Source organism: Castellaniella sp. WN, assembly GCF_054457555.1.
This window is the reverse complement of record NZ_JBTKZC010000002.1, coordinates 228,220-281,951: the sequence shown is the minus strand read 5'-3', so window position 1 is coordinate 281,951 and position 53,732 is coordinate 228,220. Positions and strand designations below refer to the sequence as shown.

The following is a 53,732-nucleotide window of genomic DNA, read 5'->3' as shown; positions in this document are numbered from 1 at the left end:
AATTTCGCCACCGTCCAGGAGGCGGTCGATGTTCTGGCGAAGGAGCCTTTCACCCTCGTCACCGACCGGGTGCCGGGCGAGGACCGGCTCGCCACCCTGCACCTGTCCCTGTCGGATGCCGGCGGCGACAGCGCCATCGTCGAGTACATCGGAGGGCGACAGGTCATCCACCACAGCCGCGATTACCAGGTGATGACCAATTCCCCGGTGTTCGAGCAGCAGCTCGCGCTGAACGCCTACTGGCGGCAGATCGGCGGCACCGTCATGCTGCCGGGCACGAACCGGGCCTCCGATCGCTATGCGCGCGCCGCCTTCTACGTGAACGCGATTCCGAAGAGCGAGAGCCCGGCCGAGGCGATCGCGAGCGTCTTCAGCGTGATCCGCAATGTGTCCGTGCCCTATGGCATCACCACGCCGGACCAGCCCAACATCTCGTCCACGCGCTGGCGGACGGTCGCCGACCACAAGCACAAGCGCTATTTCTTCGAGTCGGCGCTCACGCCGAACGTCTTCTGGGTCGATCTGGAGAAACTGGATTTTTCCGAGAGCACCGGCCGGGTGATGAAGCTCGAGCTCGGCCCCGACCAGACGCGGATCCACTCCGGGATGGCCAACGGCCAGTTCACGCCGGCCGAGCCGTTCCGGTTCCTGGGGCTCTGACCGCGCCGTGGCCGCGCCGCGCCGGTCAACTGGGGTAAGCTAACGCCTGCGGACCCGCTGGGCCCACGCAACCGTTTCCGGTCCTTTTCCCATGCCCGCCTCTCCCGCTCCATCCTCCCCCTCGGACGACTATTACCGGCTGACCGTGCCCCTGCTGCTGACCGTGGCGCTGGTGGGCGTGTTCGCCTTCATTCAGGTGTATTCGGTGCAGTCGATCCTGCCCGAATTGCGGCGGGACCTGAACGCCTCCGTGGTCGAGATCGGCAATGCCGTGGGGATGACGGTGCTGGCGGTGGCGCTGATCTCGCCCTTCATCGGCATGCTGTCCGACGCCCTGGGGCGCAAATGGCTGATCACGGTGTCCGTGTTCGCGCTGGCCGTGCCCACGGCGCTGATGACGCAGGTGCAGTCCGTGCACGGGTTGCTGGTGCTGCGCTTTCTGCAGGGGCTGGCCGTGCCGGGCGTGTCGGTGGTGGCGATCGCCTATATCGGCGAGGAATTCCGCGGCGCCGCGATGGTGCGGCTGGTCACCGGATACATCACAGGCTCGGTGCTGGGCGGTTTCCTGGGCCGCTTCCTGATGGGGCACTTGACCGAATTCATGGCCTGGCGCACGGCATTCGGCGCGATGGCGGCGATCAACCTGGCAGGCGCCTGGCTGGTCTGGCGCGGCCTGCCGCCCTCGCGCCATTTCGTGGCCAATGTCCGGGTCGCCGACAACCTGGCGTCGCTGGGCCGGCTGCTGCGCAATCCCGCCCTGCGGGTGGCCTGTGCGCTGGGCTTCACAGTGCTGTTCGCCCTGGTCGGGCTGTTCACCTTCGTCAACCTGCATCTGGCGGCCGCTCCCTACCATTTCAGTCCGGGCGACCTGGCCAACATTTTCAGCGTCTATCTGCTGGGGGTAGTGGTCACGCCGCTGGCGGGGCAGGTGATCCCGCGCATCGGCTCACGGCGCACGGTGCTGGCGGCGGTGGCCGTGTCCGCGCTGGGCGTGCTGGGGTCGCTGGCGGCGCCGGTCTGGGCCATCGTGGCCGCGCTGGCCGTGGCGGCCTGCGGGGTGTTCGTGACACAGTCGGCAACGATGAGCTTCATCGCCCACCGGGTCACCAGCGGCCGTTCATTGGCCAGCGGCCTGTATTACGGGGCGTATTATTGCGGCGGCTTCGCGGGCGCCTGGGGGTGCGGCATCGCCTACACCGTGGGAGGCTGGCCCGGCACCGTGGCCACGCTGTGCGCCGTGCAGGCGGTGGGGTGGTTGATCGCCTGGCGCTTCATGCCCGGCCTTGCGCAGCCGCTCGGGACAGGCGAACCGCCGCGTGCCGGATCGGCCTCCGCTCGCAGACCTTGAAAGACTCGATGAACCCGCCCGAACTGCCCGCCGATCCGCTCGATTTTCTGCCGTGTCCCACGCCCGAGGCCTGGGTGCGGACCGCCCTGACGCAACAGGACGTGCTGCTGCTCGACCACCGAAACTGTGAACTGAAGGCGGCCGCGACCGCGATGAGCCTGATCGCGCGCTACGGCCAGGATGCCGAGCTGTCGATGGCCTTGTCGAAGCTGGCCCGCGAAGAACTGGTACACCATGAACAGGTGCTGCGTATCCTGAGGCGGCGCGGCATCGAGCTACGGCCGCTCACGGCCAGCCGCTACGCGTCGGGATTGCGGGCGACAGTACGCACCCACGAACCGGCGAAGCTGGTCGATACCCTGATCGTAGGGGCCTTCATCGAGGCCCGTTCCTGCGAGCGCTTCGCCGCGCTGGTGCCGCATCTGGACGAGGATCTGGCCGCGTTCTACGCCGGGTTGCTGCAATCGGAAAATCGTCACTATCAAGGCTACCTGCGGTTCGCGCGGCGCTTCGGCGAGGCCCGCGACGTGGAACGCGCGGTACTCCGGATCCGCGCGGCGGAACGGGAACTGATCGAGTCGCCGGACGCCGAATTCCGCTTCCACAGCGGCTGCCCGGCCGGCGGCGCCGCGGCCTGAGCCGGTGCGGCCCCGCCTCGATTTCCGCGCGGGGCGGGACGTGGCGTCTGGAGCCCGCCGCGCCGGTCACGCGCGGCTACATCCCCGAACTGCCGACCTTGGCCGCCAGGCCCAGCAGCACCACGCCGATGGCGCGGTCGAACCAGCGCAGGCGGGTGCGCAGCCATTGCAGCATGCGCGGGGCCGAGAACAGCGTGGCCACCAGGGCGAACCACAGCAGGGATTCGGCCACCAGCAGGGTCCAGACGACGGCCAGGTGCGCGCCGCCCAGGTCCGGGGTGACCGCCTGGGACAGGATGGAGCCGAAATACAGCATGGCCTTGGGGTTGAGCAGGTTGGTGAAGAACCCGGTCACGTAGGCGCGCCGCCCGCCCGGGGCGGAGGAGCCCGATTCGGGCATGTGGCCCTTGGAGCGCAGGCACTGGATGCCCAGCCACATCAGGTAGAGCGCGCCGGCGATGGACAGGGCGCGCGACAGGCCCGGCAGGGCGGCCAGCACCAGGGTCAGGCCCATCAGGCTGACCAGGGTGTAGACGCCGATGGCGCTGGCGACCCCGGCCGCCGCCCACAGGCCTGCGCGCCGGCCCGACACGATGGACAGGCGGGTGACGACGGCGAAATCGGGGCCGGGCGAGACCAGGGCCACGGCGTGGATCGTCATGACGAGCAGCAGGGTATGCAGGAACATGGGGCCGCCTGAGTGTGGAGGAGGACGCGGGAACGATTGTCGCGCAAACCGGCGGCCGGCGCATCGGGCGGTGCGCCCGCGTCAGTGCAGGTCCCGCGTGTAGACGAATTTCGGCATGCTCCAGCCGAAGCGCAGGGCCAGCAATCGCAGCGCCAGGCCGATCGCCAGCGCGCCGCCCGTGACGGTTTCCTGGTGCAGGTCCAGCGCCAGGCCGGCGACGTACAGGGCGCCCGCGACGATGGACACCGTGGCGTAGAGTTCGGCGCGGAACAACAGCGGGACTTCGTTGCACAGCACGTCGCGCAGCACGCCGCCCACGCAGCCGGTGATCATGCCCGAGACGATGGCGATGCTCCAGGGCAGATCCAGGCCCAGGGCGATGTCGCAGCCGATCACGGTGAAGACCACCAGCCCGACGGCGTCCAGGAACAGGAACAGGTGCCGCAGCGGGTGGATGAACCGGGCGACCGCGATGGTGACCAGGGCCGCGCCGCCGGTGAGCAGCAGGTAGGACGGATGCGCGATCCAGGACAGGGGGTGGTGGTCCAGCAGCAGGTCGCGCACCGAGCCGCCGCCCAGCGCGGTGATGCAGCCCAGCAGGCAAACGCCCAGCCAGTCCATTTCCCGCCGCCCGGCCGCGAGCGCGGCGGTCATGGCTTCGGCGGCGATGGCGACGAGGAACAGGACATGCAGGAATTCATTGGTGATCGGATCGTTCGGCAAAGAGGGCTCCCGGGGTGACGGCGGCCCGGCAAGCGTATCGCTCCCGGCCGCGCCGCGCAATGCATCCGCTGGCACCGGGACTGCGGCTGAAGGGCCTGCCGCCGCTGTATCTCGCGCGGCTGCCTCTGGTCCTGCCGGGCTGCACGGGTCTGACGCGGTGGATGAAGGGCATCTATTTCCGCCGCCGGGGCTGGCAGCAGAAGGCCGCCGAAGCCCCGCCGGTACGGGGCTGTCGCTGGCCGCGCGGTTCGGATTCGTCCACGTCGCGGCCAGTCTTCAGCCGTGGCATCTCTCCACCTCGCCGCTTGCAAGCGGCCCGGATTCGTCAGGCATAGGTCAGTCCTCAGGGACTGACCTATGCCCTGCCTCATCCAAACCGGATGCCCTGCGCCAGCGGCAGCGCGCGGGAATAGTTGACGGTGTTGGTGGCGCGGCGCATGTAGGCCTTCCAGGCGTCGGACCCGGATTCGCGCCCGCCGCCGGTTTCTTTCTCGCCGCCGAAGGCCCCGCCGATCTCCGCGCCCGAGGTGCCGATGTTGACGTTGGCGATGCCGCAGTCCGATCCCGTGGCGCCCAGGAAGGTCTCGGCCTCGCGCAGGTCCGTGGTGAAGATCGCCGAGGACAGGCCCTGCGGGACGTCGTTGTGCAGCGCCAGGGCCTCGTCGAACTCGCGGTAGCGCAGGATGTACAGGATCGGAGCGAAGGTTTCGTGACGCACGACGTCCGTCTGTCCGGGCATGTCGGCCAGGGCCGGGCGGACGTACCAGGCGCCCGGGTAGCGGTCGGCCAGCAGGCGTTCGCCGCCCGTGACTGCGCCGCCCTGGGCGCGGGCCTGTTCCAGCGCCGCCTGCATGGCCTCGTAGGCGGCCCGATCGATCAGCGGACCGACCAGGGTGCCGGGGTCCAGCGGATCACCCACCGCGGCGCTGGCGTAGGCGGCCTTCAGCCGTGCCAGCAGGGCGTCGGCGACCGATTCGTGGACGATCAGGCGGCGCGTGGTGGTGCAGCGCTGGCCGGCCGTGCCGATGGCGCCGAACAGGATGCCGCGCGCGGCCATGTCCAGGTCGGCCGACGGGGCCACGATAATGGCGTTGTTGCCGCCCAGTTCCAGCAGGCAGCGGCCGAAGCGCCGCGCCACGCGCGGCCCGACCTCGCGGCCCATGCGCGTGGACCCGGTGGCCGAGACCAGCGCCACCCGGGGGTCGTCGACCAGCGCTTCGCCCGGCTCGCGGGCGCCGACCAGCACGTGCAGCAGGCCGTCGGGCGCGTCGCCGAAACGGGCCAACGCGCGCTGGAACAGCGCCTGGCAGGCGAGCGCCGTCAGCGGTGTCTTTTCCGAGGGCTTCCAGACGACCGGGTCGCCGCAGACCAGGGCCAGGGCGGCGTTCCAGGACCAGACCGCCACCGGGAAATTGAAGGCGGAAATCACCCCCACCACGCCCAGCGGGTGCCAGGTCTCCATCATGCGGTGGCCGGGCCGCTCGGACGCGATGGTCAGGCCGTGCAGTTGCCGCGACAGGCCGACGGCGAAGTCGCAGATGTCGATCATTTCCTGGACTTCGCCCTCGCCCTCGGCGGCGATCTTGCCGGCTTCGAGGGAGACCAGGCGGCCCAGCGCCCGCTTGTGGGCGCGCAATTCCTCGCCCAGCAGGCGCACCAGTTCGCCGCGCCGGGGCGCGGGCACCTGGCGCCAGGCGAGGAAGGCGTCGTGCGCCTGGGCGATCATGCGGCGGCTGTCGTCCGCGCTGTGCGGACGCAGGTCCGCCAATCGGGCGCCGTCGATGGGGGAGTGGACCGGCAAGCCGCCGGCGCGAAGCGTATCGGCCTCCAGGCCGAATGTGCGTAGAAGATCCTGATGATTCATGGCGTGGCTCCGGGCTGTCTCGAAAAAGTCGATGAAAGGGACCGATCCGGGACAGGATATCACGCACTTTTTAAATAAGAAAAAAATTTTCCTCCAGGGAAAATACCTAGAGAAAATGGAAAAATTTGCTTCCACAATGACCTCGCAATCGGACGTGTCACACCGCCCGACGATCCCGATGACTTGTTCAGATGATCCCTAGAGGAGCGCAGCAGGATGGATCAAACGCATTTCGACGTCATCATCGCAGGCGGCGCCGCCGTCGGCAGCGCGGCGGCTTATTTCCTGACCGCCGACCCCGATTTCAACGGCTCCGTGGCCGTCATCGAACCCGATCCCACCTATCAGCATTGCGCAACGGCGCTCTCGGCCGCGTCTATCCGCCATCAGTTCTCCACCGAGGAGAACATCCGCATGTCACGCTTTGGCACGGAGTTTCTGCGCACCTTCGCCGACACCCTGGCGGTGGACGACGTCCGGCCCGATCCGGCCTTCCACGAAGGCGGTTACCTGTTCCTGGCTACGCCTGCCGGTCTGCCCATCCTGCGGGAAAACCACGTCGTGCAGTGCCGCGAAGGGGCGGACATCGCCCTGCTGGATGCCGCCGCGCTGCGCGCCCGGTATCCTTGGCTGAACGTGGACGACCTGGCCGCCGGCGCGCTGGGCCTGAGCGGTGAAGGCTGGCTGGACGCCTACGGCATGATGCAGGGCTTGCGGCACAAGGCCATCGCCCAGGGCGCCGCCTATCTGGCGCGCCGGGTCACGGGCATCGACCGGACCGGCGCGCAAGTCACGGGCGTGCGTCTCGATGACGGCACGCGGCTGTCCTGCGGATCCCTGATCAACGCCGCCGGCACCGGCGCGCCGGCGCTGTCGCGTCTGGCGGGCATCGAACTGCCGGTGCAGGCGCGCAAGCGCAGCGTCTTCTATGTGCAATGCCCGGAGCGCCTGCCGGGCTGCCCCATGGTGATCGATCCCAGCGGGGCGTATTTCCGTCCCGAGGGGCAGGGCTTCATCACCGGTATCGCGCCGCCGCCGGACCAGGATGCGGAATGCCTGGATTTCGATGTGCAGCATGCCTTGTTCGAGGAGGTGCTCTGGCCCGTGTTGGCCCAGCGCGTGCCGGCCTTCGAGGCGCTGCGCTGCGGGCGCAGCTGGGCAGGGCACTACGACATGAATCTGGTCGACCAGAACGTGATCCTGGGTCTGCACCCCGATCTGCACAATCTTTATTTCGCCAATGGCTTCAGCGGCCACGGGATGCAGCAGTCGCCCGCCGTCGGCCGGGCCTTGTCGGAACTGATCGTCCATGGGCGGTTCCGGACGCTGGATCTGAGCCGGATGGGGTGGCGGCGCATTCTGGAAGGCCAGCCCATCATCGAGAAAAACGTCGTGTAAATCATGCCTGTGAAGTCGGCAGGGTATGCCGGAAAGTTCCGGCTGATCGAAGGAGGAGGCAGTATGCAGCAGCGTTTCTTATCTGTGTGCGTCGGTATGGCGCTTTTGGCGGGCGTGTCCTCGGCCGTTCAGGCTCAGGATGAAATCAAGATCGGCGTCGCCGGTCCGTTTACAGGGCCGAATGCCGCGTTTGGCGATCAGCTCTGGACCGGCGCCCAGTCGGCGGCGGAGGCGCTCAATGCCCAGGGCGGGATCAAGGGCAAGAAAATCGTGCTTATCAAGGGCGACGATGCCTGCGAACCCAAGCAGGCCGTGGCGGTGGCGCACCGGCTCGTGGACCAGGATCGTGTGGCGGCGGTGGTCGGGCATTTCTGCTCGTCCAGCACGATTCCCGCCTCGGAGATTTATGACGAGGCCAATATTCTGTCGATGGCCACAGGATCCACCAATCCGGAGGTCACCGAGCGCAGCCTGCCCACCGTCACCCGGATCTGCGGGCGGGATGACCAGCAGGCCGTGGTGCTGGGGGGCTTCATCGCCAAGAACCTGAAAGCCGCCACGGTGGCGATCATCCATGACAAGGACACCTATGGCCGGGGGGTGGCGGATGCGACCCGTTCGGAAACCGAGCGCCATGGGGTGAAGACGGCGCTGTACGACGGGGTGACGCGCGGCGAGCGCGACTACAACGCGCTGGTTACCAAGATCCGCGCCGCGAATGTGGATGCGGTGTTCTTCGGCGGTCTGTATGCCGAAGCGGGCACGCTGGTGCGGCAGATGCGCGAACAGGGTTTGACGATTCCCTTTGTGTCGGATGACGGGATCGTCGATCCTGCGTTCGTGACGGCCGCCGGCGGCAAGCAATATGCCCAGGGTGTGTATATGTCGTTCCCGGAAGACCCGCGCAAGATCGAGGCCGGCCGCCTGATCGTTGAAAAGCTCGCGTCCGAGGGCAAGGGTTCCGACGGCTTTACCTTGTATGCCTATGCGGCGGTGCAGGCGGTGTCGGCGGCGATTGCCGGCACGGGCACGACGGAAGGCGACAAGCTGGCCGGCTGGCTCAAGCAGCACAACGTGTCCACGGTGCTGGGTGAAAAAGGCTGGAACGCCAAGGGGGATCTGACCAGGCCCAGCGTGGTGATGTACCAGTGGGACGCCGACGGCCATTACGCCGAACTGCCTGCGGCGAAGTAAGGAAACGGCATGGACCCGTACATTCTCGGTCAGCAGTTGATCAATGGCGTGACGCTGGGGGCGATCTATGGATTGATCGCCATCGGCTACACCATGGTCTACGGGATCATCGGCATGATCAATTTCGCGCATGGCGATGTCTACATGGTGAGCGCGTACATCAGCGCGATCATGCTGGCGGTGATCGGTTTCTTCGGCATCGATTCCATCGTGCTGTCCTTGCTGGTCACACTGGTGCTGACCATGGTCATGACCGGTTTGTACGGGTGGTCCATCGAGCGTGTGGTGTACCGCCCTTTGGGCGGCACCAACCGGCTGGCCCCCTTGATCTCGGCCATCGGGGTTTCGCTGGTGCTGCAGAACTATATGCAGCTCGCTCAAGGCCCCAATGTCCAGGGGGTGCCGCCCATGATAACGGGCAGCTGGCGGCTGGGCGGCGCCGAGCATTTCATCCAGGTGAAATACATGAGCTTGGTCATCATCGTCGTCAGTTTCGCGGCCATGGCGCTGTTGACCTGGTTCGTGCATGGCACCAGCCTGGGGCGCCAATGCCGGGCGACCCAGCAGGACCGCCGCATGGCCACCATCCTGGGCGTGAATACCGTGCAGGTCATTTCCCTGGTGTTCGTGATCGGCTCGGTGATGGCCGCCATCGCCGGGGTGCTGGTCACCCAGAATTACGGGTCTTTCGATTTCTTCATCGGCTTCATCATCGGGATCAAAGCCTTCAGCGCCGCGGTGCTGGGGGGGATCGGTTCCTTGCCGGGCGCCATGCTCGGGGGGCTGCTGCTGGGCAGTCTGGAGTCGCTGTTCTCCGGTTTCGTCAGCAGCGACTACAAGGACGTGTTTTCCTTTGGCGTCCTGGTGCTGGTGCTGATCTTCAAGCCCAGCGGTTTGATGGGCCGTCCTGCCGTGGAGAAAGTGTAATGGCGTCGCAGGAAACACTGTCTGTCACCGGGCCGCGCCCCTTTCCCTGGGGACGTTGCCTGAAGGATGCGGCGCTCGCGGGCATGCTGGTGATGCTGGCGTTCAGTCCGGTCACGAATCTCGTGCTGAATCAGTACGATTTCCGCTTCTTGCCCTGGCGCGTGCCGGTGATCGTCAACGGGTTTGCCTTGGCGGTTCTGGTGATGCTCGGGCGCCTCGCGTTTCAGCTGTATTTTCATAGCGGGCCGGGCCGCCGCCATTGGGCAGGCCGGGAACGTGGCTCCGCGTCCGCCGGGGCGCATGTCTCCCCCCGGCGCGTGCTGATGCTGGGCCTGGCTGTGTGCGCCGGCCTGTTGCTGCTGGTGGGGCTGGGCCTGATGCACGCGGGGGCGGGCTTTGCGCTGATTCTCATCCTGCTGTTGCTGCTGCTGGCGTATGGCCTGGGTCTGCCGCGCTTGCGCGGCAAGCCGCATCCCTGGCGCCTGCCGCTGTGGGCGCTCTTTTTGGCCGGCCTGATCCTGCCCGTGCTTTTGAACCAGACCGGCATGCTGCCCAAGGTCTGGGTCAGCAATCTGACCCTGGTGCTGATTTATGTGCTGTTGGGCATGGGGCTGAATATCGTCGTCGGCCTGGCCGGGCTGCTGGATCTGGGCTATGTCGCCTTTTATGCCGTCGGCGCGTATTTTCTGGCCTTGGGCGCGCAGTATCTGGGCATAGGCTTCTGGACTGCGCTGCTGCTGGCGCCCTTGCTGGCGGCCATGTGCGGCGCCGTGCTGGGTTTTCCCGTGCTGCGCATGCACGGCGATTACTTGGCGATCGTGACGCTTGGTTTCGGTGAAATCATCCGGCTGGTGTTGACCAATTGGGTGGATATGACCGGCGGACCCAATGGAGTGCCGGCGCCTGCGCCCACCCTGTTCGGGCTGGAATTCAGCCGGCGGGGCAGCGATGGCCTGCCGCCCTTCCATGAATTTTTCCATCTGCCCTATAGCGGGGACTACAAGGCCTTGTTCATCTACGGCCTGCTGTTCATCGTGGTGATCGGGGTGCTGCATGCCTTCAATCGCTTGCGCCGCATGCCCCTGGGGCGTTCCTGGGAAGCCCTGCGCGAAGACGAGATCGCCTGCCGTTCCCTGGGGATCAACCATGTCACGGTCAAGCTGGCCGCGTTCATGATGGGGGCGACGACCGGGGGGATTGCGGGGGTGTTCTTCGCCGCCTATCAGGGTTTCATCAGCCCCATGTCCTTCAATTTTTTCGAGTCCGTCCTGATCCTGTCCATTGTCGTGCTGGGCGGCATGGGGTCCACGCTGGGGGTGATTCTGGCCGCCATCGCCTTGACCCTGCTGCCTGAAATCCTGCGGGCCGTGGCGGATTACCGCATCCTGTTGTTCGGCCTGTTGATGATCGGCATGATGATCTGGCGGCCGTATGGCCTGGTACGTCCGGGCCGGACCCGTTTTGAACGCCGGGAGGCCATATGACGGACGCCCGCTTTGAACGCCCGTCCGCGGCGGCTCCTCTGCTGAGTGTCCGGGGGCTGACGCAGCGATTCGGCGGCATCATTGCCAATCAGGATGTCAGTTTCGACGTCATGCCGCAGAGCGTGACGGCCCTGATCGGTCCCAATGGCGCCGGCAAGACCACGGTCTTCAATTGCGTCACGGGGTTTTACCGGGCCTCGGCCGGGCAGATTGTCTTCAATGACGGCCACCGCCTCGTGCGGGTCAATGATTTGCTGGATCGCTTTTTCGTCGGCGGTTCGCATCTGGTGGCGCGGGCAGGCATCGCGCGCACCTTTCAGAACATCCGCCTGTTCAAGGACATGACGGTGCTGGAGAACCTGCTGGTGGCCCAGCACCGCGCCCTGGACGGCAATCTGTGGCGCGGTTTTCTGGGCAGCGCCCATTATGACCGCCAGGAGGATCTGGCCTTGGAAACGGCCTGGTGCTGGCTGGATACCGTAGGTCTCGCGGACGCGGGGAACCGTCTGGCGGGTGAACTGCCGTACGGCCAGCAGCGGCGGCTGGAAATCGCGCGCGCCATGTGCGGCAAGCCCCGGCTGATCTGCCTGGACGAACCGGCTGCCGGGCTGAACCCCCGCGAAACCGAGGCCTTGTCGGATCTCGTCACCGAGCTGCGCGAGCATCACGAGGTGACGGTGCTGCTGATCGAGCACGATATGGGGCTGGTCATGGGGATTTCCGATCACATCATCGTGCTCGACCACGGCTGCGTGATCGCCCAGGGCGATGCCGAGGCGATCCGGGGCAATCCCGCCGTGATCGCGGCCTATCTGGGCGGAGAGGAGGATCTGACATGAGCGAACCTCTGCTGGCGCTGCGGGACGTCGATGTGGCGTATGGCCCCATTCAGGTGCTGCATCAGGTCAGCCTGCATGTGGATGCGGGCGAGATCGTTTCCCTGATCGGCGCCAATGGCGCGGGGAAAAGCACGTTGCTGATGTCCATCTTCGGCGAACCCCGGGCTTCGGCCGGCGCCATCACCTATCGCGGCGAAAGCCTGCTGCATGTCCCGCCGCACCGGATCGCGCGCCGGGGGATCGCGCAGGTGCCGGAAGGCCGGCGGATCTTTCCGGCGATGACGGTCGAAGAAAACCTGATCCTGGGGACGCTGTCGGTCGGCATGGCGCATGCGGACGAGGATCGGGAGGCCATGTTCGATCTGTTCCCGCGTCTGAAAGAACGGCGCAATCAGCGGGCGGGCACCTTGTCCGGCGGCGAGCAGCAGATGCTGGCGATCGCGCGCGCATTGATGGGCCGGCCTGATACTATTTTGCTCGACGAGCCGAGCCTGGGCCTGGCCCCCCTGGTGGCGCGCCAGATTTTGCAGACGCTGCGGGATATCGCCACCCTGGGCAAGACCATTTTCCTGGTCGAGCAAAACGCCCAGCATGCTTTGCGTCTGGCCGACCGGGGCTATGTGCTCGTCAATGGCCGCATTACCCTGACGGGCACCGGCGAGGCCTTGCTGCACGATGAACAGGTGCGGGAAGCCTACCTCAGCTCGGGGACGCGCCGCCAGGTCGCGCGTTAAGCGTGTATGGATCAAGGAAGAGGAATTGAAAGTAGATAAAGCCGTCGTCAAGGAACAGCAATCCGCGTTGGCCGGACGCCTCAAGGCGTTGCGGCTGCAACGGGGCTGGACGCAGGGGCAGGCGGGCAAGGCCAGCGGGATTTCTACATCCACGCTGTCCAAGATCGAAAACGGCTTGATTTCCCCGACCTACGATGTGTTGCTGAACCTGGCTCACGGCCTGGGAGTGGACGTCGCCGAACTGTTTGTGCCCGCGCAGGCGCATATGGGCGCGGGGCGGCGCAGCATCGAACGGGCTGGGCAGGGCAATCTTCACGATACGCCGCTGTATCGCCATCGCTTGCTCTGTTCCCAATTGGCCAACAAGCGCATGATGCCGTTCGATTCCCGGATCAAAGCCTGGACGCTGGAGGCCAACGAAGGCTGGAGCCGTCACGAGGGGGAAGAGTTCGTCTACGTCCTGGAAGGCGAGATCGAATTGCACACCGAGTTCTACCAGCCCGAAACCCTGCAGGCCGGCGATTGCTTCTACATCGACAGCCGGATGGGGCATCGGGTGGTCAACAAGGGCGCGGCCGAGGCGCGGGTGTTGTGGGTGAGCACCACGCCTGGGGAATTGAGTCTGCCGGATCCGAAGCATGAATAAAAGGATCCAAGGAGAGGCACATGAGTGATCTGCAGGTCTGCGATGCGGCCCGGACGGCGGCGCTGTTGCCGTTCCCGGCCCTGATGCGGGAGATCGCCCGGGCGGCAGAGGACATGACGGCGGGCCGTCTGTGCGCGCCGGCGCGGCAGGCGGTGCCGTTTCCCGGCGGGGCGGTCATGCTGTCCATGCCGGCCACGGCGGCGGACGTGGGCATCCACAAACTGGTCAATGTCGCGCCGGACAATCGCGCGTTGGGGCTGCCGACCATCAACGGCATGGTGTCGGTCTATGACGGCGAGACGGGCCGCCTGCGCCTGTTGCTGGACGGGCCGACCGTCACGACGCGGCGCACGGCGGCGGTGTCGATGCTGGCTGTCAGCCGTCTGCGGCCCGGCGGTCCCCGCCATGCCGCGATATTTGGCACCGGCACCCAGGCGACGGGCCATGTCCAAGCCCTGCTCGGACTGTATCCGGACCTGCGGATCGATGCGATCGGCCATGCGCCGGGCCGGGCCGACTTCTTTGCCCAGGCCTGCGGCGACAGCCGGGTGCGGGCCGCCGGCCAGGTCGATCCGGCCGCCGATCTGGTCATCACGGCGACGACCAGTGCGGTGCCGGTGTACGACCAGCCCCCGCGTGCCGGCCGGCTGGTGATCGGCGTGGGAGCCTACCGTGACGACCTGGCAGAAATCGGCGCGCGGACGCTGGCGGGCAGTCACTTGTTCGTGGACGATCCCGAAGGCGCCCGGCACGAAGCGGGCGACTATTTGCAGGCGGACGTGGATTGGTCGCGTGTGCGCTCTCTGGCGGGCTTGCTGGCGGACGGGCCGCCTGAAGGCGCGGCTGTCTTCAAATCCGTCGGCTGCGCGGCCTGGGATCTGGCCGCCGCGCGCTGCGCCCTGCATTCCGATCAAATTTCGCAAAGGAATCCTTCATGACTTCGCATTCCAGCGCCGGCCCCCGCATGGCCGGGCATATCCTGGTGGATCAGTTGCGCCTGCACAGCACGGAACACGTGTTCTGCGTGCCGGGGGAAAGTTATCTGCCCGTGCTCGACGGTCTGGTCGACGCCGATATCCAGGTCACGGTCTGCCGCCAGGAAGGCGGGGCCGCCATCATGGCCGAGGCCTACGGCAAGCTGACCGGCCGGCCCGGGGTGTGTCTGGTGACCCGGGCGCCGGGCGCCGCCAATGCGTTCGCGGGGGTGCACGTGGCGTCCCAGGATTCCACGCCCCTGATCCTGCTGGTCGGACAGATCGACCGGGCGATGCGGGACCGCGAGGCCTTCCAGGAAATGGACTATCGCGCCGTGTTCGGTTCCCAGGTCAAGTGGGCGGCCGAGATTGACCAGGCGGAACGCATCCCCGAATACCTGTCGCGCGCCTTCCACGTGGCGCTGTCCGGGCGGCCGGGACCGGTGGTGCTGGCCCTGCCGGAGGACATGCTGGGCGAAACCGTGGCGGTGGCCGATGCGCGGCCCTGTCACGTGCCGGAAACCCTGCCTTCGGCCGCGCAGATCCAGGCCCTGGCCGACCGCCTGGCGGATGCGAAACGGCCCCTGGCCCTCCTCGGCGGCAGCCGCTGGAGCGCCCGTTCCGTGCAGGCGTTCGGTGTTTTCGCCGAACGCCACGCCCTGCCGGTGGCGGTGCAGTTCCGCCGTCAGATGCTGTGCCCCGTGGACCATCCCTGTTTCATCGGCGACCTGGGGCTGGGCGCCGATCCCCGGCTGCTGGAGGCGATCCGCGAATCCGACCTGATCCTGGCCGTGGGCGGACGCCTGTCTGAAATCCCCAGCCAGGGCTATACGCTGCTCGACGTGCCGAATCCGTCCCAGACGCTGGTTCACGTGCATCCCGACGTCGGTGAACTGAACCGCGTCTACCAGGCGGACATCGCCATGGCCTGCGCCCCCGGAACCTGGGTGCGCGCGATCGAGTCCCTGGCGCCCACGGCGACGGCGGCGCGCCGCCAGCGCTGCGAGCGGCTGCATGCGCGGCGTCAGGAATGGAGCGATCCGTCGGCCATCGAACATCCCGGCGCCCTGCAGATGGGCCGGGTGATGGCGCATCTGAACGCGGTGCTGCCCGAAGACGCCATCCTGACGAACGGGGCCGGCAATTACGCCACCTGGCTGCACCGCTTCTACCGCTTTCGCGCCTATGGCACTCAACTGGCGCCCACTTCGGGATCGATGGGTTACGGTCTGCCCGCGGCGGTGGCCGCCCAGCGCCTCTATCCGGACCGTCGGGTGGTGTGCCTGGCGGGCGACGGCTGCTTCATGATGCACGGCCAGGAATTCGCCACGGCGGTCCAGTACGGCTTGCCTATTCTGGTGATCCTGATCGACAACGGCATGTTCGGCACCATCCGCATGCACCAGGAGCGGCGCTATCCCGGCCGGGTGTCGGCGACCGCGCTGCGCAATCCCGATTTCGCGGCCTATGCGCGCGCCTTCGGCGGCCATGGCGAACGCGTCGAGACGACGGAAGACTTCGTCCCGGCGCTGCGGCGCGCCCTGGACAGTGGCTTGCCGGCCATCCTGCATTGCCTGCTGGATCCGGAGGCCATCACGCCGACCATGACCCTGAGCCGCCTGCGCCAGGGCGCTTGACAGCGGGGTCCGGACGGGACTCAGGCCGGGGGCCGTCCGGCCGCTTCCCCGACGGCCGGTCCCGCCGCGCGGGCCGGGCGCACCAGGGCGCGGGCAGCCTTCAGCACGGCCGAGGTCAGCCGTTCCATGGTGTGTGATCCGGTGCGCCAGTGCTGCCAGTACAGCGGTACGTCGTGCCAGGCCCGCGCGCGCAGGGACACCAGGCGGCCCGCGTCCAGTGCCTCGCGGACCATGGGCAGCGGGTTCATGGTCCAGCCCAGCCCGGCCAGGGTAGCCGATACGAAGGCATGGGACGAGGGCACCCACCAGGTCGGCGGCTGCCAGGGTGTGTCGCCCATGATGCCGCGCGCGAACTGCGCCTGCAGGTCGTCCTTGCGGTTGAAGATCAGGACCGGGGCGCGCGCCAGGGCTTCCGGCGTGACGCCCCGGGCGAAATGCCGGGCGTGGAAGGCGGGCGTGCAAGTGGCCATGTAGCGCATGCGGCCCAGCGTGTGGACCTTGCAGCCTTGCACAGGATCGCCCAGGGTGGTGACGGCCGCCAGTACGCTGCCGTTGCGCAGCAGGGCGGCCGTGTGGTCCTGATCCTCGGAAACCAGGTCCAGCGTCGTGCGGGTCTGTTCCGCATAGCGGGTGGCCGCCTCGATGAACCAGGTTTCCAGGCTGTCGTGATTGACGGCGACGCGCAAGCTGGGCGCGGGGCGGTCCTCGCCCATGCCCAGGCGGTCCAGGGCCTCGTGCTCCAGCAGAGCGGCCTGTTCGGCCAGTCGAACCAGGATGCGGCCGTCGTCCGTGGGCTGCGCGGGGATGGTGCGCAGGACCAGCAGCCGCCCCATGCGGGATTCCAGTGTCTTGATGCGCTGGGATACGGCGGAGGGGGTGACGTGCAGGGCGGTGGCGGCCCGCTCGAAGCTGCCTTCGCGGACCACGGCCGCCAGGGCGCGCAGGTTGTCGTGATCGAGTTGCATGGGGTGCGTCCCGGAGTTCGACATCCGGTACCGGGCGGGCGCCGGATCGATTGATTAAGATTTACTAAACTATATTTAAATAAATTAGCTGTATTTTATATCGTATCTTGCGCACAATGCGGTCCTGAATGATGCGCGGCGCCCGATCCCGATGGGCGGTTCCGGCCGTGCGCCATCCGCCGCTTCGTTTTCCGTCTTTCTTTTTCCGCCGCAGGAGTTTCCGATGTTCGCCGCCGCCATTCCCACTGTTTCCCCCCTGGTCGCCGCCTGGACCAGCGGGACGCTGACGGGGCTGGGCATGTTCGCCGTGGTGGGGGCGCAAAGCACCTTCATCCTGCGCCAGGGCATCGCCCGGGCGCACCTGAGCGTCATTCTGCTGGTGTGCGCCCTGATCGACGCCTTCTTCATCTTCGGTAGCGTGTCGGGCCTGCGGGCGCTGACGACCTGGCTTCCCGGGCTGGCGGATGCCGTGCTGTGGTGCGGGGTCGTGTTCCTGTCGTGGTACGGCATCCAGTCGGCGCGCCGGGCCTGGCGTCCGGCCGCCGGCCCCCGGGCCGACCAGGCGGCGGTGTCCTCGCGCCGCGCCGCCCTGCTGGGGGCGGTGGGCTTCACGCTGCTCAACCCGCATTTCTGGCTGGACATGATGGTGCTGGGTTCGATTGCCCACGGGTTCGCCGATGCCCGCTTCGGCTTCGCCGCCGGGGCGCTGACGGCCAGCGTGCTGTGGCTGGCGGCGCTGGGTCTGGGATCGCGGCTGTGCGCCCCCCTGTTCCGCAAGCCCGGGGCCTGGCGCTGGCTGGACGGCGGCATCGCCGCCGTCATGTTCCTGCTGGCCTGGCGCCTGCTTCCTTTCTAGCCCGGCAGGCGCGGTACGCCCGCGCGGCCGAGGGCGGGGCCTCCTCACCGGTTTCCCCGGTGCGGAACACCGCCACGGTGTCGGCCAGATGGTCGGCCTGCTCCCGCAGGGAGTCGGCGGCGGCCGCCGCCTGCTCGACCAGCGCGGCGTTCTGCTGCGTCACCTGATCCATCCGGGTGACCGCCAGGTTCACCTGGTCGATCCCGGTGGACTGCTCATCGGAGGCCGAGGCGATCTCCCCCATGATGTGCGTCACCCGGTTGACCGCCGCCAGGACTTCCTGCATGGTGGTGCCCGCGTCTCCCGCCTGGCGGGTGCCGGATTCCACTTCCCTGGATGCCGCCTCGATCAGCGTCTTGATCTCGCGCGCGGCGTCGGCGGACCGTTGCGCCAGGGCGCGGACCTCGCCAGCCACCACGGCGAAGCCGCGGCCCTCCTCTCCGGCGCGCGCGGCCTCGACCGCGGCGTTCAGGGCCAGGATGTTGGTCTGGAAGGCAATACTGTCGATCACGCCGATGATGTCGGTGATGCGGGACGAGCTGTCGGCGATGCGCTTCATGGTGTCCACCATGCCGTGGACGGCCTGTTCGCCCTGGTGGGCGGTCTGCGAGGCGCTCGCGGCCTGCTGGTCGGCCTGGCGGGCGTTGTCGGCATTCTGGCGCACGGTGGAGGCCAGTTCCTCCATGCTGGCGGCCGTCTCCTGCAGGGAGGCGGCCTGCTCTTCCGTGCGGCTGGACAGGTCCGTGTTGCCCACGGCGATCTCGCGCGCGCCGGTGTGAATCCCGCCGACGCCGCGGCGCACCTGGAGGATCATGCGCCGCAGGGCCTCCTGGGTGCCGCGCAGGCTGTCCAGCAACTGGTGGACCTCATTGCGGCTGTCGTTCGGACTGTCCGGGATTTCATGGGTCAGGTCGCCGGCGCCCAGCCGCTGCATGCCCACCACCACGTCCCGCACGGGCCTCAGGGTGCGGCGGGCCAGCCAGCGGATCAGCAGGGAAATCAGCAGCGTGCCCAGCAGCATCACGCCCAGCTGGACCCACATCTCGCGGGTGCTCGCGGCCAGGTAGTCGTCGACACCACCGAAGCCGTACATCAGCCAGCCCCAGTTGGGCACCGTCTGCCAGGCCAGGAAGATTTCCTGGCCTCTGACCGTGACGCGCGTCACTCCGGACGAGGCCGACTGGAAGGCGCCATTCATGGCCGCGAAGTCGTCCGGCGGATTGCCGGCGCTGAACAGATCTCCGGGCTTGCCGAAGGTGCCCGCGACACGGATCCAGTCCTTGCGGTCGGCCGCCGGACGCAGCACGAACAGCTGGCCGTATCCGGCCAGTTTGGTCTCGGTCAGGTCTTTCAGCACCGGATCGATCTGGGCGCTGATGTCCAGGTGGTCGACGATGCCGCCGTAGACCCTGCCGCCGTCTTTGAGCGGATTGACCGTGATCAGGTGCCATTTGCCGCCGATCAGGCCGGGCGTGTGCGTGACCTCGCCCCGGTCCAGGGCCTGGGCGATGGGATCGGAGGGATCCAGGACCTGGCCCAGGGCGTGGTCCGGCCGGTCCTGGTAGGCGCTGGCGATGCGTGTCCAGCCCTTGTCTGTGCGGGCGTAGACCTCGGCCGACATGCCGGTGACACTGCGCATCAGGTCCTGGTCGCCGTTGACGGGCATGCCGGAGGACTTGAAGACCGGCAGTCCGTTCTCGACCCGGCCGGTGGGCTTGGGCTCGCCGCTCATATAGCGGATCAGCACCGGATACAGGGACTCGCTGCGCTTGTGGGCGATGTCGTAGATCAGCTGCAGGGTGCGATCGTAGCCCCGCAGTCCATAGCGGTTGGCGGCGCCGACGTTGTCGATCGCCGTCTGCCGGTTCTGCCAGGTGATGATGGAGGCCAGGACCGCCATCACCAGGATGGTGATCAGGGTGGCGGCGATGAACAGCTGGTTGCCGAGTGTGGCGCGCGCCATACGGCCCGCGTCGGGGCCCGTGCGTCGTCCGGACATGGTGTGTCTCCTGCGGGATGATGCGGGAAGCGTCGTTTTTCCTGCGGGATAACCTTAGCGGATCGCCCACCATCCGGAGATATCTGGAAACAAATAAGGACTATTCACGGACAGCGGCGATTTGAAGGCTCCCCTGGCCGGCCGATACACTGGGGCGTCATCGATTTCAACCGGAGTTTCGTGGTTTGTCTTCTTTTCTTGATCAATTGACGGCGGTCTACCATGAGTGGCGGACCGTCATCCTGGTGTTCGCCGCCGTCCTGGGCTCCCTCCTGATCGGCGGTTTCCTGCGGCTCGTGCTGGAACGCATCGCCCGCCGCCTGCATCCCGTGCGGCATGCCTGGGGACACGGCCTGCTGGCGGGCGCCGCGTTGCCGGTGCAGCTGCTGGTCTGGGTGCTGGGCATCGCGCTGGCCAGCCAGATCCTGTTGCGGGAGGCCGTCGGCGATTTCGCCAAGGACTCTCTGCTGTCGCATGGCCTGGCGCCGATCCGCGATGTAGGCGTGATCCTGGCGGTGATGTGGCTGCTGCTGCGCGCGGTCAACCGTATCCAGGACAACCTGCTGTTGCGGGCGCGCGAGCATGGTCGCGAGCTCGACCCCACGGCGGCCGACGCCATCGGCAAGCTGACCAAGGCGTCCGTCGTCATCACGGCCATCCTGATGATGATGCAGGCGCTGGGGTTTTCCATCGCCGGCCTGCTGGCTTTCGGCGGCATGGGCGGCATCGCCGTGGGCTTCGCCGCGCAGAGCCTGGTGGCCAACCTGCTGGGCGGGCTGACGATCTTCGCCAGTCGTCCGTTCAAGGTCGGCGAATACATCATCATCCCCGGCACCGACCTGATGGGCGGGGTCGAGCACATCGGCTGGCGCGCCACGCGCCTGATCGGCTTCGACTGCAAGCCCTTCTACGTACCCAACGCCATGTTCAACACTCAGCCGGTCATCAACCACACCCGCATGACCAGCCGCCGCATCATGGAGGACATCCACATCCGCTACGCCGACATCGACGTCGTGCCGGTCATCGTCGCCGATGTGCGGGCCATGCTGCGCCAGCACCCCGGAGTGAAGCACGATTTCTTCGCCTTCAACTTCAGCAGCTGCGGAACATTTTCCCTGAAGCTGTCCCTGTACGCCTTCACGGTCGGCACCGACTACAACGACTATATGGACACTCAGGAAGACGTCCTGCTGAAGATCGCCGACATCATCCGTCGCCACGGCGCGCGCATGACCGGCCCGGCGTCCACTGTCGAGATGCCGCAGCTGCGGGCGCCGGTCCGCACGCCAGGTGGGCCGGAGGCGGGCGGGACCCTGCCGCCGATGCCGCCGCCGCTGCCGTCGGCCGGGTCTTGAAAACCATGCCCGCCGGCCCCACATGATCCTGCAGTCCGCCCCGCCGGCGCGCCGTGCGGGGCGCCGCGCAATCCCGCAAGAACCTTCGAACCCACCCGAATCATGAGCGAAACCGACACCAAGACGGCTGAAACCCTGGGCTTCCAGGCTGAAGTCAAGCAGTTGCTGCACCTGATGATCCATTCCTTGTACAGCAACAAGGAAATCTTCCTGCGCGAACTCGTGTCCAACGCCTCCGACGCCTGCGACAAGCTGCGTTTCGAGGCCATCGACCATCCGGAACTGCTCGAAGGCGATTCCGACCTGCGCATCCGCGTCGAGTTCGACAAGGCCGCCCGCACCGTCACCATCACCGACAACGGCATCGGCCTGTCGCGCGACGAGGCCATCGCCAACCTGGGCACCATCGCCCGGTCCGGCACGCGCGAATTCTTTTCCCAGCTGACCGGTGACAAGCAGAAAGACGCCCAGCTGATCGGCCAGTTCGGCGTGGGTTTCTATTCATCCTTCATCGTCGCGGAAAAGGTCGCCGTGCGCAGCCGCCGCGCCGGCTTGCCGGCGTCTGAGGGCGTGCTCTGGGAATCCGACGGTCAGGGCGAGTTCTCCGTGTCCGCGATCGACCGCGAGGCGCGCGGCACGTCCGTCACCCTGACCCTGCGCGCCGACGAGGACGAATTCCTGTCCGGCTGGAAGCTGCGCGAAGTCCTGCGCCGCTATTCCGACCACATCTCCCTGCCCATCGAGATGAAGAAGGAAGAGTGGGACGCCGAAAAGTCCGAGCAGGTGACCAAGGACGAATGGGAGACCGTCAATCAGGCCAACGCCCTGTGGACGCGGTCCAAGTCCGACATCACCGACGAGCAGTACAAGGAGTTCTACAAGCACGTCGCCCACGACTACGAGGACCCGCTGGCCTGGACGCACAACCGCGTCGAGGGCCGCAGCGAATACACCCAGCTGCTGTTCGTCCCGAAGCGCGCGCCCTTCGACCTGTATGACCGCGATGCCCGCCGGGGCGTGAAGCTGTACGTCAAGCGCGTCTTCATCATGGACGACGCCGACCAGCTGCTGCCGGCCTACCTGCGCTTCGTGCGCGGCGTGGTCGATTCCGCCGACCTGCCGCTGAACGTCTCGCGGGAAATCCTGCAGGAAAGCCGCGACGTGCGCGCCATCCGCGAAGGCTCCGCCAAGCGCATCCTGGGCCTGCTCGAAGACCTGGCCAAGGACAGGCCCGAGGAATACGCGGAATTCTGGACCCAGTTCGGCCAAGTGCTGAAGGAAGGCGTGGGCGAGGACCCCGCCAACAAGGACCGCATCGCCGGCCTGCTGCGCTTCGCGTCCACCCAGTCCGACAGTCCCGCGCAGACCGTGTCCCTGGCCGACTACATCGCCCGCATGAAGGAAGGCCAGGACAAGATCTACTACCTGAGCGCCGATTCCTACGCCGCCGCCGCGCACAGCCCGCACCTGGAAGTCTTCCGCCGCAAGGGCCTGGAAGTCCTGCTGCTGTCCGACCGCGTGGACGAATGGATGTTGTCCTACCTGCGTGAATTCGAAGGCAAGGCCCTGGCTTCGGTCGCCAAGGGCGGCCTGGATCTGGACGCCCTCGCCGACGAGGAGGAAAAGAAGCAGCAGGCCGAGGCCGCCGAGGCCTTCAAGCCGACCATCGAGCGCCTGAAGACCGTACTGGGCGAGCGCGTCAAGGAAGTCCGCGCCACCGCCCGCCTGGTGGATTCGCCCGCCTGCGTGGTCGTGGACGAGCACGAGCTCAGCCCGCACCTGCTGCGCATGCTCAAGGCCGCCGGCCAGGACGCCCCCGAGGTCAAGCCCATCCTGGAAGTGAACCCGCAGCACGCCCTGGTCAAGCGCCTGGAGGCGCAGCCCGACGAGTCGTTCGGCGACTGGGCCGAACTGCTGCTGGACCAGGCCATGCTGGCCGAAGGCGCGGCGCTGAAGGACCCCGCGGCTTTCGTGAAGCGGGTGAACGCGCTGCTGCTGGGATGAGACCGGCTCAGGATGGTCCCCGCGGACCATCCTGAGCCGGTCGAATCCGAGCGGCATGCAGGCCGCGAGGTGGGGCAGCCCGGACGTAGGCGCAGGACAGCCCCTGCGGGTGCCCTACGCCTGGCGAATCGGAGCGCCTTGCAAGCCGCCTGGATGGCTTAAGAGGCGCGCTGGTCCAGCATCTTCAGGAAGTCGTCCGTGTGGGCGAATTGTTTTGCCAGCGCCATCGCCTGGTCTTGCTCGGTCTGATTCAGTTCGGTGCGGATGTGCTGCACGTTGCTCTTGGCTTGCGGGTTGCCGTCGGCGGCCGCCAGCAGGAACAGGGCGGCGGCCAGCACTTTGTCCTGCGGCACCCCCGCGCCCCGCACGTACAGCAGGCCCAGCGCGTTCTGGCTCAAGGCGTAGCCGCGCGCGGCCGCGCGCCGGTACCACTGCCGCGCCGTGTCGAGGTTCTTGTCCACGCCCAGTCCTTGCTCGTATAGCGCCCCCAGATTGTGTTCCGCGGGCGCGTATCCCTGTTCGGCCGCCTTCAGGTACCAGAGCCGGGCCTGCTGAAAATCCTGCTCGACGCCGCGTCCCAGGCGGTAGGCCAGCCCCAGATTGTGCTGACCGATGGCGGCACCGCGTTCGGCGGAGAGACGGAACAGGGTCGCCGCCATGGCATCGTCCTTGACGACGCCTTCGCCTTCGGTCAGCAGCAGGCCGAGATTAGCCATGGCGAGCGGATGGCCCTGGTCGGCGGCCAGCTTGTACCAGCGGGCGGCTTCGCTGTATCGCTGCGGCACGCCCCGGCCTTCCTGGTAGCGTACCCCCAGGTTGTATTGCGCCCAGGCATTGCCGCCGATGGCGGACTTTTCGTACCATTCCAGCGCCTGCTTGTCGTCTTGCGGCACGCCCTTGCCATGGCTGTAGGCCCAGGCCAGATTGTTCTGCGCCCCGGCGTGGCCTTGGTCGGCGGCCAGCTGATACCAGCGGGCCGCGGCTGCGGGGTCTTCGGCGACGCCTTCGCCGTTGTCATAGCACAGGCCGATGCGGAACTGGGCCCGGGGGTCGCCCTGGTCGGCCAATGGCTGCCATTCCTTGATGGCCGTGGCGTAGTCCCCCCGGTCGGCGGCCTGCACGCCTTCCTCGTAGCCGGCGTAAGCCGGGGAACCGGGCATCATCATTGTCAGGGCGAAGGCCAGGAACAGCAGATGGAAGCGCGTGTGCATGTGAGCCTCCCTTGGGGCGTAGGGCGGATGAGGGGGCGTGGGGGCCGGGTTTTCGTGACCGGACCGGTTTATTCACAGTAGCAGCCGGTGTCGATGCTCGCATCCTGCGTTTGAATGAATGTTCGGGGGGCGTGGATGAGTAGGGAATGGGATCATGATTGAGAGGTCGTCCGTTGCGGGGCGGTTTGTTTTCCAGCCGGCTTCTGTCCATAATCGGCCCTGAACCCCTTTGAGTCAGACCGAATTGGAGTCCTGCTGATGAAATCCCGCGCCGCCGTGGCCTTCGAGGCCGGCAAGCCCCTGCAGATCGTCGAGATCGACGTCGAACCGCCCCGCAAGGGCGAGGTCCTGATCCGGATCACCCATACCGGCGTCTGCCACACCGACGCCTTCACCCTGAGCGGCGACGACCCCGAAGGCATGTTCCCGGCGGTGCTCGGCCATGAGGGCGCGGGCATCGTCGTCGAGGTCGGCGAGGGCGTCGCCAGCGTCGCGCCGGGCGACCATGTCATCCCCCTGTACACCGCCGAATGCGGCGAATGTCTGTTTTGCAAGTCGGGCAAGACCAATCTGTGCGTGGCCGTGCGCGCCACCCAGGGCAAGGGCGTCATGCCCGACGGCACCACGCGCTTCTCCTATCAGGGCAAGCCCATCTATCACTACATGGGCTGCTCGACCTTCAGCGAATACACCGTCGTCGCGGAAGTCTCCCTGGCGAAGATCGACCCGAACGCCAATCCGGAACAGGTCTGCCTGCTGGGCTGCGGCGTGACCACCGGCATCGGCGCCGTGCGCAACACCGCCAAGGTCCAGCCCGGCGACTCCGTGGCCGTCTTCGGCCTGGGCGGCATCGGCCTGGCCGTGGTCCAGGGCGCGCGCCAGGCGGGGGCCGGGCGCATCATCGCCGTGGACACCAACCCCGACAAGTTCGCGCTGGCGAAAGTCTTCGGCGCCACCGACTGCGTCAACCCCAAGGACCACGCCGAACCCGTCCAGCAGGTCATCGTCGGCATGACCGGCTGGGGCGTGGACCACAGCTTCGAGTGCATCGGCAACGTCAACGTCATGCGCGCCGCGCTGGAATGCGCCCACCGGGGCTGGGGCCAGTCCATCATCATCGGCGTCGCGGGCGCCGGCCAGGAAATCTCCACCCGGCCGTTCCAGCTGGTCACCGGACGCTCCTGGCGCGGTACCGCCTTCGGCGGCGTCAAGGGCCGTTCGCAACTGCCCGGCATGGTCCAGGAAGCCATGCGCGGCGACATCGACCTGGCGCCCTTCGTCACCCACACCATGGCGCTGGACGGCATCAACGAGGCCTTCGACCTGATGCACGAAGGCAAGTCGATCCGCTCGGTGGTGCACTATGGAACGCGTTGAACGGCACGCCTGCTTCGGCGGACGCCAGGAAGTCTGGCGGCATGCGTCCGACGCGCTGGGCTGCGACATGCGCGTCGGCGTCTTCCTGCCCTCGGCCGCCCTGCGCGGGGAATCGTGCCCCGTGCTGTACTGGCTGTCCGGCCTGACCTGCACGGAACAGAACTTCATCACCAAGGCCGGCGCCCAGGCCCATGCCGAGCGTCACGGCCTGATTCTGGTCGCGCCGGACACCAGCCCGCGCGGCGAGGGCGTGGCCGACGACCCGGCCTACGACCTGGGCCAGGGCGCGGGTTTCTACCTGAACGCCACGCAAGCGCCCTGGGCGGCCCATTACCGCATGCAGGACTATGTGGCCGATGAACTGCCCGCCCTGATCGAACAGCATTTTCCTGCGTCGGCGGCGCGCGGCATCGCCGGTCATTCCATGGGCGGCCACGGCGCGCTGGTCACCGCCTTGCGCCATCCCGGGCGCTATCGCAGCGTGTCCGCGTTTTCGCCCATCGTCGCGCCTTCGCAGGTGCCCTGGGGGCAAAAGGCCTTCGCCGCCTACCTGGGCGAGGATTGCGAGGCCTGGGGACAGTGGGACGCGGTGGCGCTGATCCGCGCGGCGTCCCCCGCCGATCATTTGCCGATGCTGGTGGACCAGGGCCTGGATGATGAATTCCTGGAGGAGCAGCTGCGGACTGAACTATTCGAGGCGGCGTGCCTCGAGGCGGGGTATCTGTCCACCGTGCGCCGGCATGCCGGGTACGATCACAGCTATTATTTCATCGCCAGCTTCATCGGGGAACACATCGCGTTCCACGCGGGGGCATTGCGAGGATAGGGGGCTGCCCCCCCTCGGATCCTTCCATCAATGGGGCACGGCCATGACTGCCAACCGCTATCAAGCCACCGGCCCGCAGGCCGAATGCCAGCCCGGATCGAACGATCAGGTGCTGCGGAATCGGCAAGGCATCACGGATCCGGCGGTGATGGACGAACTCGAGACGAGACTGTTGCTGCGGCTCTATGAACGAGTGATGCGGGAGCGGTTTCCCAATCGGCGGCTGGATGTGGCCGATCTGATGGGATGGCATCGCCAGTGGCTGGGCAATTTATACGATTGGGCCGGGCAGCCTCGATCGGTCAACATGAGCAAGGACGGTTTTCATTTCGCCGCCGCCATGCAGATCCCCCGATTGCTGGATGAGTTCGAGCGGAAATACCTGCATCGCCACACGCCGTGCCATGATGTGGACGATGATTCGCTGACCGAGGCCATCGCCGTCTGCCATGTCGAACTGATCCTCATTCATCCGTTTCGTGAAGGCAACGGGCGCGTGTCGCGCCTGCTGGCGGATGTGATGGCCGTGCAGGCCGGGCATGGGCCGCTGGACTACAGCCGATGGGATGCGGACAAGGCTGCGTATTTCACCGCGATCCAACGCGGCGTGGGCATGGACTACGCGCCCATGCGCGCATTGGTCAACGTTGCGCTGGCTGGGCAGAGCGGCTGAGCGTCGCCAGTGAAACCTGGGGAAGATGGCTGTCCCCACCACGCAGTTTTGCTTCGATATCAGCGATGCGTTGACCCGTTTCGATGGCTGTGGAGCTGGCCACGGCACGCAGGATGGCTTCCTGGCTCGGCGGTTGATGCATGCGCTGATTGGACATGAAAATGCCTGATTCGGAAGGAATGTTCTATTTTACCGCCTGGACCTGGGCGAAGCCATCCTGTTGTGGTGCCCATCCTACGCTGTTCGCGCTATGAGTTGCGGGGATCGAGCAGCCGGGCCATGTCCGCGTAGCTGACGGCGTCTTCCCCGAAGGTGAAGGTGCCGTGTTCCGCCATTTCGCGGCCGGCGCGCAGGAAGGCGCCGAACGCCGCGCGGCTGAGCGCGCTGCCGACGCTGATGCGCTTCACGCCCATGTCCGACAATTCGTCGAGGGTGAAATCCATCCCGGGCGAGCCCATCAGGACATTCACCGGCCGGTCCACCGAGCTCGCCACGGCCAGGATTTCCTCCCGCGTGCGCAGTCCCGGAGCGTAGAGCACGTCGGCGCCGGCCTCTTGATAAGCCTGCAGGCGGCGGATCGTGTCGGCCAGCTCCGTGCGCCCGTGCAGATGGTTTTCCGCGCGTGCCGTCAGCGTGAAGGGGTAGGGCAGCGTCCGCACCGCCTCGACCGCCGCCGTCACGCGGTCCACCGCTTCGGCCAGATCAAAGATCGGATCGTCCGTCCGCCCTGTGGCGTCCTCGATGGAAGCCCCCACCGCCCCCGCCTGCGCCGTCAGGCGGTAGGTTTCCGCGATGCCGTCCAGCGTGTCCGCATAGCCGCTTTCCATATCCGCGCTGACCGGCAGGTCGGTGGCCGCCGCGAGTTCTTGGACGTGCGCCAGCATCCGGTCCCGGCTGACCTGATAGTCGGACAGGCCCCGGGTATAGGCGTAGCCCGCGCTGGTGGTCGCCAGGGCCTGGAAACCCATCCCCGCCAGCAGTTTCGCCGTGCCGACGTCCCAGGGGTTGGGGATGATGAAGGCATGGGGGGCTTGGTGGAGGGAGCGGAAGAGATGGGATTTTTGGTTGGGCATGGGGAGTGTTGGGCTGGGGCTGTGGGGATTTTATTATTATTCCGAATGAGGGTGAGTTTCAGCTATCGGCTGGAGCCCAACCGCCACTATCCTCTCACTCCCCAGGCACCAACCCCGGATTCCAAACCACCTCCCAAAGATGCCCGTCCGGATCCTGGAAATATCCCGCGTACCCGCCCCAGAACGTCTCCTGTGCGGACTTCACGATTACCGCGCCCGCGGCGGCAGCCTGCGCCATGATCGCATCCACTTCGGCGATGGATGCCACGTTATGCCCCAGGCTGAATTCCGTGGCGCTGGCCGAACTCAGTGGTAACCCGGAATCCTTCGCCAGGCTCGCACGCGGCCAGACAGCCAGCTTCAACCCCGGCTGCAGATCGAAAAACGCGACGGCGCCGTTCTCGAATTCCTGGCCGATGATGCCTTCGGTCGCCAGTCCCAAGCCATCCCGGTAGAACCGCAGCGACCGTTCCAGGTCATCGACCCCCAGGGTGATGACGGTGACGCGTGGCTTCATGGCTACCTCATGCTTGATTCGAACCGGTCCCAATCGAAGGAAGGCCCTGGATCCGTCTTCCGCCCCGGCGCGATATGCTCGTGCCCCCGTACTGCCCGGACCGGATGCCGCGCCCGGATCGCCGCCGCCAGCCCGGCCAGCCGTGCGTACTGCGCGTCCGTGTACGCCAGCGTGTCCGTGCCTTCCAGCTCGATCCCGATGGAAAAGTCGTTGCAGCGTTCGCGGCCTTCGAAGGACGACACCCCCGCATGCCATGCCCGCAAAACCGTCGGCACGAATTGCACGATCGTCCCGTCCCGGCGGATCAGGAAATGGGCGGAGACCCGCATGTCGCGGATGTTCTCGAACCAGGGGTGGGAGGCAATGTCCAGGCTGTTCTGGAAGAAATCGATGATGGCGTCGCCCGTGAACACGCCGGGCGGCAGGCTGATGTTGTGGATCACCAGCAGGTAGGGATCTTCGTCGCCGGGCCGCGGGTCGTGGTTGGGAGAAGGGCGGCGCAGAACGCCGGAGCCACCGGCCAGCCAGCCATCCGGCCCGATGGACAGGGACAATCCTGGTTCGGCAGGCACCCCCGCCGCCACTTATTTCCCCAGACCCAGCCGGGCGTGCTCCGCGCAGCACCAGGTCTTGCCCTGGCTCTGGTAGGCCTCGGACCGGGGCAGGTAGATGCGGCAGTGGGCGCAGCGCACCATGGTTTCGGACGCGGCGCGCGCGTCGTCGGCCTGGCGGCGCGCGGCGGCCTGGCGGGCCTGGGCCTTCTGGTGGCTCAGGACGCGGGAGACGAACAGGACGGCCAGGATGATGATCGCCCAGAGCAGGAATTTACCCAAGAGTGCCTCGTTGCAGGATGACTTCCAGGACGAACCGGCTGCCTGTGTAGGACAGCAGCAGGAAGGCGAAGCCGGCCAGCGTCCAGCGCAGGGCGATGCGGCCGCGCCAGCCCTGGATGTGGCGCCCCGCCAGCAGGACGCCGAAAGTGGCCCAGGACAGCAGGGTGAAGACGGTCTTGTGGTCCATGGGCAGGGCGTGGCCGCCCAGGCGCAGGGACACGACGATGCCGGTCAGGACGGTCAGCGTCAGGACGCCGAAGCCGATCCAGATCAGGCGGAACAGCAGCTGCTCCAGGGTCAGCAGCGGGGGCATGGCGCCCATGGCGCGGCCCATGGCGCCTTGTTCGCCGACGGATTCGATGGGGCGGTGCAGGTGGCGATCCAGCACGGTCATCAGCATGGCGTGCAGGGCGGCGACGGTGATCAGGCCGTAGGCCGTCATGGCGATCAGCAGGTGTACGCGCAGCCAGTCGTTGCTGGCGTGAGGCACCAGGTAGCCTTGTGGGAATACGACGGCCAGCAGGCTGACCAGGGCGGCGGCGGGCAGCAGCAGGAGCAGCAGGCTGTCCAGGCGCAGCAGGAAGTTCTCGATCCAGAAGACGATCATGCCCAGCCACATGGCGGTGGACAGAGCCAGCGCCCAGCCCAGGTGCAGGCCGGTGGGCACGATGACGGCGGCGGCCAGGCCGATGCCGTGCAGAGCGATGGCGCCCAGCAGGCAGCTGCGGCCGATGGCTCCGGTGGGGCGGACATCGCTCGCCCGCGCGATGGGGCGCCACAGGGCGATGCCCAGTACGGCATAGGCCAGCGCGGCGAGCAAGTGAAATACAATGCTGACTGACATAGTCCTATCGGTGTCCGGCGCGCAAGGCCGCGCCCCCAAAAGCATCCATTTTATGCGCTGGCCGACGGATCAACCAGTTTTACGGATACGGCATCATGCTCGATAACCTGACATCCCGCTTGTCGCGCGTCGTCAAGACCATGCGCGGCGAGGCCCGCCTGACCGAGGCCAACACCCAGGAGATGCTACGCGAGGTCCGCATGGCCCTGCTGGAGGCCGACGTGGCGCTGCCGGTGGTGCGCGATTTCGTGGCGCGGGTGAAGGAAGCCGCCCTGGGGCAGGAGGTCGTCGGCAGCCTCAACCCGGGTCAGGCGCTGGTCGGGGTGGTGCACAAGGAACTGACTGCCCTGATGGGGGGGGATCTGGGCGCCGCGGCGGGCGAACTGTCGTTGGCGGTCCAGCCGCCGGCCGTGATCCTGATGGCCGGCCTGCAAGGCGCGGGCAAGACCACCACCGTCGGCAAACTGGCCAAGTGGCTGTCCGAGGGCAACCATGTCCAGTACGGCCGCAAGACCGGCCGCAAGAAAGTTCTGGTGGTCAGCGCCGACGTCTATCGTCCGGCCGCCATCGACCAGTTGAAGACCGTGGCCGCCCAGGTGGGGGTCGATTTCCTGCCCACGGAGCCGACGCAGGAGCCGCGGGACATCGCCCGCGATGCCCTGGACCATGCCAAGCGTCACCACTACGATGTGCTGATCGTCGACACGGCCGGCCGCCTGGGCATCGACCAGGCGATGATGGACGAGATCCGCGCCCTGCATGAGCTGCTCTCGCCGATCGAGACGCTGTTCGTGGTGGACGCCATGCAGGGCCAGGACGCGGTCAACGTGGCGCGCGCCTTCTCCGATGCGCTGCCGCTGACCGGCGTGGTGATGACCAAGCTGGACGGCGACGCGCGCGGCGGCGCGGCGTTGTCGGTGCGCCAGGTCACGGGCAAGCCGCTGAAGTTCGTCGGGGTGTCGGAAAAACTGGACGGGCTGGAGCCCTTCCATCCGGAACGCATGGCCCAGCGCATCCTGGGCATGGGCGACATCGTGTCGCTGGTCGAGCAGGCCCAGAAGAACATCGACATCGCCGAGGCGCAGAAGCTCGCCGCGCGAATGAAGTCCGGCGACCGCTTCGACCTGAACGATTTCCGCGACCAGCTGCAGCAGGTGAAGAAACTGGGTGACATGGGCTCGCTGCTGGAAAAGCTGCCGGCGCAGTTCGCCCAGGCGGCTGCCCAGGTGCAGGGCGGCCAGGCGGAAAAACAGCTCGCCCGCACCGAAGGCATCCTGAATTCCATGACGCCGCTGGAACGCGCCAGGCCCGAACTGATCAAGGCCTCGCGCAAGCGCCGCATCGCCACGGGCTCGGGCGTTCCGGTCCAGGAGGTCAACCGCCTGCTCAAGCAGTTCGAGCAGATGCAGGGCATGATGAAGCAGATGAAAAAAGGCGGCATGGCGAAGATGATGCGCGCCATGGGCGGCCTGAAGGGCCTGGGCGGATTCGGCCGGGGCGGCTTCCGCTGATTCCTGCCTGATTGAATCGATCGAACACGAGCCTGATGGATCAGACCGTGTTCGATCCGGTTCGTGTCCGGACGGACCGTGCGGGTCAGGTCTGCGATTGCTGGTAGTTCTGCAGGCCGATCTTCTCGATCAGGCCCAGCTGCTTTTCCAGCCAATAGGCGTGATCGGCCTCGGTGTCCTGCAATTGCGTCAGCAGCAGGTCGCGGGTGACGTAGTCACCGTGGGTCTCGCAGATCGAAATGCCCTCGCGCAGGGATGCGCGTACTTCGTATTCCAGTTCCAGGTCGGCGCGCAGCATGCCGGGTACGTCCGTGCCTGGCGTGAAGGCGTCGGGGCGCATGTCGGGCTCGGCTTCGAGCATCAGCAGGCGTTGCAGCAGCGCATCGGCGTGCTGGGTTTCCTCCTGCATTTCATGATCGCTGCGGGCGTGGAGCTTGGTCAGGCCCATGTCCTGGTAGCGGCGCGAATGCAGGAAATACTGGTCGCGCGCCGCGAGTTCGCCGCGCAGCTGTTTCGTGAGATAGGCGATGACTTCGGGGTGACCTTGCATGGCTTTACTCTCGGAAGTTCGGATACCTGTGCAAGTATGCCACGATGTCACCCGCCCCCCACAGCCACCACGATTTCGATGCGGTCGCCTTCGGCCAGCGGGGCCTGGGCGTGCTGGCTGCGGGGCACGATGTCGCCGTTGTGTTCCACGGCGATGCGCTTGCCCTCGTAGCCCAGGCGGACCACCAGGTCGTGGATGGTGCGCACGTCGTCCAGGGCGGTTTCGGCGCCGTTCAGCAGGATGTTCAGGCTCATGGCGTCGTTCTCTCCTCAATCGCCGGCGTAGCGGCCGGTGGCGGCCAGCAGCTGCGTCAGGATGCCGGGTTCGTCGAAGGCGTGGCCGGCGTCCGGGACGATGTGGAATTCCGCCCGGGACCAGGCGAGGTGCAGGTCCCAGGCCGATTTCATCGGCGTGCAGGCGTCGTAGCGGCCTTGCACGATCACGCCGGGGATGTTGGCCAGCTTGTGCGCGTCGCGCAGCAGCTGGCCTTCTTCCATGAAGCCCCGGTTCACGAAATAGTGGTTCTCGATGCGGGCGAAGGCCAGTGCCGCCTGGTCGGCCGCGTGCGCGCGATGGTGCGCTGGATTGGGCAGCAGGCTGATGGTATGGCTTTCCCACTGGGTCCAGGCGTGCGCCGCCTGCAGTTGCGCCTGGAGATCGTCGCCTGTCAGGCGGCGGCGGTAGGCGGCCATCAGGTCGTCGCGCTCGGCCTCGGGGATCGGGGCCAGGTAGCTCTCCCACAGGTCTGGGAACAGCCAGGACGCGCCTTCCTGGTAGAACCAGCGCAGTTCCGCCTGGCGCAGCAGGAAGATGCCGCGCACGATCAGGGCGCGCACGCGTTCCGGGTGGGTCTCGGCATAGGCCAGCGCCAGGGTCGAGCCCCAGGAGCCGCCGAACACCACCATCTGTTCGGCGTGCAGGATCTCGGTGCGCAGGCGTTCGATGTCGGCGACCAGATCCCAGGTCGTGTTGTGCTCGATGTTGGCCGACGGCGTGGAGCGGCCGCAGCCGCGTTGGTCGAACAGCAGGATGTTGTAGCGCTCGGGGTCGAACAGGCGGCGATGGGCGGGCGAGCAGCCCGCGCCCGGCCCGCCGTGCAGGAACACCACCGGCCGCCCCTGGGGGTTGCCGCACAGTTCCCAGTAGACGCGGTGGCCGTGGCCGGCGTCCATGAAGCCTTGCGCGTAGGGTTCGATCTCGGGGTACATCAGGTGGCCTCCGGTGCGGGGGCGGCGTCCGCCGGTGAGCGCCGCGTGAAGATCAGGTCCCAGACCCCGTGGCCCAGACGCAGGCCGCGGTTCTCGAATTTCGTCAGCGGACGGTAATCGGGGCGCGGCGCGTAGTCCGCGCAGGTGTTTTGCAGGGATGGCGCCGCCGACAGGACCTCCAGCATCTGCAGGGCGTAGTGTTCCCAGTCCGTGGCGCAGTGCAGATAGGCGCCCGGCGCCATGCGGCTGGCCAGCAGTTCGATGAACGCGGGCTGGATCAGGCGGCGCTTGTGGTGGCGTTTTTTTGGCCAGGGATCGGGGAAATAGATGTGCACGCCGGCCAGCGAATCCGGCGCGATCATGTCGCGCAGCACCTCGACCGCATCGTGCTGGACGATGCGGATGTTGTCCAGCGCGTTTTCGTGGATGCGCTTGAGCAGCGCGCCCACGCCGGCGTTGAAGACCTCCACCCCCAGGAAATTGTCGCCGGGCCGGGCCTGGGCGATCTTCTGGGTGGTCTCGCCCATGCCGAAGCCGATCTCCAGGATCACCGGCGCCTGGCGGCCAAAGGCCGCCGCCAGGTCGATGGGAGCGTCCTGGTAGCGGATCGACCAGCGCGGCAGCCACTCCGCGATCGCTTGTTCCTGGCTGGGGGTGATGTGGGCGCGGCGGTGGACGAAGCTGCGGATGTGCGTGCTGCCCGACGGCGTCTGGGCCGTCACGACGGGCGGGGGGGATTTGGGCAGGTTCAAAATGCTGTTAAAATATCGGGCTGCAAGGGACTCGGTGAACCTCGATTTTACCAATGAATCCCTGCTGTCATCGACCTTCCTCGATGCGGGTGTAGTTCAATGGTAGAACGGCGGCTTCCCAAGCCTCAAGCGTGGGTTCGATTCCCATCACCCGCTCCACTTCGACTTTCCAGAGCCTTCCACCGAGGTCCACGGAGCGTCTTAAGTCATTGTCGGGATTGAGGATTTTCAGCCAACCTCAGTCCGCCGACATCCAGCGAAATCCACTCACAGCCGCATCGAAACGGTACATTGAGTGGTACATCGGCAATGCGGTGGTTCCCAACTCCGCATTGTTGCCGGAGGAGCTGCCACCCCCTGGGGAACATGCATCCAACTCGCTTCGCAGGAGTTGGGCTCATGCTGACAGACCTCAAAGCTCGACTACGGTATCCGAAGCTTGCCGAACCCATCAAGGCCATGATTGAAGAATCTCCTTCCTTTGGCTACCGGACAGTGGCGCACCTGCTGGGGATGAACAAGATTGCTGCGATCGGATAACGGGTTGGTGTTCACCAGTCGCAGCTACACGGCGTTGGTGCGCAGCTACGGCCTGCGTCAGGAGTTCATCACGCCGCATTGCCCACAGCAAAATGGCATGGTGCAACGCGTCATCAGGACGCTTAAAGAGCAATGTGCCCATCGGCACCGCTTCGAATCCATCCAGCATGCCAGCCGTGTGATCGGCGACTGGATCCGCTTTTATAACCACCAGCGCCCACACCAGGCGTTGGCCATGAAAACCCCGGCTGAAGCATTCGCGTTAGCCGCGTGAACTGAGCAGGAAGCGCTGGGTCATTACATGCCCTACAGCCCAAGCAACACGGTAACAGCCTCCATTTGCTCGTGCTCGAAGGCTGTAGCGAAATCGTCCAGATCAGCCGTACGCAGCCCAACCTCTGCGCTCAATGCCACCCTGCGCCAGTTCGCTACCGCAGCGTGCACCTCGCCCAGCACAGCCAATGCCTGCGCCTTGTCGAGCGCGAAGTAAGGCGCACGTGCCAGCAACATCCGCACATCGGTGATGGGACCATCCTGCTCGGATAGCCAGGTCTTGGATTCCCGATCCTTGTCGGGAAACGGGTTGATGTCGAACGCTGGCGCCAGTCGCCACAAGCCGTGCTCCACGTGCAAGAACCCATGGTTCTGAAGGTGATCGTCCACGTTGGTGATCAACAGGTTCAGCACCAGGCGGCGCCAGAGCTGCCGCACATCCTCGGTGGGCGCATGGCCGTGAGAGCGGATAGCATCCGCGATCTCCGTGTAGCTGCGATCGTCCTCACGCGAGGCCTGCAGCATCGAGGCCGCCGACTGGTAGGGGATGCGGCCATCCGATTCGTCGCGGTCGAACCTGCGGATGACAGCGACAGGCTCATCGCCGAGCAAGACGATGCGCGCTGGCGCAGTCTCGACGCCTGCAAGTGCCGCCAGTTTCAATGCCAGTACTTCACCGCGTGTCACGCTGCGCGCATCGTTCACGCTCGGGAACTTGCCGATGGCCAGCCGGCCATCCTCATCCACCAGGGTGCATTTGGGCCGCATGCCGCCCAGCGAAGTGCCTTTGCCTTGCAGGTAGCGCAGGTCCTCGGCCGTTTCCTGGCCGCGCTCGACGGCGCGGCTGGCCTGGTAGATGCGTTCCAGTTCGATCAGCGGCGGCGTACTGCGCTGTCCCTGAGAAACGGTTCGATGCCAATTGCCGTCCGGATCGCGCAAACGCAGCGCGCCCACTCGGCTGAAATCGTCCACCGCCAGCAAGTAATCCAACTCCGTGAGGGCCGGCAGCCGTGGATCATCCTTGCGGCGTTTGGCATGGTCGCGGGCGATGACGCGCCGCCCCCAGGCATCGGGTGCGGTGTCGGCAATCGCGCCATGGAACACGGAGTCGTGCACTGATGCAGCCTTGTGCGGCTGGTAGCCCGGCACCAGTTGCAGATCGGCCGACACGTTGAAGCGCGCCGGGCTGTTCAGCCAAATCTCGTCATAGGCAAATGCACAGTGCTCGCGCCGGCCTTGCTTCATGTACACGAGCGAGCCCAGCGGCAGGCCCGCCTTTCCGATACAGACCTGAACCTGCTGGCGGCTGGGGGCAACGATTGCCATCACAGGGCACCCGATGCACTGACGGACTTGCTGCGCACACGCTTGGGCAGGCGTTCGTCCATCAGTGCAAGACCAATTTCGTCGTTGGGCGTGTCCAGCAGATGTTCCAGCGCCTGGATCTCGCCGAAGACGTGCAGTGCACGCGCAAAGAAATGAATGGGGATGCGCACATCGCCCTTTTCCATGCGGCGCACGGTGGACAGGGACGCGCCCATGCGCTCGGCCAGCGAGGCCTGGGAGATGTGGCGACGCCGACGCGCCAAGGATATGTCGCTGCCAAGCTTCTGAATGGCTCGCTCGACAGGTATAGGGGCAGGAGTTTCCGACATAAGCACTCCTTACAGGACTCTAACAAGCCCTTTGGATCTTCAGGAGAGACATTATACCGAGGAAACCAGAGCCAATAAATAAGAACTCTAAAGGGAGCACTATTCTTGCAAAAAAGCCCTCATGGGAACAATAAGAACTCGTCTGTTGCCCGGGCGCTCTCCTGAGCAAGCTCCCGTGCCTGCTCGCCCCGCTCAGTTCGCTGACTAATCTCATCTGGGATGGATCAGGACAGGATCAAGCACGGTCGCAACTCACCACCAAGTGCTGTGAAGAGGTACATTTTGTGGCCCAAAGCGGGTTTTCTATCCCGAAAACCCTTTTATAAATCAATGGGTTGGATGCTTGGTTTTGTTCCCATCGCCCGCTCCGGAATTCCAGCGAGGCCCGGACTGGCGTCCGGGCCTTTTCCATGATCCGGCTCGCAGTCCAGATTCCAGATGTATCTGGCTGGAATTCGTCGTGGATCGATGCGTGAGGCATCAAAACCTGACGTTGAGACTGGCCTTGATGGCATGATCGGCGACGCCGGAGCCGAATTGCCCGCCATAGGAGAGGCTCAGCGTGGTATTGGACTTCGCGACATAGTCCAGGCCGGCCTCGATCAGCGCCGCGTTGCGCGCGATGGCTATGCCGACGCGCAGAAGAAGCATGCGCCATTCGATGCGCTGGTCAGCGAAGACCTCCACACCCGCGCCGAGCTGGCGCGCGCCATTCGCGGCATTACGGGCGCCGGCCAGCCAGCTTATGTGACCGTCAGCAACGATGCCGAGGGCTGTGCGCCGCTGTCCATCCGGAGGCTCGCCCAGGCCGTCGCGGGGTAGGGGCTGCCAGTCTTTCGGCGCCGGTCCTCACGTTCGCGGCCCGGCCCTACCCGCCGAATCCCAGCATGACCGCCAGCCCGCCGGCGAGTACGCCCAGCCCCGCGACGCCCAGCGCCAGGACGGCCAGTTCGGACCGTCGGAACGACCGGCCGACCATGGCCAGGGACGGCAGGCTGACCGGCGGCAGGGTCACGAGCAGTGCGGCCGCCGGCCCCACGCCCACGCCCAGCGCCAGCAGGGCCTGGACGATGGGTACTTCGCCCGCGGTCGGGATGACGAACAGGGTGCCGACCAGCGCGGCGCCCACGATCCACAGCAGGCCGTTGTCGATGCTGAAGTCCAGCACGGGGAACAGCCAGGCGCGGGCGGCGCCCAGCAGCAGCACCAGGATCAGGTATTCGGGCAGCAGCCGCAGCGCCATGCCGGCGAAGGCCCGGACCCAGCGCCGCAGGACCCGGCCCGGCTGGAAGTACGCGGGGTCGGTTTCAAAAGCGGCGGTCGCGGAATCACCGGCCGGCGCGCAGTCCGCCTGGCTCATGCGGTTCAAGGCCCAGCCCAGGCCCAGCACCATCGTCAGGCCCAGCGCGAGGCGCAGTCCGGCCCAGTGCCAGCCCAGGACGAAACCCATGAAGACCAGGGTGGCCGGGTTGAGCATGGTGTTGCCCAGCCAGTAGGCGGCCGTGTTGCCCGGCGCGGCGCGGCAGTGACGCAACCCGGCGATCACGGGGGCGGCGCAGCAGGTGCACATCATGCTGGGGATGGACAGCAGGCCGCCCGTCACGACGCCGCCGGCGCCCGGCCGGCCCAGCCAGCGTTCGATCCAGCGAGGCGGCAGCAGCGTCTGGATGGCGGAACCCAGCAGCAGCCCCAGCAGCAGGGCCTTCCAGATGGCCAGACCATAGGTCTTGGCGTAGTCGAGCGCGGCGTGCAGGGAAGGCGCGGGCGGGGCATCCTGCCCCCCCGTCAGGATGGAGGCGCCGATGGAATGCGTCTGGGCGGCCGTGAAGGCGCGGTCGTAATAGGGGGCCCATTTGACGTAGAACAGGCCGGCCAGGGCGATCAGCGCGACCAGGGCGATGCCCCAGGCGGGATGGCGGGCGGGAGAGGATGGGCTCAACGCGGCCTCCGCGAGGGGAGACGGCGGGCGGGCAGCGGGAAAGGGCGGAGCATGGGAACGGCCGGGGCGGTGCGAAGCGGGAATCATAAACCACCGGCCGCCGTCGGCGCGCCGCCGCGTCCGGCCCGGCGCGCTCGCGCGGGGAATCGGCCGGACGGGGCCCCTCATGGTGTATTCCCGGATCCGCTTCTACAATCTTTCAAACCGCAATCTTTCAAGCCGCATCCCTTCGTCCCTGGAGCCGTCCATGAGCCTGTCCCCTTTTCATCTGGCCATTCCCGTCTATGACCTGCCCGCCGCCCGCCGCTTCTATGGTGAAGTCTTTGGCCTGGAGGAAGGCCGCTCCAGCGCGCAGTGGGTGGACTTCAACTTCTACGGCCACCAGTTGGTGATCCACGAGCATCCCCGGACGGCATCGCAGGAGCACGCCCACACCAATCCGGTGGACGGGCATGACGTGCCGGTGCCGCATTTCGGCATCGTCCTGGAATGGGACCAGTGGGAAGCCCTGGCCGAACGCTTGAAGTCCTTCGGCACGAAGTTCGTCATCGAGCCCTACGTCCGCTTCAAGGGCCAGGTGGGCGAACAGGCCACCATGTTCCTGCTCGATCCCTGTGGCAACGCTCTGGAATTCAAGGCGTTCAAGGACCTGGGCCAACTGTTCGCCAAATAGGCGTCCATCGACTTTGACTCCGGGCCGGGGTCGGTGTCAATATCCCGGCCATGCCCAGATTCCTGCACACCGCCGATTGGCAGATCGGCCGCCAGTACGGCCGCTTCGCCCCCGAGGACGCCACGATCCTGGCCGAGGCCCGCTTTGCCGCGGTCGAACGCATCGCCGCGCTGGCCGCGCGCGATCGGGTCGACGCCGTCCTGGTGGCGGGCGACGTGTTCGATGCCCAGGCGGTGTCGGACCGCACCATCCGGCGCCTGTTCAACGCGCTGCGGGGCTATGAAGGCCCCTGGATCCTGATCCCCGGCAATCACGACGCCGCCCTGGCGGAAAGCGTCTGGACCCGCGCGCAGCGGCTGGGCGCGGTGCCACCCCACGCGCATCTGCTGCTGGAGCCGGGCGTGCGCGCATTTCCCGACCTGGGCTTCGCGGTGCTGGCGGCGCCCCTGACCCAGCGGCAGACGCACGACGATCTGACCGCGTGGTTCGACGCGGCGGAAACGCCCGAGGGCCTGGCGCGCATCGGCCTGGCGCATGGCAGCGTCCAGGGCCTCCTGGCCGAGGAGATCGATTCCCCCAATCCGGTCGCCGCCGACCGGGCGCGGCGCGCACGGCTGGATTATCTGGCGCTGGGCGATTGGCACGGTTTCAAGCAGGTCGACGAGCGCACCGTGTACAGCGGCACGCCGGAGCCGGAACGCTTCCGCGACAATGGCTCGGGCCGGATCGTTCGGGTGGACGTGCCGGGCCCAGGCCGGACGCCGTTGGTGGAACCCCTGGAAATCGGCCAGTACCGCTGGCTGGCCTGGGACGAGGCCCTGTTGGTCGCATCCGATCTGGACAGGCTCGTCGCGCGCCTGGACGGCCTGCCGCCCGAGACTGTGCTGGATCTGACGCTGTCCGGGGCCATCGACCTGGCGGGCGAGCGGCGCCTGGATCAGGCCTTGTCCGTGGTCCAGGGGCGCTGCCGCAGCCTGCGGATCCACCGGGCGGGCCTGCGGCTGGAACCCACCGACGAGGACATGGCCGCCCTGCGGGCCGATGGCTATGTGGGCGAGGTGATCGCGCAGTTGCGCCAGCGGCAGGATGCCGCCGCCGATGACGCGGACACCGCGCGCGAGGCGCTGGCGATCCTGACCGGTCTGCTGAGCGACGACGCGGGAGAGGGGCGATGAGACTCTTGCGCTTGCGCGTCGAACAGCTCCGGCGCTTCCGCGAACCGGTGGAAATCCGCGACCTGGCGCCCGGCATCAATCTGTTCGCCGGCCCCAACGAATCCGGCAAGAGCACGCTGGTGCGGGCGATCCGCGCGGCCTTCTTCGAGCGCTTCAAGTCCAGTGCCGCGGAAGATTTGCAGCCCTGGGGCGATACTTCCGCCGCGCCCGCCATCGCACTGGAATTCGAGTGGCGGGGAGAGCGCTGGACACTGAACAAGCGCTTCCTCAAGCAAAAACGCTGCGACCTGGAGATCGGCGCCCGGCGCTTCAACGGCGACGAGGCCGAGGAAAAGCTGGCGGAACTGCTGGGCTATCAGTTCCCCGGCAAGGGCGCCAGCAAGGCCCAGCATTGGGGCGTGCCCGGCCTGCTGTGGATCGAACAGGGCGAGGGCCAGGAGTTGCGCGAACCGGTGGCGCATGCGGGCCACTATCTGAAATCCGCCCTGGGCGAGAGTCTGGGGGATCTCGCCAGCAGCGCGGGGGATGCGCTGATCGCCCGGGTCGAGGTCGAACGGGCGAAGATGCTGACGTCCACCGGGCGCCCCACCGGGGAATACGCGGAGACGTTGCGGCGGTGCGAGGACGCCGGGGCGCGCCTCGAGGCGCTCGACCGGGACATCGCCTCCTATCGCCAGCAGGTGGATCGGCTGGCCGAACTGCGCCGCTTGCGGGCCGAGGACGCCGGCCGGCCCTGGGAAGTCTACCGCCGCCAGGCCGCCGAGGCCCAGGCGAAGCTGACCGAGGTCCAGGATTGGCTCCAGGCACGGGAACATGAGAGGCAGGCCCTGGAGCATTGCGTCGCCAGCCGACAGCACGGCCTCGACCAGCAGACGGCCCATGCCCGCCAGCATCAGGAACTGGAGCAGCGGGCCCGGGACAGGGACCTGACCGGACGGCGGATGGCTGAACTGCGGGCGGACCAGCCCCGGATCGATGCGCTGGTCGAGCGGGCGCGCGCCGAGTATGGCATGGCCGAGTCTCGCCTGACGACGGTTCGCCGACGAGCCAGGCGGGCCGATCTGGCCGGCGAACTGGACCGGCTTGCGCCGGAGCGGAAACGGCTGGCCGACGACCTGGATCAGGCGCGGGCCGTGCAGGCGCGGCTGCTGTCCCTGCGCGAGCGCTTGCAGGGCATCCGGCTGGACGAGGCGGCGCTGAAGCGGGCGCGGTCTCTGGACCGGACGCTGGCCGAACTCGACGCCGTCCGCCAATCCGCGGCCACCCGCCTGGCCTACGACCTCTTGCCGCGGCAGCGGATCCAGGCGGGGGACGAGACCCTGTCCGCCCGGGGCGAGCGGCTGCTGCTGGAACCCGTCGAACTGGACATCCCGGGCGTCGGCCGGCTGCGCATCCGTCCCGGGGGCGAGGACGTGGCCGACCTGGCCCGCCGCCGCCAGGAGGCCCAGGACCGGTTCGATGCGCTGCTGGCCGGCATGGAGGTGGCGGACCTGGGCCAGGCCGAGGACCGGCTGGAACGGGCACGGGCGCTCGGGGACGAGATCCGCCTGGATGAATCCCGACTGGCCGGCCTGGCGCCTCAGGGGGCGGAAGCCCTGGCCGGCCGCCTGGCCCTGGCCGAGCGGCGCCGCCGGGCCGTATCCGAGGCGCTGGCGGCTCTGCCGGAGGACGAACCCGGGACGGATGCCGGGACCGGCGCCGCCGGGACCGTCGACGAGGCCGGAGCCGAGCGCGGGCTGGAGTCCGCGCGCGAAGCGCTGCAAGCCGCCGAGCGGCAGGCCGTGCGGCACGAGCAGGCGCTGGGCCTGGCGGCGCAGGCCGGCCACACGGCCGAGGCCGAATGGCGGCGGCTCCGGGACGCGCTCCAGGCGCCGGACCGCCGGCGGCAGGAACAGGAACTGGTGGCCCGTCTGGTGGAGCTCCAGGCGCGGGAAACGGCCCTGCGGCAATCCCTGGACGCGCTGGACGCGCGGATCGCCGAGGCGCGCCCGGAGATCCTGGAGCAGGACGCGCAGCGGTTCTCGCGCACGGCCGAGACGCTGGAACAGGCGGCCGATGCACGTCGCGAGGAAGCCATCCGGGTGCAGAGCGGCCTCGAGGCCCTGGGTGCCCACGGCTTGGAGGAGCAGCGCGCCGACCTGGGCCGGGAAGCGGAATTCATCGCCCGGCGCCGCGACGAGCTGAAGCGTCGGGCCGAGGCCCTGGACCTGCTGCTGGATTTATTGCGGGCCGGCCGGCAGGCGCTGACCCGCCGCATCCAGGCGCCTCTGCAGCGCCATCTGAATCATTATCTGGGGCTGCTGTTCCCGCAGGCGCGGCTGGACGTGGACGAGGAACTGCTGCCCGAGCGGCTGGTCCGTCCGGGCGCGGGCGGTTCGTCCGGCGAGGCGGTCGAAGCGCTGAGTTTCGGCGCGCGCGAGCAGATGGGCCTGATCACCCGCCTGGCCTACGCCGACCTGCTGCGGGAGGCGGGCCGGCCCACCCTGATCATCCTGGACGACGCCCTGGTGCACAGCGATCATGCGCGCCTGGACGGCATGAAGCGCATCCTGTTCGACGCCGCGCAGCGCCACCAGATCCTGTTGTTCACCTGCCACCCCGATCGTTGGCGCGACCTGGGCGCGCGGGTGGTGGAGATGGGGGCGCTGGAGACGGCGTAGGCGTCGCCGCGGCCGGCTCGTCCGCGTTTCTCAGCGGGGAAATCCCGATCGGGCCGCCCTCCGGATCCTGCATCAGCTTTTCGCCCAGGTAGTCCAGGAAGGACCTCAGCGCCGGCGACATGCCGCGCCGTGACAGATAGGCTGCGTGCACGATGCCGGAGGCCAGCGACCAGTCGGGCAGGATGCGCTCCAGCCGGCCTTCGGCAATGTCCTCGTGGCACATGTAGTCGGGCAGCATGCCGACGCCCACCCCGCCCAGGATGGCGAAGCGCAGTGTCATCAGATCGTCGACGACACAGACGGGGCGGCAGGCGGCTTCGTGCCGCGCGCCCTGCGGGCCGAGCAGGCGCAGGCGCACTTTGCCGCCCGTCGCCGACATGCCGACCGCGTCGAAGCGTTCCAGGTCGGCGGGTTGCGCTGGCCAGCCGTGGCGCCGCAGCAGTTCCGGGCTGGCGACCAGCAGGCCCTGGCTCAGACCGAGCCGTTTGATGATCGCGCTGCCGCTGTCGTCCAGGGTCGGGCGGACTCGCAGGGCGATGTCCACGCCTTCCTCGGCCAGGTCGACGACGCGGTTGCTGACCTGTACTTCGAGACGCACCTTGGGGTGGCGCGCCAGATAACCGGGGATCAGAGGGCCGATGGTGCTCTGGGCCAGGGTCACGGGACAGGACACGCGCAGGGGGCCGCGCGGCTCGGCCAGAATCCGGGCGAGTTCCGCCTGGGCCTGGTCCGCCTGGTCGCGCACGGCGACGCAATGGCGGTGGTATTGTTCGCCGGCCGCCGTCAGGGAAAGCTTGCGGGTGGTGCGGTGCAGGAGCCGCACGCCCAGTTCGGCCTCGAGCCGGGCGATCCGCCGGGACAGCCTCGAGGTCGGCAGGTCCAGCGTCCGGGCCGCACCCGCGAAGCTGCCATGGTCCACGACTTCGGCGAAATAGCGCATGTCGTTGAGGTCATGCATGATCTATTCACATCAAAAATAGAACAATCTATACATTAATCCAGATCTTATCAATTTCTGGTGCCTAATGGAAAATGACGTTCTTCGCAACTCTGTCATCCGAACGGGACTCATCATGAAACTGCTGCACATCGATTCCAGCATCTCCGGCCAGAACTCCGTCACGCGCGGCCTGACGCGCAAGATCGTCGAGCAGCAAAAGGCCGCGAACCCCAGCCTGGAAGTGGAATATCTGGATCTGGCCCTGCAGGCGCCCGCCCCTCTGTCGCTGGATGCGCTGGGCTTCCGGCTGCCGCCGTCGGCCGAGGCGCTGACCGACATCCAGCGGCGCGAGAACGCGGTGTCCGAGGCAATGGTCACCCAGCTGATTGCGGCCGATGTCGTGGTGATCGGCTCGCCGCTGTACAACTTCACCGTTCCGGCCCAGCTGAAGGCCTGGCTGGACCGCGTGGCCCAGGCGGGTCGCACCTTCAAGTACACCGAGACCGGTCCGGTCGGCCTGCTCGGCGGCAAGACCGTGGTCCTGGCGCTCAGCCGCGGCGGCGTGTATTCGACCAGCGACGCCGGCAACGCCATGGAGCACCAGGAAAGCTACCTGAAGACGATCTTCGGCTTCATGGGCGTGACCGACATCCGCGTCGTGCGCGCCGAAGGCATGGACATGGGGCCCGAAAGCCGCGAGCGCGGCCTGGCCCAGGCGCAGGAAGACATCCTGGCCCTGGCCGCGTGATCCGGGCTCGCTTGGGTCGGATCATGTCGCTGGTTCGCTCTGCCGTGTAAGAGCACTGTCTTCGGCTTCCCGCCCTGCGATCCCGCAGGCGGGCCCGTGACGATCTCACGCCGGCATGGGCAGCCGGCCATCCACCAGGAACGCGTCGAGCGGGTAGGTGTGGACGGCGCGATCGCCGACCGGCTTGAACGCGACTTCGCGGGCGCTCAGCTGGCATAGCCAGGGGCGCATGTCCCGGGGGGATTTTCCAGCCAGCGCCCGCGGCGTGAACAGGCCGATGCACAGGCCTTGCGCGGGGTCGCGCGCCGAGCGGTATTCGAAGGCCTCGACGCCCGCTTCCCGCATGGCGGTCCCGAGCGTCTGGGTCGCCTGGTAGCGCGCGGGATCGGCCAGCGCGGCCCGATGGGTGTCGAAAGGCGGATCTTGCAGCCGCAGGCCGCGTTCTGTACGGTAGCCGACGGAAAACAGGGTGTGCTGGCTCTGGATGGCGTCCCCGGCCGGGGGCGCGTCCATGGAAAACCAGAACACGAAGCGGTAATAGGCGGATTCGGCCAGTGTCGTCCCGAGGGCGCGGCCGCCATAGAGCAGGCCGGGTTCGTGGGGCCGTCCGAAGCGCGATCCCCAGGGCAGAGGCGGGTAGCGGAAGGGCGTGCGCAGCAGGTAGTGCAGGCGTTCACCGCTGGCGGGCCAGGGCGGCTTGGCCTCGTCGAGCAGGGCCTCCAGGACGGCCTGTTCCTCCAGCGTGTCCACGTATCCCAGGGTGGCGACGTGCTCCTGGCTTTCGACCAGGCGGTGCAGCAGGCCCTGGATGGGGCCGATGCGGCGCTCGCCCGCGCAGTCCCGCCACAGCCCGCCGGCTTCGGCGCCGGTCTTCGAGCCGGCGCCCCCGCGGCCCGTGGTCAAATCTTGCCCCGCATCGCGTCCACGAAGCGCAGCACCGTCATCAGCCCCTGGATCGTGGCGATCTGTTCGGCCGGCACGCCGCCCGTGACGCGGTTCGGGACGTGCATGAAATGCCGGATCCATTCGACGTCGCCGCCCGTGAGCGCGTACAGGGCGCGCGCCAGGCGCACCAGCAGCAGGGCCAGTTCGCCCTGCTTGGAGGCGGGATCCAGCGACTGCGCGGTCTTCATCCGGCTGACGGCGGTGCGGTGCATGCCCAGGACGTCCGCCAGCCCCGCCTGGCGCAGGCCGAGCTGTTCGGCGGCCCGGAGGACGGCCTTGGCCAGCACGGCGTCCGGCGCGGGCACGGTGTTCGGCAGGGCGGTCATGGCAGTTTCCAATGGATGTCCAATATGCACTTATTATGATCTATATGTGTGAAATGAACAATACAGGAATGGCCATACAGGAATGGCCATCGTTCTAGCTGGCGACCCGGCAGCCTTGCCAGGAGCCTTCTTCGACCAGGCGGACCGCCAGGTCGCGGCACAGCCTGAGCACTTCCTGCGTGGCCACGGACATTGGCAGCGTCTCGCTCACGCACAGGCAGATTTCCCTGGATGGCCTGAAGGCCAGGAGATGCATCTTGATGCCGCCCTGCCGGACTTCCTCATGGCCGGCGGAGTAGGGCAGGACGGTCGCCGCGATGCCGGCCTTGACGGCGGGAATCAGGATGGCGGACGTGCTGGCCTCCGCCAGCAGGTGATAGGACAGGTGCCGCTGCAGGAAGGCATGCTCGATCCGGGCCCGGAGCGTGTTCGGCAGGCTGGGCAGCACGAGCGGGTATTTCGCCATCTCCTCCAGGGAGACGGGCGCGTCGGTCCGGCGCAGCGCCGGGTGGGTGAACAGATAGAGGTCCTCGAGCAGGATCGGTTCGCAGGACATGCCCTTGGGCTTCTTGGGGTCGGGCGCCAGGGCGAAGTCGACGCGTCCCTGCATGACCATGGAGGTCAGGTCGGCGCTGGGCACGTCCACGATCTCCAGTACGATGGCCGGGTGGCGTTCCCTGACCCGCTGGATCAGGTGCAACGCCAGCATTTTGGCGGTGCTGGACGCCATCCCGATCGAGACCGTGCCCGAGACCACGCCCTGCTTGCGTGAAATCAGCGCCCGGGTATTGTCCACCTGGCGCAGGATGGTGCGGGCATGCCGGTACAGCAGCTCGCCTTCTTCCGTCGCCAGCATGCCCCGGGCCGTGCGATTCAGCAGTTTGACCCCCAATTCCTCTTCCAGCAGCATTACCTGCTGGCTCAGGGCGGGCTGCGCGATGTGCAGCATTTCCGCCGCGCGGGTCATGTTCTGGGTTTCGACGATACGGGTGAAGTAGTTCAGTTGTCGCAGATTCATGGCGCGCCTCCGGAATCGCCCCGACCAGTATCCAATAAGAAAATCCGATTGCTTGCTCAGTAAATACTATTTCAATTCGCCGGACGCCTTTCCTAGAATCGATGAAAACGAAGAAAGGAGACGTCGCGGTGGATTTGCCTCTCAAGGGATTGAAAGTACTGGATCTGACCCGTGCCCTGTCGGGGCCGTTCTGCACCATGATCCTGGCCGATCTGGGCGCCGAGGTGATCAAGGTCGAGCCGACGCCGGACGGCGACATGATCCGTCAGTGGGGGCCGTTCGATCATGGCATAAGCGTTTATTATCTTAGTGCCAATCGCAACAAGAAAGGCGTGGGCGTCGATTTCCGGCATCCGGACGGCCTGCCGCTGCTGCGGCGCCTGGCGCTGCGCTCGGACATCGTGGTCGAGAACTTCCGCGTCGGCACCGCCGAAAAAATGGGGCTGGGTTATGAAACCCTGGCGGCCGAGCATCCCGGGTTGGTCTATGCGTCGATCTCCGGTTTCGGCAATCGCGGTCCCGCCCGGGATTGGGCGGGCTTCGACCAGATCGCCCAGGGCTATTCGGGCTTCATGAGTCTTTCCGGCACGCCCGAGACCGGTCCGATGCGGGTGGGCACCGCGGTTGGCGATCTGACCTCCGGCATGTGGGCGGCGATCGGGGTGCTGGGAGCCTGCGTGGCCCGCCAGCGGACCGGCCTGGGCCGGTACGTGCACGGTTCCCTGCTGAGCAGCCTGATGGGGCTGCTCAGTGTGCAGGGGCAGCGGTATCTGAGTCTCGGGGAAGTGCCCCAGCCCTGCGGAAACGTTCATCCGGTGATCGCGCCGTATGGCACCTTCCAGACGGCCGATGGGCCTTTGAACCTCGCGCCCGCCACGCAGGATATGTGGCTGCGGCTGTGCGAACTGCTCGGCTGCCCTGAACTGGCGGAAGACTCCCGCTTCAAGCTCAACGCGGACCGTATCCGGCATCGGCTGGAGCTCAAGGAACTGATCGATGCGCGGCTGCGGGCGCGCGGCCGCATGGAATGGACCGCCCTGTTCATCCAGGCGGGCATTCCGGCCGGCCCCATCAATACGCTGGCGGACGTCTTCGCCGACGAGCAGGTGCGCCAGATGCAATTGGTGGAGACGGTCCGGCATCCAGATCTGGGCGAATTGCGCCAGGTCGGATTGCCGTTCTTCATGCAGGACGGGACCGGCGCGAGTTCTGCGGGTGCCACGGTGCACTCTCCGCCGCCGCGCCTGGGGCAGCACACGGTCGAGGTGCTGCGGCAATACGGCGTGGAGGGCGACGAGATCGACCGCCTGCTGAGGGATCGCGTGATTTTCCAGGGCGCGGACGTGTAGGAATCGAACAGTTTTCAACCGCAGGACCCGGCATGCGAAGTCACACAGAGGACGAATGCCCAATCATGACAGGAGACAACCATGCAACTCAGGACCCTATTGCTGGCTTTGGTGTGCGTACTGGCCGCGTCGGCGGCTCAGGCCAGGACCTTGAAGCTTTCCCATCAGTGGCCCCAGGGCGATGGGCGGGACGCCGGCGCCCGGCTGTTCATCCAGGAGGTGCAGAAGCAGGACCCTTCCTTGAAATTCCGGGTCTATCCCGGCGCGTCGCTGATCAGCAACCCGCTCAAGCAGATCGATGCGCTGGCCGACGGGTCGATCGACCTTTCCATCTTTCCCTTGATCTACGCGGTCGGGAAGGCGCCCGAATTTTCCATCACCATCCTGCCCGGCGCGATCAGCGGCGTGCGGGACGCCATGCGCTTCAAGGGCACGGACTATGAAAAGCGCCTGCAGGACGTGGCCCGGAAGCAGGGGTTCCATATCCTGACCTGGTGGTGGACCGAAGGCGGCATCGCCGATACGGCCCGCCCCATCACGACGCCCGACAGCGTCAAGGGGCTGAAGTTCCGGGGCGCCGACCGCACGATCGACACGATGCTGAAGACGGCGGGAGCGTCGGTCTTTTCCATGCCGTCGACCGAGCTGTACAACGCCATGCAGACCGGCGTGCTCGACGGCCTGATGACGTCCTATGAAACCTTCATGAGCATGCGCCTGTACGAGCAGACCAAGTACGCCACCCTGGGCGGGGACTACACCATCTTCGTCGTGTTCCAGCCCCTGGTGATGTCGACCAAGGCCTGGGATGGCCTGAGCGACGCGCAGAAGCGTGTCTTCGAGAAGGCCGCCGACGCCACGCTGCCGGCTTTCAACAAGGAGCAGGACCGCATCAAGCACGACACCGTGAAGAAGTTCGAGTCCGCGGGGGTGCGGGTCCACGCCATGACCCGGGACGAGTACAAGAGCTGGCTGGAATTGGCGCATAGGACGGCATGGCCGGAGTATGCCGCCATCAGCCCGGAGGCCAAGGGTCTGCTGGAGTCGGTCGAAGCCCTGTCGAAGTGACAGGAACCCTGTCCACGGATACCGGAGAGCGTCGTGCGCACTTTGGAAAAATGCATGGCCCGGGTCAACCTGGCCCTGGCCGTACTGGCCGCCATCCTGCTGGTCGCCGCGACCCTCATCATCACCTGGATGGTGTTCAAGCGGGGAATCGGCCTGCAGAGTTCCTGGGAGCTGGAAACGGCGATCGAGCTTATGATCGGCGCGACTTTCCTGGCATCCCCGTACACGCTGGTCACGGGCGGGCACGTCAAGATGGATCTGCTGGAAAGCCTGCTGTCCGGCACGTCCGGCCGCTGGGCGGCGCTGCTGCCCAAGGCGCTGGCCTGCGCGGTGTGCTTCTACCTGGGGTGCGCGGGACTGGAACTGACGATCCATGCCTATGTCACCCACGAACGCGCGCTGGGGGTCTGGCAGCCGCTCGTCTGGCCCAAGTATTCGACGGTGGCGGTGGGCATGCTGCTGACCGCCTTCCAGTACGTCCTCGACATCCTGCGCGCCATCGGAGCGCGCCGGCAGGAGGTGAAGAATGTCTGAACTGCAGATCGGCTTCGCGCTGTTCGTCGCCACGTTCCTGGTCCTGTTCTCGGGCATCCCGATCGGCTTCGGCCTGGTCCTGATCTCCATCGTGTTTCTGCTGGTCTTTGGCGACGCAGGGGCGCTGTCCTCCGTCTCGAGCATCTTCATCGGGGAGCTGTCCAGCTTCGCGCTGCTGACGATCCCGCTGTTCGTGCTCCTGGGCTGCACCATCGGGGCCTCCCGGGCCGGCAAGGACTTGTACGAGGCGCTGCACCGCTGGCTGGTGCGCGTGCCCGGAGGTCTGGTGATCGCCAACATCATGGGGTGCGGCTTGTTCGCGGCCATGTGCGGTTCCAGTCCCGCGACCGCCGCGGCGATCGGCAAGATCGGGATTCCCGAGATGATCGATCGCCAGGTGCCCGCGCGGCTGGCGACCGGCTCCATCGCGGCCGGCGGCACCCTGGGCATCCTGATCCCGCCTTCGCTGACGCTGATCGTGTACGGTATCGTGACGCACACCTCGATCGCCCGCCTGTTCCTGGCGGGGGTCGTGCCCGGCATCCTCCTGGTGGTGCTGTTCGCCCTGTACGCCTGGCTGTCGAGCGTGCGCCTCGACCGGCTCCGCCAGGGCGGCGGATCGGTGCCGGAGGCCTATACCCTGGGGCAGAAGCTGCGGGGATCGGTCCGGTCGCTGCCTTTCCTGGCCATCATCGTGGCCGTGACCGTGTTCATGTACACCGGCTTCGCCACGCCCTCGGAAGTGGCGGCCGTGGCGGCCTTCATGGCGCTGGTCCTGGTGGTGTTCCTGTATCGGACCTACCGGATGCGCGATGTCTGGCCCATGATGCGCGACACGGTGCGCGAGTCCTGCATGATCCTCATGATCGTGGCCGGCGCCGCCGTGTACGCCTACATGATGTCCTACCTGTACATCACGCAGAGTCTGGCGGAATGGGTGTTCGGCTGGGGGCTCAGCGATTGGCAATTGATCCTGTTGCTGAACGTCTTCCTGCTGGTCGCCGGCTTCTTCCTGCCGCCGGTCTCCGTGATCCTGATGAGCATGCCGGTGATCCTCCCGGTTCTGCAGCAAAGCCACATCGATCTGGTCTGGTTTTCCATCGTCATGACCATCAACCTGGAAATCGGCCTGATCCACCCGCCGCTGGGCCTGAACCTGTTCGTCATCCAGGGCGTCGCGCCCCAGGTGGCCCTGCGCGACATCATGCTGGGGGTCCTGCCGTTCGTGGCGATCATGCTGTCGTTCATCGTGGTGCTTGCCGTTTTTCCGGAACTGGCGACCTGGCTGCCGGACCGGCTCATGGGGGCGGGTGCCTGACCCGGGATAATGGATGATGAACCGCAGTCCGGACAAGGAGCCGCGAGATGCAGGATCGAGAACCTTCGCTGGAATTCAGGGATGACGTCGCCGTGCTGACGCTGCGGCGGATTTCGCAGCACAACCGGATCGCGCCCGACGATTGCGCCGTGATCCGCGGGCATCTGCGCCAGGCCGCCGCCCGGGAAGGCCTGCGGGCGCTGGTCCTGACCGGGACGGGGGACAAGACGTTCAGTTCCGGTTATACGCTGGGGGCGATCCGCGACCAGCTGGACAGCCGCTTCGAAGACATGCTCGACGCACTGGAGCGGTTCCCCCTGCCCACGCTCTGCGCCCTGAACGGCAGCGTCTACGGCGGGGCGACCGATCTGGCCCTGTGCTGCGATTTCCGGATCGGGGTGACCGGCAGCCGGTTCCTGATGCCGGCTTCGCGGATCGGCCTGCATTATTATCCGGGCGGCATCCGCCGCTATGTGACGGTGCTGGGGCTGGCGGTGGCCAAGAAGCTGTTCCTGACGGCCCAGGCCATCCATGACGAGGAAATGCTGCGGATCGGTTTTCTGCACGAGGCGGTCGACCGCCGGGACCTGGCGGCGGCCGTCGACCGCTACCTGGAAGGCATCCGCGGCTGCGAGCCGACTGTGCTGCGGACCATGAAGGCCGACCTGATGCGGGTGGCGGCCGGCCGGTACGACGAGGCTGCGCTGCGGGCGCACTACGAGGCTTCCCTGCGGTCCGAGGCCCTGGCGTCGCGCCTGGAGACGCTGGCCGCGCGGTCGTGAGACCCCGGCGCCGCGGCCCGCTCAGTCGCGGAAGTTCTGGAACTGCAGCGGCAGCTCCACATCCGTCTTGCGCAGCAGGGCGATGGCCTGCTGCAGGTCGTCGCGTTTTTTGCCGGACACGCGCAGCTTGTCGCCGTTGATCTGGGTCTCGACCTTGATCTTGGCCTGCTTCACGACGGCGATGAGCTTTTTCGACACGGCCTGCTCGATCCCTTGGCGGATGGTGATCTTCTGGCGGGCGCCGCCCAGGTTTTCCAGCGGCTCGGCCTCTTCCATGCAGCGCACGTCGATGCCGCGCGCCGACAGGCGTCCGCGCAGGATGTCGGTCATCTGCTTGAGCTGGAAGGCGCTGGGCGCCGCCTGGGTGACGACGTAGCCTTCCAGTTCGAAGCTCGCGGCCGTGCCCTTGAAGTCGAAACGGGTGGCGAGTTCGCGGTTGGCCTGGTCGACGGCGTTGGTCAGTTCGTGCTTGTCGACTTCGGAGACGACGTCAAAGCTGGGCATGGGGCGGGCTCCTGGAAGAAGAAGGCGATATTCGATTGTAGAGGCTGGAGCGGCGTCGCAGTAACCGTAACCGCCGGGCGGCCTACAGGCCTACAGTGCCCGCAGCCCGACGTACAGCGCGGTCCCCGCCGTGATGCTCAGCAGGGTCTGGCGCGTGCGCCATTGCAGCAGGACCACCAGGATCACGGCGGCCAGTTCCTGCCAGGGCAGGCCGCCGTGTCCACGCGCCTGGCCGGCCGCGGTGTCGATCAGCAGCAGGACCATGATCGACAGGGGCAGCGAGTCGCCGAGCTTGTGGACGATGGGGTGGCGGCGCAGCCAGTGGCCGGCGATGAAAGGCAGGGCGCGCAGGAGGATGGTCACGAGGGCCATCAGCGCGATGGTGGTCAGGACGTAGCCGGTGTCAGTCATGGGCGGCTCCCGCGGCCGGCGCGGGCCGGGGGGGGCCGCAGGGCGGCGGCCAGCAGGCTGAGCGCGATGGCGATGGCCAGCGCCTGGGACGGCATCAGGACCTGGCCGGCGGCGTAGGCGGCGAGCGCGATCCAGATCGGCAGGGCGTCGCGCCGGGCGCGCCATTGCTCGACGGCCAGGACGGCGAACAGGGCCGCCAGCACGAAATCCAGCCCTGTCAATCCGATCCGGGCCTGGGCACCCAGCATGGCTCCTAGCGCGGTGCCGAGCACCCACCAGCCCTGGTTCAAGGCGCTGACCAGGGTCATGCGCGGCACCCGTTCCCGGGCGGGCAGCGCCGTCAGGACGGAATAGGTCTCGTCGGTCAGGGCGAAGATGCAGTACCAGCGCCTCCAGCGGCTGGCCGGCAGGGTATTCAGCAAGGACAGGCCATAGAACACGTGGCGCAGGTTCAGCACCAGGGTCGCCAGGACGATGGCGCCGACCGGCAGGCCGGCGGCCAGTATCGGCACCATCATGAACTGGGCGGCTCCGGCGTAGATCAGCAAGCTGGAAGCCAGGGC

The 53,732-nt window shown here is 67.0% G+C and carries 58 protein-coding genes, 1 tRNA gene and 1 pseudogene (2 of these 60 only partly in view); 33 read left to right on the top strand and 27 right to left on the bottom strand.

The window, feature by feature from the left end; translation table 11 throughout:
* From ACTPOE_RS15215 to ACTPOE_RS15205, 3 genes are all read left to right on the top strand, one after another.
* Window positions 1–660 carry the 3' portion of a linear amide C-N hydrolase gene (locus tag ACTPOE_RS15215; protein ID WP_458873084.1) on the top strand. It extends 408 nt beyond the left edge of the window, so 660 of the gene's 1,068 nt are visible here — the last part of the coding sequence; the start codon falls outside the window, past its left edge; the stop codon is at window positions 658–660.
* A gap of 91 nt (window positions 661–751) precedes the next feature.
* Window positions 752–2,008, top strand: a complete 1,257-nt coding sequence (locus ACTPOE_RS15210; protein ID WP_458873083.1) for an MFS transporter — start codon at window positions 752–754, stop codon at window positions 2,006–2,008.
* 8 nt (window positions 2,009–2,016) lie between these two features.
* Window positions 2,017–2,646, top strand: a complete 630-nt coding sequence (locus ACTPOE_RS15205; RefSeq protein WP_458873082.1) for a MiaE family protein — start codon at window positions 2,017–2,019, stop codon at window positions 2,644–2,646.
* 76 nt (window positions 2,647–2,722) lie between these two features.
* Here the strand turns inward: ACTPOE_RS15205 and ACTPOE_RS15200 are convergent, their stop codons facing one another.
* Both ACTPOE_RS15200 and ACTPOE_RS15195 read right to left on the bottom strand, forming a co-directional pair.
* Window positions 2,723–3,334 (bottom strand): LysE family translocator, encoded by a 612-nt coding sequence (locus ACTPOE_RS15200; RefSeq protein WP_458873081.1) that lies wholly within the window; start codon window positions 3,332–3,334, stop codon window positions 2,723–2,725.
* 81 nt (window positions 3,335–3,415) lie between these two features.
* Window positions 3,416–4,057 (bottom strand): trimeric intracellular cation channel family protein, encoded by a 642-nt coding sequence (locus tag ACTPOE_RS15195; RefSeq protein WP_458873080.1) that lies wholly within the window; start codon window positions 4,055–4,057, stop codon window positions 3,416–3,418.
* Window positions 4,058–4,116: 59 nt separating this feature from the next.
* On the opposite strand from ACTPOE_RS15195, the gene ACTPOE_RS15190 reads away from it, so the two are divergent.
* Window positions 4,117–4,392 (top strand): hypothetical protein, encoded by a 276-nt coding sequence (locus ACTPOE_RS15190; RefSeq protein WP_458873079.1) that lies wholly within the window; start codon window positions 4,117–4,119, stop codon window positions 4,390–4,392.
* Between the two features lie 32 nt (window positions 4,393–4,424).
* Here ACTPOE_RS15190 and amaB read toward each other — a convergent pair whose 3' ends face one another.
* A complete protein-coding gene (gene amaB, locus ACTPOE_RS15185; RefSeq protein ID WP_458873078.1) occupies window positions 4,425–5,921 on the bottom strand; it encodes an L-piperidine-6-carboxylate dehydrogenase in 1,497 nt (498 codons plus the stop codon).
* A 216-nt stretch (window positions 5,922–6,137) separates the two neighbouring features.
* Here amaB and ACTPOE_RS15180 point away from each other — a divergent pair, with 216 nt between their 5' ends.
* The 9 genes from ACTPOE_RS15180 to ACTPOE_RS15140 all read left to right on the top strand — a co-directional run bounded on the left by ACTPOE_RS15180 (window position 6,138) and on the right by ACTPOE_RS15140 (window position 15,754).
* On the top strand, window positions 6,138–7,319 hold the full coding sequence (locus ACTPOE_RS15180) for an NAD(P)/FAD-dependent oxidoreductase (RefSeq protein ID WP_458873077.1): 1,182 nt from the start codon (window positions 6,138–6,140) through the stop codon (window positions 7,317–7,319).
* A gap of 63 nt (window positions 7,320–7,382) precedes the next feature.
* Window positions 7,383–8,513, top strand: coding sequence for a branched-chain amino acid ABC transporter substrate-binding protein (locus ACTPOE_RS15175; RefSeq protein ID WP_458873076.1), 1,131 nt, complete (start codon window positions 7,383–7,385; stop codon window positions 8,511–8,513).
* A gap of 9 nt (window positions 8,514–8,522) precedes the next feature.
* Window positions 8,523–9,440, top strand: a complete 918-nt coding sequence (locus tag ACTPOE_RS15170) for an ABC transporter permease subunit (RefSeq protein ID WP_458873075.1) — start codon at window positions 8,523–8,525, stop codon at window positions 9,438–9,440.
* Complete coding sequence (gene livM, locus ACTPOE_RS15165; protein ID WP_458873074.1) at window positions 9,440–10,924, top strand: high-affinity branched-chain amino acid ABC transporter permease LivM; 1,485 nt, start codon at window positions 9,440–9,442, stop codon at window positions 10,922–10,924. Before ACTPOE_RS15170 ends, livM begins: the two co-directional genes overlap by 1 nt.
* The gene (locus tag ACTPOE_RS15160) at window positions 10,921–11,763 is read left to right on the top strand and encodes an ABC transporter ATP-binding protein (protein WP_458873073.1); all 843 of its coding nucleotides are present in this window, start codon (window positions 10,921–10,923) and stop codon (window positions 11,761–11,763) included. The genes livM and ACTPOE_RS15160 overlap by 4 nt, the downstream gene beginning before the upstream one ends.
* Complete coding sequence (locus ACTPOE_RS15155; RefSeq protein ID WP_458873072.1) at window positions 11,760–12,497, top strand: ABC transporter ATP-binding protein; 738 nt, start codon at window positions 11,760–11,762, stop codon at window positions 12,495–12,497. Before ACTPOE_RS15160 ends, ACTPOE_RS15155 begins: the two co-directional genes overlap by 4 nt.
* Window positions 12,498–12,522: 25 nt before the next feature.
* A complete protein-coding gene (locus ACTPOE_RS15150; protein WP_458873071.1) occupies window positions 12,523–13,143 on the top strand; it encodes a helix-turn-helix domain-containing protein in 621 nt (206 codons plus the stop codon).
* Window positions 13,144–13,163: 20 nt separating this feature from the next.
* A complete protein-coding gene (locus ACTPOE_RS15145) occupies window positions 13,164–14,081 on the top strand; it encodes a delta(1)-pyrroline-2-carboxylate reductase family protein (RefSeq protein ID WP_458873070.1) in 918 nt (305 codons plus the stop codon).
* Entirely contained in the window at window positions 14,078–15,754 is a 1,677-nt protein-coding gene (locus ACTPOE_RS15140) for a thiamine pyrophosphate-binding protein (protein WP_458873069.1), read from the top strand. Before ACTPOE_RS15145 ends, ACTPOE_RS15140 begins: the two co-directional genes overlap by 4 nt.
* A 20-nt stretch (window positions 15,755–15,774) precedes the next feature.
* Here ACTPOE_RS15140 and ACTPOE_RS15135 read toward each other — a convergent pair whose 3' ends face one another.
* The gene (locus tag ACTPOE_RS15135) at window positions 15,775–16,719 is read right to left on the bottom strand and encodes a LysR family transcriptional regulator ArgP (RefSeq protein WP_458873068.1); all 945 of its coding nucleotides are present in this window, start codon (window positions 16,717–16,719) and stop codon (window positions 15,775–15,777) included.
* A 223-nt stretch (window positions 16,720–16,942) separates the two neighbouring features.
* Between ACTPOE_RS15135 and ACTPOE_RS15130 the strand changes: the two genes are divergently transcribed.
* Window positions 16,943–17,575, top strand: a complete 633-nt coding sequence (locus tag ACTPOE_RS15130) for a LysE/ArgO family amino acid transporter (RefSeq protein ID WP_458873067.1) — start codon at window positions 16,943–16,945, stop codon at window positions 17,573–17,575.
* On the opposite strand, the gene ACTPOE_RS15125 is transcribed toward ACTPOE_RS15130, so the two are convergent.
* Window positions 17,538–19,574, bottom strand: coding sequence for a methyl-accepting chemotaxis protein (locus ACTPOE_RS15125; RefSeq protein ID WP_458873066.1), 2,037 nt, complete (start codon window positions 19,572–19,574; stop codon window positions 17,538–17,540). The genes ACTPOE_RS15130 and ACTPOE_RS15125 overlap by 38 nt on opposite strands.
* Window positions 19,575–19,759: 185 nt before the next feature.
* Here ACTPOE_RS15125 and ACTPOE_RS15120 point away from each other — a divergent pair, with 185 nt between their 5' ends.
* Together ACTPOE_RS15120 and htpG are read left to right on the top strand one after the other, a co-directional pair.
* Window positions 19,760–20,932 (top strand): mechanosensitive ion channel family protein, encoded by a 1,173-nt coding sequence (locus ACTPOE_RS15120; protein WP_458873065.1) that lies wholly within the window; start codon window positions 19,760–19,762, stop codon window positions 20,930–20,932.
* 102 nt (window positions 20,933–21,034) lie between these two features.
* Entirely contained in the window at window positions 21,035–22,936 is a 1,902-nt protein-coding gene (gene htpG, locus ACTPOE_RS15115; RefSeq protein WP_458873064.1) for a molecular chaperone HtpG, read from the top strand.
* Window positions 22,937–23,094: 158 nt separating this feature from the next.
* Here the strand turns inward: htpG and ACTPOE_RS15110 are convergent, their stop codons facing one another.
* A complete protein-coding gene (locus ACTPOE_RS15110; RefSeq protein WP_458873063.1) occupies window positions 23,095–24,147 on the bottom strand; it encodes a tetratricopeptide repeat protein in 1,053 nt (350 codons plus the stop codon).
* Window positions 24,148–24,405: 258 nt separating this feature from the next.
* Between ACTPOE_RS15110 and ACTPOE_RS15105 the strand changes: the two genes are divergently transcribed.
* The 3 genes from ACTPOE_RS15105 to ACTPOE_RS15095 all read left to right on the top strand — a co-directional run bounded on the left by ACTPOE_RS15105 (window position 24,406) and on the right by ACTPOE_RS15095 (window position 27,023).
* Complete coding sequence (locus ACTPOE_RS15105) at window positions 24,406–25,524, top strand: S-(hydroxymethyl)glutathione dehydrogenase/class III alcohol dehydrogenase (RefSeq protein WP_458873062.1); 1,119 nt, start codon at window positions 24,406–24,408, stop codon at window positions 25,522–25,524.
* On the top strand, window positions 25,511–26,350 hold the full coding sequence (gene fghA / locus ACTPOE_RS15100) for an S-formylglutathione hydrolase (RefSeq protein ID WP_458873061.1): 840 nt from the start codon (window positions 25,511–25,513) through the stop codon (window positions 26,348–26,350). The genes ACTPOE_RS15105 and fghA overlap by 14 nt, the downstream gene beginning before the upstream one ends.
* 148 nt (window positions 26,351–26,498) lie before the next feature.
* On the top strand, window positions 26,499–27,023 hold the full coding sequence (locus ACTPOE_RS15095) for a Fic/DOC family protein (protein ID WP_458873060.1): 525 nt from the start codon (window positions 26,499–26,501) through the stop codon (window positions 27,021–27,023).
* Here the strand turns inward: ACTPOE_RS15095 and ACTPOE_RS15090 are convergent.
* From ACTPOE_RS15090 to ACTPOE_RS15065, 6 genes are all read right to left on the bottom strand, one after another.
* Window positions 26,992–27,180: a hypothetical protein gene (locus tag ACTPOE_RS15090; protein ID WP_458873059.1), complete on the bottom strand. Its 189-nt coding sequence runs from the start codon at window positions 27,178–27,180 to the stop codon at window positions 26,992–26,994. The genes ACTPOE_RS15095 and ACTPOE_RS15090 overlap by 32 nt on opposite strands.
* A 91-nt stretch (window positions 27,181–27,271) precedes the next feature.
* On the bottom strand, window positions 27,272–28,096 hold the full coding sequence (locus ACTPOE_RS15085; RefSeq protein WP_458873058.1) for an isocitrate lyase/PEP mutase family protein: 825 nt from the start codon (window positions 28,094–28,096) through the stop codon (window positions 27,272–27,274).
* 94 nt (window positions 28,097–28,190) lie between these two features.
* Window positions 28,191–28,613, bottom strand: a complete 423-nt coding sequence (locus tag ACTPOE_RS15080) for a VOC family protein (protein WP_458873057.1) — start codon at window positions 28,611–28,613, stop codon at window positions 28,191–28,193.
* A gap of 2 nt (window positions 28,614–28,615) precedes the next feature.
* Window positions 28,616–29,167, bottom strand: a complete 552-nt coding sequence (ampD, locus tag ACTPOE_RS15075; protein WP_458873056.1) for a 1,6-anhydro-N-acetylmuramyl-L-alanine amidase AmpD — start codon at window positions 29,165–29,167, stop codon at window positions 28,616–28,618.
* 30 nt (window positions 29,168–29,197) lie between these two features.
* The gene (locus ACTPOE_RS15070; RefSeq protein WP_458873055.1) at window positions 29,198–29,446 is read right to left on the bottom strand and encodes a PP0621 family protein; all 249 of its coding nucleotides are present in this window, start codon (window positions 29,444–29,446) and stop codon (window positions 29,198–29,200) included.
* Window positions 29,439–30,290, bottom strand: coding sequence for a cytochrome C assembly family protein (locus ACTPOE_RS15065; protein ID WP_458873054.1), 852 nt, complete (start codon window positions 30,288–30,290; stop codon window positions 29,439–29,441). Before ACTPOE_RS15065 ends, ACTPOE_RS15070 begins: the two co-directional genes overlap by 8 nt.
* Before the next feature lie 95 nt (window positions 30,291–30,385).
* Between ACTPOE_RS15065 and ffh the strand changes: the two genes are divergently transcribed.
* Window positions 30,386–31,801 carry a signal recognition particle protein gene (gene ffh, locus ACTPOE_RS15060; protein ID WP_458873053.1) on the top strand — a complete coding sequence of 472 codons (1,416 nt, stop codon included), beginning with the start codon at window positions 30,386–30,388 and terminating at the stop codon, window positions 31,799–31,801.
* A gap of 85 nt (window positions 31,802–31,886) precedes the next feature.
* Here ffh and bfr read toward each other — a convergent pair whose 3' ends face one another.
* The 4 genes from bfr to trmB are packed head-to-tail and all read right to left on the bottom strand — an operon-like array spanning window position 31,887 to window position 34,314.
* Window positions 31,887–32,351 (bottom strand): bacterioferritin, encoded by a 465-nt coding sequence (gene bfr, locus ACTPOE_RS15055; protein WP_458873052.1) that lies wholly within the window; start codon window positions 32,349–32,351, stop codon window positions 31,887–31,889.
* 47 nt (window positions 32,352–32,398) lie between these two features.
* Complete coding sequence (thiS, locus tag ACTPOE_RS15050) at window positions 32,399–32,599, bottom strand: sulfur carrier protein ThiS (protein WP_458873506.1); 201 nt, start codon at window positions 32,597–32,599, stop codon at window positions 32,399–32,401.
* A gap of 21 nt (window positions 32,600–32,620) precedes the next feature.
* Window positions 32,621–33,562, bottom strand: coding sequence for a prolyl aminopeptidase (pip, locus tag ACTPOE_RS15045; protein ID WP_458873505.1), 942 nt, complete (start codon window positions 33,560–33,562; stop codon window positions 32,621–32,623).
* A complete protein-coding gene (trmB, locus tag ACTPOE_RS15040; protein ID WP_458873504.1) occupies window positions 33,559–34,314 on the bottom strand; it encodes a tRNA (guanosine(46)-N7)-methyltransferase TrmB in 756 nt (251 codons plus the stop codon). Before trmB ends, pip begins: the two co-directional genes overlap by 4 nt.
* 82 nt (window positions 34,315–34,396) lie before the next feature.
* On the opposite strand from trmB, the gene ACTPOE_RS15035 reads away from it, so the two are divergent.
* From ACTPOE_RS15035 to ACTPOE_RS15025, 3 genes are all read left to right on the top strand, one after another.
* Window positions 34,397–34,470, top strand: a tRNA-Gly gene (locus ACTPOE_RS15035).
* Window positions 34,471–34,710: 240 nt separating this feature from the next.
* Window positions 34,711–34,851 (top strand): hypothetical protein, encoded by a 141-nt coding sequence (locus tag ACTPOE_RS15030; protein WP_458873051.1) that lies wholly within the window; start codon window positions 34,711–34,713, stop codon window positions 34,849–34,851.
* A gap of 7 nt (window positions 34,852–34,858) precedes the next feature.
* Complete coding sequence (locus tag ACTPOE_RS15025) at window positions 34,859–35,125, top strand: integrase core domain-containing protein (RefSeq protein WP_458873050.1); 267 nt, start codon at window positions 34,859–34,861, stop codon at window positions 35,123–35,125.
* Between the two features lie 32 nt (window positions 35,126–35,157).
* Here the strand turns inward: ACTPOE_RS15025 and ACTPOE_RS15020 are convergent, their stop codons facing one another.
* The 3 genes from ACTPOE_RS15020 to ACTPOE_RS15010 form a co-directional block, all read right to left on the bottom strand.
* Window positions 35,158–36,450 carry a type II toxin-antitoxin system HipA family toxin gene (locus ACTPOE_RS15020; protein ID WP_458873049.1) on the bottom strand — a complete coding sequence of 431 codons (1,293 nt, stop codon included), beginning with the start codon at window positions 36,448–36,450 and terminating at the stop codon, window positions 35,158–35,160.
* Window positions 36,450–36,713: a helix-turn-helix domain-containing protein gene (locus ACTPOE_RS15015; protein ID WP_458873048.1), complete on the bottom strand. Its 264-nt coding sequence runs from the start codon at window positions 36,711–36,713 to the stop codon at window positions 36,450–36,452. The genes ACTPOE_RS15020 and ACTPOE_RS15015 overlap by 1 nt, the downstream gene beginning before the upstream one ends.
* A gap of 546 nt (window positions 36,714–37,259) precedes the next feature.
* The gene (locus tag ACTPOE_RS15010; RefSeq protein ID WP_458873527.1) at window positions 37,260–37,466 is read right to left on the bottom strand and encodes an autotransporter outer membrane beta-barrel domain-containing protein; all 207 of its coding nucleotides are present in this window, start codon (window positions 37,464–37,466) and stop codon (window positions 37,260–37,262) included.
* Between ACTPOE_RS15010 and ACTPOE_RS15005 the strand changes: the two are divergent.
* Window positions 37,404–37,601: pseudogene (locus ACTPOE_RS15005) on the top strand (DUF72 domain-containing protein); the annotation flags it as partial. The gene ACTPOE_RS15010 and the pseudogene ACTPOE_RS15005 sit on opposite strands and share 63 nt — an antisense overlap.
* Before the next feature lie 46 nt (window positions 37,602–37,647).
* On the opposite strand, the gene ACTPOE_RS15000 reads toward ACTPOE_RS15005, so the two are convergent.
* The gene (locus ACTPOE_RS15000; RefSeq protein WP_458873046.1) at window positions 37,648–38,718 is read right to left on the bottom strand and encodes a permease; all 1,071 of its coding nucleotides are present in this window, start codon (window positions 38,716–38,718) and stop codon (window positions 37,648–37,650) included.
* Window positions 38,719–38,965: 247 nt separating this feature from the next.
* Between ACTPOE_RS15000 and ACTPOE_RS14995 the strand changes: the two genes are divergently transcribed.
* The 3 genes from ACTPOE_RS14995 to ACTPOE_RS14985 are packed head-to-tail and all read left to right on the top strand — an operon-like array spanning window position 38,966 to window position 43,226.
* Window positions 38,966–39,391, top strand: a complete 426-nt coding sequence (locus ACTPOE_RS14995) for a VOC family protein (protein WP_043684395.1) — start codon at window positions 38,966–38,968, stop codon at window positions 39,389–39,391.
* A 50-nt stretch (window positions 39,392–39,441) separates the two neighbouring features.
* A complete protein-coding gene (locus ACTPOE_RS14990; protein ID WP_458873045.1) occupies window positions 39,442–40,566 on the top strand; it encodes a metallophosphoesterase family protein in 1,125 nt (374 codons plus the stop codon).
* Window positions 40,563–43,226 carry an AAA family ATPase gene (locus ACTPOE_RS14985; RefSeq protein ID WP_458873044.1) on the top strand — a complete coding sequence of 888 codons (2,664 nt, stop codon included), beginning with the start codon at window positions 40,563–40,565 and terminating at the stop codon, window positions 43,224–43,226. Before ACTPOE_RS14990 ends, ACTPOE_RS14985 begins: the two co-directional genes overlap by 4 nt.
* On the opposite strand, the gene ACTPOE_RS14980 is transcribed toward ACTPOE_RS14985, so the two are convergent.
* Window positions 43,153–44,184 (bottom strand): LysR family transcriptional regulator, encoded by a 1,032-nt coding sequence (locus ACTPOE_RS14980; RefSeq protein WP_458873043.1) that lies wholly within the window; start codon window positions 44,182–44,184, stop codon window positions 43,153–43,155. The two genes, ACTPOE_RS14985 and ACTPOE_RS14980, sit on opposite strands and share 74 nt — an antisense overlap.
* A gap of 115 nt (window positions 44,185–44,299) precedes the next feature.
* On the opposite strand from ACTPOE_RS14980, the gene ACTPOE_RS14975 reads away from it, so the two are divergent.
* On the top strand, window positions 44,300–44,914 hold the full coding sequence (locus ACTPOE_RS14975; RefSeq protein ID WP_458873042.1) for an FMN-dependent NADH-azoreductase: 615 nt from the start codon (window positions 44,300–44,302) through the stop codon (window positions 44,912–44,914).
* Window positions 44,915–45,019: 105 nt separating this feature from the next.
* On the opposite strand, the gene ACTPOE_RS14970 is transcribed toward ACTPOE_RS14975, so the two are convergent.
* From ACTPOE_RS14970 to ACTPOE_RS14960, 3 genes are all read right to left on the bottom strand, one after another.
* A complete protein-coding gene (locus ACTPOE_RS14970) occupies window positions 45,020–45,817 on the bottom strand; it encodes an RES family NAD+ phosphorylase (protein ID WP_458873041.1) in 798 nt (265 codons plus the stop codon).
* Window positions 45,814–46,185, bottom strand: a complete 372-nt coding sequence (locus tag ACTPOE_RS14965; protein ID WP_458873040.1) for an MbcA/ParS/Xre antitoxin family protein — start codon at window positions 46,183–46,185, stop codon at window positions 45,814–45,816. The genes ACTPOE_RS14970 and ACTPOE_RS14965 overlap by 4 nt, the downstream gene beginning before the upstream one ends.
* Window positions 46,186–46,279: 94 nt before the next feature.
* Window positions 46,280–47,203, bottom strand: coding sequence for a LysR substrate-binding domain-containing protein (locus tag ACTPOE_RS14960; protein ID WP_458873039.1), 924 nt, complete (start codon window positions 47,201–47,203; stop codon window positions 46,280–46,282).
* Window positions 47,204–47,331: 128 nt separating this feature from the next.
* On the opposite strand from ACTPOE_RS14960, the gene ACTPOE_RS14955 reads away from it, so the two are divergent.
* The 5 genes from ACTPOE_RS14955 (at window position 47,332) to ACTPOE_RS14935 (ending at window position 52,254) form a co-directional block, all read left to right on the top strand.
* A complete protein-coding gene (locus ACTPOE_RS14955) occupies window positions 47,332–48,552 on the top strand; it encodes a CaiB/BaiF CoA transferase family protein (RefSeq protein ID WP_458873038.1) in 1,221 nt (406 codons plus the stop codon).
* An 81-nt stretch (window positions 48,553–48,633) separates the two neighbouring features.
* Entirely contained in the window at window positions 48,634–49,620 is a 987-nt protein-coding gene (gene dctP / locus ACTPOE_RS14950; protein WP_458873037.1) for a TRAP transporter substrate-binding protein DctP, read from the top strand.
* A gap of 33 nt (window positions 49,621–49,653) precedes the next feature.
* Complete coding sequence (locus ACTPOE_RS14945; protein WP_458873035.1) at window positions 49,654–50,154, top strand: TRAP transporter small permease subunit; 501 nt, start codon at window positions 49,654–49,656, stop codon at window positions 50,152–50,154.
* A complete protein-coding gene (locus ACTPOE_RS14940) occupies window positions 50,147–51,472 on the top strand; it encodes a TRAP transporter large permease (RefSeq protein WP_458873034.1) in 1,326 nt (441 codons plus the stop codon). The genes ACTPOE_RS14945 and ACTPOE_RS14940 overlap by 8 nt, the downstream gene beginning before the upstream one ends.
* Window positions 51,473–51,519: 47 nt before the next feature.
* Window positions 51,520–52,254, top strand: coding sequence for an enoyl-CoA hydratase/isomerase family protein (locus ACTPOE_RS14935; RefSeq protein ID WP_458873033.1), 735 nt, complete (start codon window positions 51,520–51,522; stop codon window positions 52,252–52,254).
* Between the two features lie 21 nt (window positions 52,255–52,275).
* On the opposite strand, the gene ACTPOE_RS14930 is transcribed toward ACTPOE_RS14935, so the two are convergent.
* From ACTPOE_RS14930 to ACTPOE_RS14920, 3 genes are all read right to left on the bottom strand, one after another.
* The gene (locus tag ACTPOE_RS14930; protein WP_458873032.1) at window positions 52,276–52,758 is read right to left on the bottom strand and encodes a YajQ family cyclic di-GMP-binding protein; all 483 of its coding nucleotides are present in this window, start codon (window positions 52,756–52,758) and stop codon (window positions 52,276–52,278) included.
* A 90-nt stretch (window positions 52,759–52,848) separates the two neighbouring features.
* Window positions 52,849–53,169 (bottom strand): branched-chain amino acid transporter permease, encoded by a 321-nt coding sequence (locus ACTPOE_RS14925; RefSeq protein ID WP_458873031.1) that lies wholly within the window; start codon window positions 53,167–53,169, stop codon window positions 52,849–52,851.
* Window positions 53,166–53,732 carry the 3' portion of an AzlC family ABC transporter permease gene (locus ACTPOE_RS14920; RefSeq protein ID WP_458873030.1) on the bottom strand. It continues 123 nt past the right edge of the window, so the window shows 567 of its 690 coding nt (coding positions 124–690); its start codon lies off the right edge, out of view — the gene reads right to left on this strand; the stop codon is at window positions 53,166–53,168. The genes ACTPOE_RS14925 and ACTPOE_RS14920 overlap by 4 nt, the downstream gene beginning before the upstream one ends.

What these genes read in the sequence shown, in the direction of transcription:
- ACTPOE_RS15065 (WP_458873054.1), bottom strand. Translation starts at nt 30,290, where the DNA reads ATGTCAGTCAGCATTGTATTTCACTTGCTCGCCGCGCTGGCCTATGCC.
- ACTPOE_RS15020 (WP_458873049.1), bottom strand. Translation starts at nt 36,450, where the DNA reads ATGGCAATCGTTGCCCCCAGCCGCCAGCAGGTTCAGGTCTGTATCGGA.
- ACTPOE_RS14960 (WP_458873039.1), bottom strand. Translation starts at nt 47,203, where the DNA reads ATGAATCTGCGACAACTGAACTACTTCACCCGTATCGTCGAAACCCAG.
- bfr (WP_458873052.1), bottom strand. Translation starts at nt 32,351, where the DNA reads ATGCAAGGTCACCCCGAAGTCATCGCCTATCTCACGAAACAGCTGCGC.
- ACTPOE_RS15095 (WP_458873060.1), top strand. Translation starts at nt 26,499, where the DNA reads ATGGACGAACTCGAGACGAGACTGTTGCTGCGGCTCTATGAACGAGTG.
- ACTPOE_RS15140 (WP_458873069.1), top strand. Translation starts at nt 14,078, where the DNA reads ATGACTTCGCATTCCAGCGCCGGCCCCCGCATGGCCGGGCATATCCTG.
- ACTPOE_RS15160 (WP_458873073.1), top strand. Translation starts at nt 10,921, where the DNA reads ATGACGGACGCCCGCTTTGAACGCCCGTCCGCGGCGGCTCCTCTGCTG.
- ACTPOE_RS15130 (WP_458873067.1), top strand. Translation starts at nt 16,943, where the DNA reads ATGTTCGCCGCCGCCATTCCCACTGTTTCCCCCCTGGTCGCCGCCTGG.
- ACTPOE_RS15105 (WP_458873062.1), top strand. Translation starts at nt 24,406, where the DNA reads ATGAAATCCCGCGCCGCCGTGGCCTTCGAGGCCGGCAAGCCCCTGCAG.
- ACTPOE_RS14995 (WP_043684395.1), top strand. Translation starts at nt 38,966, where the DNA reads ATGAGCCTGTCCCCTTTTCATCTGGCCATTCCCGTCTATGACCTGCCC.
- ACTPOE_RS14965 (WP_458873040.1), bottom strand. Translation starts at nt 46,185, where the DNA reads ATGACCGCCCTGCCGAACACCGTGCCCGCGCCGGACGCCGTGCTGGCC.
- ACTPOE_RS14985 (WP_458873044.1), top strand. Translation starts at nt 40,563, where the DNA reads ATGAGACTCTTGCGCTTGCGCGTCGAACAGCTCCGGCGCTTCCGCGAA.
- ACTPOE_RS14925 (WP_458873031.1), bottom strand. Translation starts at nt 53,169, where the DNA reads ATGACTGACACCGGCTACGTCCTGACCACCATCGCGCTGATGGCCCTC.
- ACTPOE_RS14935 (WP_458873033.1), top strand. Translation starts at nt 51,520, where the DNA reads ATGCAGGATCGAGAACCTTCGCTGGAATTCAGGGATGACGTCGCCGTG.
- ACTPOE_RS15125 (WP_458873066.1), bottom strand. Translation starts at nt 19,574, where the DNA reads ATGTCCGGACGACGCACGGGCCCCGACGCGGGCCGTATGGCGCGCGCC.
- ACTPOE_RS14980 (WP_458873043.1), bottom strand. Translation starts at nt 44,184, where the DNA reads ATGCATGACCTCAACGACATGCGCTATTTCGCCGAAGTCGTGGACCAT.
- ACTPOE_RS15080 (WP_458873057.1), bottom strand. Translation starts at nt 28,613, where the DNA reads ATGAAGCCACGCGTCACCGTCATCACCCTGGGGGTCGATGACCTGGAA.
- ACTPOE_RS15090 (WP_458873059.1), bottom strand. Translation starts at nt 27,180, where the DNA reads ATGTCCAATCAGCGCATGCATCAACCGCCGAGCCAGGAAGCCATCCTG.
- ACTPOE_RS14990 (WP_458873045.1), top strand. Translation starts at nt 39,442, where the DNA reads ATGCCCAGATTCCTGCACACCGCCGATTGGCAGATCGGCCGCCAGTAC.
- amaB (WP_458873078.1), bottom strand. Translation starts at nt 5,921, where the DNA reads ATGAATCATCAGGATCTTCTACGCACATTCGGCCTGGAGGCCGATACG.
- ACTPOE_RS15155 (WP_458873072.1), top strand. Translation starts at nt 11,760, where the DNA reads ATGAGCGAACCTCTGCTGGCGCTGCGGGACGTCGATGTGGCGTATGGC.
- ACTPOE_RS15110 (WP_458873063.1), bottom strand. Translation starts at nt 24,147, where the DNA reads ATGCACACGCGCTTCCATCTGCTGTTCCTGGCCTTCGCCCTGACAATG.
- dctP (WP_458873037.1), top strand. Translation starts at nt 48,634, where the DNA reads ATGCAACTCAGGACCCTATTGCTGGCTTTGGTGTGCGTACTGGCCGCG.
- ACTPOE_RS14940 (WP_458873034.1), top strand. Translation starts at nt 50,147, where the DNA reads ATGTCTGAACTGCAGATCGGCTTCGCGCTGTTCGTCGCCACGTTCCTG.
- ACTPOE_RS15210 (WP_458873083.1), top strand. Translation starts at nt 752, where the DNA reads ATGCCCGCCTCTCCCGCTCCATCCTCCCCCTCGGACGACTATTACCGG.
- ACTPOE_RS15145 (WP_458873070.1), top strand. Translation starts at nt 13,164, where the DNA reads ATGAGTGATCTGCAGGTCTGCGATGCGGCCCGGACGGCGGCGCTGTTG.
- ACTPOE_RS15205 (WP_458873082.1), top strand. Translation starts at nt 2,017, where the DNA reads ATGAACCCGCCCGAACTGCCCGCCGATCCGCTCGATTTTCTGCCGTGT.
- ACTPOE_RS15200 (WP_458873081.1), bottom strand. Translation starts at nt 3,334, where the DNA reads ATGTTCCTGCATACCCTGCTGCTCGTCATGACGATCCACGCCGTGGCC.
- ACTPOE_RS15085 (WP_458873058.1), bottom strand. Translation starts at nt 28,096, where the DNA reads ATGCCCAACCAAAAATCCCATCTCTTCCGCTCCCTCCACCAAGCCCCC.
- livM (WP_458873074.1), top strand. Translation starts at nt 9,440, where the DNA reads ATGGCGTCGCAGGAAACACTGTCTGTCACCGGGCCGCGCCCCTTTCCC.
- ACTPOE_RS14930 (WP_458873032.1), bottom strand. Translation starts at nt 52,758, where the DNA reads ATGCCCAGCTTTGACGTCGTCTCCGAAGTCGACAAGCACGAACTGACC.
- ACTPOE_RS15170 (WP_458873075.1), top strand. Translation starts at nt 8,523, where the DNA reads ATGGACCCGTACATTCTCGGTCAGCAGTTGATCAATGGCGTGACGCTG.
- fghA (WP_458873061.1), top strand. Translation starts at nt 25,511, where the DNA reads ATGGAACGCGTTGAACGGCACGCCTGCTTCGGCGGACGCCAGGAAGTC.
- ACTPOE_RS15135 (WP_458873068.1), bottom strand. Translation starts at nt 16,719, where the DNA reads ATGCAACTCGATCACGACAACCTGCGCGCCCTGGCGGCCGTGGTCCGC.
- ACTPOE_RS15190 (WP_458873079.1), top strand. Translation starts at nt 4,117, where the DNA reads ATGCATCCGCTGGCACCGGGACTGCGGCTGAAGGGCCTGCCGCCGCTG.
- htpG (WP_458873064.1), top strand. Translation starts at nt 21,035, where the DNA reads ATGAGCGAAACCGACACCAAGACGGCTGAAACCCTGGGCTTCCAGGCT.
- ACTPOE_RS15180 (WP_458873077.1), top strand. Translation starts at nt 6,138, where the DNA reads ATGGATCAAACGCATTTCGACGTCATCATCGCAGGCGGCGCCGCCGTC.
- ACTPOE_RS15175 (WP_458873076.1), top strand. Translation starts at nt 7,383, where the DNA reads ATGCAGCAGCGTTTCTTATCTGTGTGCGTCGGTATGGCGCTTTTGGCG.
- ACTPOE_RS14975 (WP_458873042.1), top strand. Translation starts at nt 44,300, where the DNA reads ATGAAACTGCTGCACATCGATTCCAGCATCTCCGGCCAGAACTCCGTC.
- ffh (WP_458873053.1), top strand. Translation starts at nt 30,386, where the DNA reads ATGCTCGATAACCTGACATCCCGCTTGTCGCGCGTCGTCAAGACCATG.
- ACTPOE_RS15030 (WP_458873051.1), top strand. Translation starts at nt 34,711, where the DNA reads ATGCTGACAGACCTCAAAGCTCGACTACGGTATCCGAAGCTTGCCGAA.